Source organism: Enterobacter roggenkampii, assembly GCF_001729805.1.
Classification (GTDB): domain Bacteria; phylum Pseudomonadota; class Gammaproteobacteria; order Enterobacterales; family Enterobacteriaceae; genus Enterobacter; species Enterobacter roggenkampii.
In genome coordinates this window covers 1,152,640-1,209,613 of the sequence record NZ_CP017184.1, presented here as the reverse complement: position 1 = coordinate 1,209,613, position 56,974 = coordinate 1,152,640, and the positions used below count along the sequence as shown (strand labels likewise).

Here is a 56,974-nt window from a genome sequence, read left to right as displayed (position 1 = left end):
TCAGCTCGCCGTTCGCGACGCGGCTTTTACTGGCGCCAAACAGCGCCTTACAGAGTTCGGTTTTGCCCGCGCCCGCCAGCCCGGCAATACCGAGAATTTCGCCCTTGCGCAGGTGCAGAGAGATATCTTTCAGCAGCGCGTCGTCGTGCAGCCCTTCTACCCGCAGCAGCGTTTCGTCGCCGTGCGGCGGCCGCGCGGGCGGATAGATATCGCTCAGCACGTGGCCGAGCATCTTCTCGACGATCGCTTCGCCGCTCAGATCGACCATCGGGCCGGACTCAATCAGCTTGCCGTCGCGGAGCACCGTCAGGGTGTCGCAGATGGCCTTCAGCTCGTGAATGCGGTGTGAGATAAACACCACGCCGATGCCCTGCTGCTTTAACCGTCTCACCACCGCAAACAGGCGCTCGCTCTCGTGCGCGTCCAGCGGCGCGGTGGGCTCATCAAGAATGAGAAAACGGCAGTGGTGTGACAGCGCACGCGCCAGCAAAATCTGCTGCTTTTCGGCAAGCGTGCAGCTGTCGATGGAGCGGCGAACGTCCAGAGAAACATCCAGCTGCGCCAGCGCCTGTCTCGCCTGCTGGCGGACGGCGCGCCAGCTGAAGCGATGCCCCGGCTGCGCCAGCTGGTCGAGCATGATGTTCTCGGCGATGCTTAATCCCGGGATCAGCGCCACGTCCACCTCCTGCTGCACGAGGTGGATGCCCAGCCGTTTGGCGTCCAGCGGCTCGCGGATGCTTACCGGCTGGTTATTGATGGAGATTTCGCCTTCATAGTGGTCGTGCGTCCCGCACAGCACCGCCATCAGCGTCGATTTCCCCGCGCCGTTGGCGCCGGTCAGCGCATGTACCGATCCGCCGGTTAAGGTGAAGTTCACGCGCGACAGCGCCTGAAAGCCGGAAAAGGCCAGGCTGATACCGCGCATTTCAAGGCGACTGGAAACCATCCGCGTAAATCCTTCATTACTCTTCTGATTTATCGAATTTTTCACAGCTCCGGTTGACTGACAACGACGGAAAAGGCATAAGTTAAAGCGAAATATTATTAGCCATCCGGATGTCCAGACATAACATCGGGTTAGCGCTTGCTAAAAAGGACAACACCATGAGCAACACCGATATCCGCGTCGTGCCTGGCCCGGCGAACTACTTCTCCCATTCCGGAAGCCTTGCGCGTCTGAATGACTTCTTTACCCCGGAGCAGCTTTCCCGCGCGGTGTGGATTTACGGCGAGCGCGCTATCGACGGCGCGCGCCCGTTCCTGCCGGAGAGCTTTCACGCGCCGGGGGCGAAACGCCTGCTTTTTAAAGGCCACTGCAGCGAGCGCGACGTCACCCATCTGGTGGACGAATCCGGCAGCGACGCCAGCGTGGTGATTGGCGTCGGCGGCGGCGCGGTGCTGGATACGGTCAAGGCCGTAGCGCGTCGTCTGGGGGTGCCGTTCGTGGGCATCCCCACCATTGCCGCCACCTGCGCGGCGTGGACGCCACTCTCCGTCTGGTACAACGATGCCGGTCAGGCGCTGCAGTTTGAGATCTTCGATGACGCCAACTTCCTGGTGCTGGTGGAGCCGCAGATCATTCTCAACGCCCCGGCCGAATACCTGCTGGCGGGTATCGGCGATACGCTGGCGAAGTGGTACGAAGCGGTGGTTCTTGCTCCGCAGCCTGAAAACCTGCCGCTGACCGTGCGGCTTGGCCTTAACGGCGCGCTGGCGATCCGCGACGTGCTGCTGGAGCACAGTGAGGAAGCGCTGGCCGACCAGCAGCGCGGCGAACAGACGCAGGCGTTCCGGGACGTGGTGGACGCGATTATCGCCGGCGGCGGGATGGTCGGCGGTCTGGGCGAGCGCTATACCCGCGTGGCGGCGGCGCATGCGGTGCACAACGGCTTAACCGTGCTGCCGCAGACGGAAAAATACCTGCACGGCACCAAGGTGGCCTACGGCATTCTGGTCCAGAGCGCCCTGCTCGACCAGGACGACGTGCTGGCGCAGCTGGTGGCGGCGTACCGGCGCTTTAACCTGCCGACCACGCTTCGCGCGCTGGACGTCGATATTCACAACCGTGACGAGCTGGATAAGGTGATAGCCCACACCCTGCGTCCGGTGGAGTCCATTCACTCTCTGCCGGTGACGTTAACGCCCGACGTTCTGCGCGCCGCGTTTGAGAAGGTGGAATCCTTCAGCCGTTAATCGCGCCGACAGGCTATACCTAATGATGATTCTCACCACTCTCGTCACGAGGTCATCATGCAGATCGATTTAACAGGTAAAAAGGCGCTGGTTACCGGCGCCAGCCGTGGATTGGGTCGGGCTATCGCGCTGTCGCTGGCACGCGCCGGTGCCGATGTGGTTATTACGTATGAAAAATCCGCCGATAAAGCCCAGGCGGTCGCCGATGAAATTAAGGCGCTTGGGCGGCACGGCGAAGCGATTCAGGCCGACAGCGCCAGCGCGCAGGCGATTCAGGATGCCGTCACCCATGCGGCGCGTGCCCTTGGCGGGCTGGACATTCTGGTCAACAACGCGGGTATCGCGCGCGGCGGCCCGCTGGAGTCCATGACGCTGGCGGACATTGACGCCCTGATCAACGTCAATATTCGTGGAGTGGTCATCGCCATTCAGGAAGCGCTGGTGCACATGTCCGACGGCGGGCGCATCATCAACATCGGCAGCTGTCTGGCGAACCGCGTGGCGATGCCGGGCATTGCCGTTTACTCAATGACCAAGTCTGCCCTTAACTCCCTCACTCGCGGCCTGGCGCGCGATCTGGGGCCGCGCGGCATTACCGTTAACCTGGTGCATCCCGGCCCCACCAACAGCGATATGAACCCGGAAGACGGCGAACAGGCGGAAGCCCAGCGCCAGATGATCGCGGTCGGCCACTACGGCCAGCCGGAAGATATCGCGGCGGCGGTCACCTTCCTCGCCAGCCCGGCTGCCGGGCAGATCTCCGGTACAGGGCTGGATGTCGACGGCGGGTTGAACGCCTGATCGCACCTTTTCTGCAAGCCTCTGTCGCCCGGCAGAGGCCTTGTCGAGCCGCCTCGATGTTTCGCTTTTTACCGCTTACTTCCGTTTTATGTCCGCTCTACAGTACCCCATAAGAAATTCGGAATTTATCTAATAGTCTTATTATTTCCTTATAATTTGTGTGGGCGTACAGTGGAGGTACGGATGAAGATTGTCTGGTCTAATGGTGCAAAAAAGGCTTTTTCCAGAATTGACGAGCGGTATCAACGCCGCATTGAGGTAAAGCTTGCCGAACTGGATGACCGCTCGGCACCCCGGCCCGATATCAAAAAAATATCGGCGACAGAAAATCATTTCCGGCTACGCGTTGGCGATTACCGCATCATCTATACGCTTCGGGACGATCCCGGTAACCATTGTTATGTTTTAGCCGTCAAGCGCAGAACTTCAACGACTTACCTGCATGAGGAGAAAGCCACCTATGGCTGTTCAGCTAATTAAGGACGATAACGGTAAAACGCAGTATGTGGTTATTCCTTATCACGAATACTTCCGCATGTGCTCACAGATGGCAGAGATCGACGACGAAACCGATGACGATCTGGAGGATATTGAGGTCGAACACGATAGTCTGGATGACGTGGAATTGCCCGGAGACGTGTGCAGCATCATGACCTGGCAGAACGTCAGCCTGCAGGCCGCGTGGCGTATCCTGCGCGGGCTATCCCAGCAGGAGGTGGCGGAGAAACTGGGCATCAGCCAGTCCGCCGTGTCACAGCTGGAAGCGCTGGACTCCCGTCCGCAAAAGCGCACCCGCGAAAAGCTCGCGGCGATCTACGGCTGTAAGCAGGAGCAGATCAGCCTCTATCTCCCGAAAGAGGGTTAACAGCACTTCGCCCCGCCCTTGCCGCCGTAGCGGGCGTCCTGGCGGTCGCGGAAAAATTCTTCGTAGGTCATGGGCGTCTGGTCCGGATGGTTGACGCGCATATGCTCGACGTAGTTGTCGTAGTCCGGCACGCCAATCATCATTTTGGCGGCCTGGCCCAGGTACTTACCGGCTTTGGAAAGGGTGTCGAACATAGTTCTGATCTCACAGGGAATGTAGGCCGGGTAAGGCGAAGCCGCCACCCGGCACACGGGTTAATGCGCCCCTTTGGCCTGGGTCACAATCTCTTCCAGGTTTTCAGGCATTGGCTCATACGGCGTCTCTTTCGCCGTTGGCGCGTCGACTTTCAATGCCGCCAGCGCGGTCCTGAGAGAATACAACGCCAGCACCACGACCACCACCATAAAGAAGATGGTCAGCCCGGCGTCCAGACGGTTGTTAAACACCAGCTGCGACAGCTGCGATTCGGTGTACTGCGCCGGGATCTTACCGCTGTCGATCATCGCCTGGAACTTGTTGGCAATCGCCAGGAAGCCCACCTTGTTGTCCGGGCTGAAGGCCTTCTGCCAGCCCGCCGTCAGGGTACAAATCAGCAGCCACGCGGTCGGCACCAGCGCCACCCACGCATAGCGCTGGCGCTTCATCTTGAACAGCACCACCGCACAGAGCATCAGCGCCATGCCCGCCAGCATCTGGTTGGCGATACCGAACAGCGGCCACAGGGTGTTAATCCCGCCCAGCGGATCGACCACGCCCTGATGCAGGAAATAGCCCCACGCCAGCACGCACAGCGCCGTCGCCAGCAGGTTAGCCGGGAGCGAGTCGGTCCGCTTCAGGTTCGGGGAGATGACGCCCAGCAGATCCTGCAGCATAAAGCGCGCCGCACGGGTTCCCGCATCCACCGCCGTCAGGATAAACAGCGCTTCAAACAGAATGGCGAAGTGATACCAGAACGAGACATCCATCAGCCCGCCCAGCGCGCCGTGGAGAATATACGCCATGCCGACCGCCAGCGTCGGCGCCCCGCCCGCGCGGGAGATAATCGACTGCTCGCCCACTTCGCTGGCGATGCTCGTCAACGTTTCAGGCGTAATCGCAAAGCCCCAGCCGCTCACCACCTGCGCGGCGGAAGCGACCACGTCAACGGTGCCCGCCGGAGCCAGGACCGCCATCGGGCTGTTCATCGCGAAATACACGCCCGGGTCGATAATACAGGCGGATACCAGCGCCATAATCGCCACGAAGGACTCCATCAGCATGCCGCCGTAGCCAATCAGGCAGGCCTGATTTTCATTCGCCAGCATCTTCGGCGTCGTCCCGGAGGCGATCAGCGCGTGGAAGCCCGACACCGCACCGCAGGCGATGGTAATAAACAGGAACGGGAACAGATTGCCGGTCCAGACCGGGCCGGTACCGTCGATAAATTTGGTTAACGCCGGCATGGTCAGCGTTGGGCGCATAATCAGAATACCGATTGCCAGCCCGACGATGGTGCCGATTTTCAGGAAGGTAGAGAGGTAGTCACGCGGGGCCAGCAGCAGCCATACCGGCAGCACCGCCGCCACGAAGCCGTAGCCTACCAGCATCCAGGTCAGCTGCACGCCGGTAAAGTCAAAGAACGGCGCCCAGGTCGGGCTTTCCGCCACCCAGCCGCCGGAGATAATGGCGAACACGAGCAACACCAGGCCAATCACCGACACTTCACCAATGCGGCCCGGACGCAGGTAGCGGATGTAGATCCCCATGAACAGCGCCAGCGGAATGGTAAAGGCAACGGTATAGGTTCCCCACGGGCTGTGGGTCAGCGCTTTCACCACGATCATCGCCAGCACCGCGAGGATGATCACCATGATCATAAAGGTCGCCACCAGCGCAATCACCCCGGCAGTGGCCCCCATCTCCTCTTTCACCAGCTCACCCAGCGAACGTCCGTCGCGGCGGGTAGAGACGAACAGCACCATAAAGTCCTGCACCGCCCCCGCCAGCACCACCCCGGCGAGGATCCAGATCATCCCCGGCAGGTAGCCCATCTGCGCCGCCAGCACCGGCCCCACCAGCGGGCCTGCCCCGGCAATCGCCGCAAAATGGTGACCGAACAGCACTTTCTTGTCGGTCGGCACATAGTCCAGACCGTCGTTATGGCGGACGGCAGGCGTCATGCGCGTTGCATCAACGCCCAGGACGTTCTTGGCGATATAGCGGCCATAAAAACGATAGGCGATCAGGTAAACGCAGACCGAGGCAACGACGATCCAGAGCGCGTTGATCTGCTCCCCCCGGTTGAGGGCGATATAGCCCAGGGCAAAAGCTCCCACAACGGAGAGCCCTGCCCATGTAAGGTATTTCCCTGAGTTGTTCATAGTTGTTGTCCGTTGTCGTGAAACAGTGAGATGTTACATTTTGTTTCTAGAACAACCGGAAAAATTTAACAACTTTGAAACGCAATAATGCGTGGTCAAACCAGAGATTTACACCACAGTGTTAAGCCGATCACTTTGATCTGAGTTAGCCCAGCACCATCGTGCTTAACCGGCAGGTACAGCACCGCCGCCCCTGCTCGTCGAAGACCCCAATCTCCCAGCTCTGGCTCGAACGCCCAAGATGCAGCGGCTGACACACGCCGCGAACCTTGCCGTGGGATACCGCCCGATGATGCGTGGCGTTCAGCTCCGTGCCCACCACGCTCTGCCCGTCGCGGGTCATCAGAAATCCGGCCATTGAGCCGAGCGTTTCCGCCAGCGCCGCCGAGGCCCCGCCGTGCAGCAGGCCAAACGGCTGATGGGTACGCGCATCCACCGGCATCTCCGCTTCCAGCGCGTCATCCCCGAGGCGGGTATAGACGATGCCCAGGTTCGCCACCAGGGTATTCACGCTGGTGGCGTTCAGCTCCTCAAGCGATAAATGACGTTTCCAGATCATTTACGCCCCCAGCGTGGAGCCGCCGTCCACCACGATATCCTGCAGGGTGATATGGCTGGCGGCATCGGAGGCAAGGAACAGCACGGTCGCAGCTATCTCCTGCGGTCGGGCAATTTTGCCCAGCGGGATGCCGAGCTTAAACTGCTCGCCGAAGCCGCGAATGCGCTGCTGCTCCGCATCGTCGCTTTTCCACAGGGTGCGCTGCATATCGGTATCCGTTGAGCCCGGCGACACCAGATTGCAGCGTACGCCGCTGCCCGCCAGCTCCAGCCCGACGGTCAGGGCCAGGCTTTTCAGCGCCGCTTTCGATGCGCCGTAGGCGCTCATGCCGATGCGCGGCGCGTGCGCCGCGTCGGACGCCACGGTAACAATCGCCCCGCCCTGCTGACGGCGGAACTGGCCCATGGTCTGCTGGAACAGATTGAATGCGCCGCCGACGTTGACCGCGAAGGTCTGCTGCCAGTCCTCCTGCGAAAGCTGGTCAGTTGCCCCCATGCGCAGAATGCCCGCCGCGTTGACCAGCACGTCCAGGCGGTCGAGCGAAGCCAGCACGCGCCCGCACACCTCATGCACCTGCCCGGCATCCGCCACGTCCAGCGTTTCGGTGGCAAACGGATAATCATCCTGCGGGAAGGCCAGATCGAACCCGGTCACCTGCGCGCCGGCTTCGGCAAACGCCAGTGCGGTCGCGTAGCCAATCCCCTTCCCCGCGCCCGTGACCCAGACGGTTTTGCCGGTGAAATCAAACACCATCACTTCACCTCGCGGGAGAGCAGCGCCCACCAGGCGTCGAGGGTCGGATTTTTTGCCAGCATCACGAAATCGATATCGCCGTGTACTTTGCGCCAGCGGGCGGCCAGCGCCATCATGCGCACTGAATCCAGGCCGTAGTCGATCAGGTTTTCGTCATCCATCGGCTCGTCGGACTCGTCCAGCAGCGGCAGGATCAGCTCGCGCAGCGCGGCCTTCGAGGCCGGAACGGACGGCAGCAGCTCGTCGGTCATCACCACGCGGCCCGAGCGTCCTGCCACGTAGTTCAGCGACATCAGGTGCTCGTCGCGGGTGAAGTCCGCCAGCGCATCGGCAATAAAGAACGGCTTGATGTCGCGCATAAAGGCATCTGTAGCGGTGGTCATGCAGCCGATGTGGGCGTAAACGCCGGTAATCAGCAGCTGGTTGCGGCCGGTCTCTTTCAGCATCTGCTCCAGCGGCGAGCGGTGAAACGCGCTGTAGCGCCACTTCACCAGCACCGTGTCCGCTTCGTCCGGCGCCAGCTCGGCAACGATGCGCTGCTGCTCCGGCGAGCGGGTGAGGCCCGGCCCCCACATGTCGTTCAGGAGGGCGCGGTCTTCATCGCTCTGCTCTTTCGGCTGCGCGGTGTAGTACACCGGGATATTGTGTTCTTTGCAGTACGCGCGCAGTTTAGCGATGTTCGCGACTACCTGCTGCATCATCGCGCTGTTTTCGCCCCAGAAGTTCAGGAAATACTCCTGCATATCGTGGATCAGCAGCGCGGCGCGCTCCGGTTCAAACGCCCAGTTCACCTTGCTGGTCGGCAACTCTGCGGCGGTCGGCAGCGCGTAAGCGGTTAATTTTGGAATGGCCATACTCTTTTCCTCAGCCCCGGGCGCGTTCAGCAAGCCACAGGCGCAACTGTTTCTTATCGACTTTGCCGACCGGCGTCAGCGGAAGCGCATCCACGCTCTCTACGCGATCCGGCAGCTTGAATTCGGCGACGCCCTGCTCGCGCAGGAAGCGGCGCACCTCCACCGCGCGCAGGGGCTGTTTCACCACCAGATACGCGCAGCTCTTCTCGCCCAGCAGGCTGTCCTCCATGCTCACCAGCGCGGCGTGGATCACCGCTTCGTGGCGCAGCAGCAGGTTTTCGATCTCTTCGGCGGCAATCTTTTCGCCGCCGCGGTTGATCTGATCTTTCTCGCGCCCCTGCACGGTGATGTAGCCCTGCTCGTCAATGGCGATCAGATCCCCGGAGCAGTAAAAGCCGTCGGCGTCGAAGGCGCTGGCGTTGTGTTCCGGGCTGTTGAAATAGCCGCGGAAGGTGTACGGGCCGCGCGTCATCAGGCGTCCGACCTCCCCACGCGGCAGCGGGTTGCCGTGCTCGTCCGCCACCCACACTTCGTCGTCCGGGCACATCGGGCGGCCCTGGGTGTTGATGATGCGTTCCGGGGCATCGTCGAGCGCGGTGTAGTTCACCAGCCCTTCCGCCATGCCGAAGACCTGCTGAAGCTGGCAGCCAATTTCAGCCGGAATGCGCGCCGCGAGCGTGGCGGAGAGGCGTGCGCCCCCCACCTGGAGCAGCTTGAGGGATTTCAGCTGCGCGCTGTCCGCGCCGTCGGCAATCGCCTGCAGCCACAGGCTGACGGCAGGCGGCACCAGCGAGGTGACGTTAATCTGATGCTGTTCAATCAGCGGGAAGCAGAGCGTGGCGCTCGGATCGTTCGCCAGCACCACGCAGCCGCCCGCGGTAAAAACGCCTAACGACCCCGGCGAGCTCATGGCGTAGTTATGCGCCGCGGGCAGCGCGTTCAGGTAACGCGTTTCGGCGGTAATGCCGCAGATCTCGTTGCTGCGACGAATGCTGTAGTCATAGTCGTTGTGCGTTCGCGGGATCAGCTTCGGCGTGCCGGTGCTGCCGCCGGAGAGCTGGAAAAACGCCACCTCGTCGGCGGGCGTCGGGTTGGCAATAAAATTGTCCGCCGGGCGGGTAATCGCCGCCTCCAGCGCATGCTCGCCCCCGTCACCGCGAAGCAGGACGACGCGTACCGAACGGTGTTCACCCACGAAAGCGTTGAGGAAGTCATCGCCCGCAAACAGCGCGTGGTCGCGATCGGCGATCAGCACGGCGGGTTTGATCTGCGCCGCGTAGGCGTTCAGCTCGCTGCGCTGATGGCTAAAGAGCGCGTTCACCGGCGCGACGCCGATTTGCAGCAGCGCGAAGAAGGTCATGTAGAACTCGGCCACGTTGCCAAGCTGCACCAGCGCCGTCTCGCCGCGCTGCAATCCTCGCGCCTGAAGGGCTGAGGCCAGGTTGTTTACGGCCTGATTCAGCGCGCGGTAGGTAATACGGCGATCGCCATCGATAATCGCCACCGCATCGCTGTCCGCCCGATCCGTCAGGATGTGGGTCAACGGCAGATCCTGCCAGTAGCCTTTTTCACGGTAGCGGCGGGCAAAATCCTCAGGCCAGCGGGTAAAGGGAATGGTCATGAGTCTTCCTTAGTGCAAACCAAAAACGTTGAGCATGGTGGAGAGCTTCACGTCCGTCTCGCGCCACTCGCCCACCGGGGAGGAGGCAGGCACAATGCCCGCGCCGGCAAACAGGCGAACGGTATTTTCGCGAAGACGCGCGCAGCGGATGGTCACCACCCACTCGCCGTTGCCTTCGCTGTCGCACCAGCCAACGATGCCACCGAACAGCTCGCGGTCGAACGGCTCCAGTTCGGCAATCAGCTCTTTCGCCGCCTGATGCGGGAAGCCGCTCAGCGCCGGAGTCGGGTGCAGCAGGCAGGCCAGGGTCAGGGCGTTCTCGTTTTCACGCGCCTCGCCTTCAACCGGCGTCGCCAGATGCCACAGCGTCGGCGTGGTAATCAACTGAGGAGAATCAGGCATGCTGAGATGGTGGCTGCGCGGTGCCAGAATGGCCTTCATCGCCTGGGTGACCAGGTCGTGCTCGTGACGGTCCTTTTCGGAGGCCAGCAGCTTGTTGCCCGCCTCGCGATCCAGCACATCGTCAGGCTGACGGCGCGCGGAGCCCGCCAGCGGCAGCGAGCTAAAGTGCGCCCCCTCTTTGCGCAGCAGCAGCTCCGGGCTGGCGCCCAGCAGCACCCCGCCGTCTTCCAGCGGCACGTGGAAGTTGAAGCTCGCCGGGTTCTGGGCGATCAGGCGCTCCATCAGGGCGCCGCTGTCCGGGCGTTTGTCGGTCGCGATATCAATCAGGCGCGACAGGACCACCTTGTTCACCTGCGGCGTGGCGGTCAGCGACGCGGCGCGAGCGACCATCTCTTCGAAGACGGGCTGCGGCGGGATCTCGGCGCGTTGTGTCACCTTCAGGGCCTGCGCGCCGGAAAAATAGCGTGCGGACTGCTGACGTGCGGGACGGGAAAAGGTCTCCCAGCGTTGCGGAATAAACAGCGACGAGGGCTTGCGGGTGTCGAACGGGATCGCCCCCACCATCACCGGGTGAGCAATACCGCTGGCTTTTGCCGTGCGGAAGGCCTGGGCTAATTTTTGCTGGAAGCGACCCGCCGGATCGTCACCGCCGACGGCGGGTTCACTGAAGCGGGCAAAGCAGCCTGACGTGGTAAAGCTGCGGTAAGGTGACATAAAGAAAAAACGGTCTGATTCCAGCGTGGTTGCGGCGTGCTGAACTTCCTCAGCCAGGGACGTATCCATATCATCCTCCTCAAAATGATAAAAGAAGCAATAATGATTATCATTTATATTTTCATCGGCTAACCTAATCCCACATCGCTTCGCTGTCAACCGTCGGGCAAATAACTTGTGCGACAAAAGCTTGCATCCCGTTGCGGCAACCATGAAAATGAGAAGCATTATCTCCAACAAAAACAGGATCCCGCGCTGTGAAATTCCCTGCCGTTTTCCGTAATCCCCTGCTTTTATTATCACTTTTTGTTTTAGGACTTACCTCAGCCGCTGCCGCCGACTGGCCCCGTCAGGTGACCGACAGCCGCGGCGTTCACACGCTTGAGAGCAAACCGACGCGCATTGTCTCCACCAGCGTGACCTTAACCGGCTCCCTGCTGGCCATTGACGCACCGGTCGTCGCCAGCGGCGCGACCACGCCGAACAACCGCGTGGCGGATGGACAGGGTTTCCTGCGCCAGTGGGGCGATATCGCGAAGCAGCGCAAGGTAGCGCGGCTGTACATTGGCGAGCCGAGCGCCGAAGCGGTGGCCGCGCAAATGCCGGACCTGATTTTGATCAGCGCTACCGGCGGGGATTCCGCGCTGGCGCTGTACGATCAGCTTTCCGCCATTGCGCCGACGCTTATCATCAACTACGACGACAAGAGCTGGCAGGCGCTGCTGACCCAGCTGGGCGAGATCACCGGACACGAAAAGCAGGCCGCAGAGCGCATTGCCGCGTTTGATAAACAGCTCGCGCAGGTGAAACAGCAGATGACGCTGCCGCCGCAGCCGGTGAACGCCATCGTCTACACCGCCGCCGCGCATTCCGCCAACCTGTGGACCGCCGAATCGGCGCAGGGCAAACTGCTGCACCAGCTGGGCTTTACGCTGGCGGACCTGCCTGCCGGGTTGCAGACCTCAACAAGCCAGGGCAAGCGCCACGACATTATCCAGCTGGGCGGTGAAAACCTGGCGACGGGGCTGAACGGCGAAGGACTGTTTGTGTTTGCCGGTGACGAGAAAGACGTGGCGGCGATTTACGCTAACCCGCTGCTGGCGCACCTGCCGTCGGTAAAAAACAAGCGCGTATGGGCGTTGGGAACCGAGACGTTCCGCCTGGATTATTACAGCGCGATGTTGGTGTTGCAGCGTTTAGAGGCAATTTTCGGGTAATGCCTGCGCCCGGTGGCGCTTTGCTTACCGGGCCTACGGGTGCAAAATGTAGGCCGGGTAAGGCGCAGCCGCCACCCGGCAAATCACACAGGGGCACTCTCCTGCCTGAACCGGCGCAATTCCACCAGCGCCACCAATAAGATCACACCAACCATTGCTAACACAAACCCGCTGCTGCACGCGGACGCCGCCGGGGTCATTATTGCCCCCAGCCCGCCGAGGATCGCCGCGCCAATGGCATCGCCCGTGACGTTTTGCGCGGTCCACAGGCCGTTAATGCGCCCGAGCATTCCTTCCGGCGTCTGGGTCTGGATCAGGGTGTACTGCAGCAGCGAGCTGATGGCGCTCAGCCAGCCGAAGATCACCAGACACATCACCCCCAGCGCCCAGACCGGCATCAGGCTAAAGAAGCCGATAGCGATAAACGAGGCCAGCGTGGCAAGCAGCATAATCAACCCCGGCCGCGCGCTCTGTGCCAGGTTGCCGCTGGCCAGCGCCCCGCAGGCCGCACCGAGCGGAATGGCGGCGTAGAGAATGCCTATTTCCGAGGCGCTCATCTGCCACTCGCCCGCCAGCGCCGGGTAGAGCACGCGCACCGCGCTCGCCATCGTCAGCAGGCCGCCGAGCAGCGCAATCCCGCCAATCAGCGGGTTGCTGAACAGGAAACGAATCGCGGCCATCAGGGACTTCAGCGGATGCTCGCGCGGCTGCGGCGGAGGTGGCAGCAGCGGCAGGCGCAGCAGCGTCAGCGTGGTGATAAACGTCCCCGCCGCGGCCAGGCCGTAGTTCCACGCCACGTTGCCGGTTGCCAGCAGCAGGCCGCCGACCATCGGCGAAATCACCGAGCCGAGGCGCACGGTGAGCATGGTGATCGCCCCCGCCTGCATCAGGTTCTCGCGCCCGACCAGCGCGGGCGTCGCCGCCAGCAGCGCCGTCACGCCTAACGAGGCGAAGAAGCCGTCCCACAGGCCCAGGGCATAAATCACCATCAGCGACGGCTCCGGCAGCATGGCGTTCAGGCACAGCCCGACGAAGCCCACCCCGCAGGTGCCGCGCGCCAGCAGGATAAGCTTTTTACGCTCGTAGCGGTCCGCCAGCACGCCGCCCACCATCAGGCCGATAAACATCGCCCCGCCGGTTAAGGTGACGGATAGCCCTACCAGCCAGCTGGAGTGCGTCATCGTCTGGATCTGTACCGGTACGGCCACGCCGAGCAGGCCGAGGGACAAAATGGAGATAAAGCGGGCAATAAACACGGCGCGATACGCCGGGTGCGTTTTAAGCAGGCTGAGGTTGAGCAGCCAGGATTTTTGATTCATGACAAAGCCTTGAGTGTAATTCTACCCATTCCATGGGCGCACATGCTAACATAGCCAAATAAGATAGATAACGATAATCACTATCATTATCAAATCATGGATGTTGCTATGTCGTTTTCCTCATCTTCGGTGCGCGCCGTTGCCGTGCCCGTTTTATTGCTGCTGTTGATCCTGGCGATTGCACTCAGCCTGCTGGTCGGCGCGAAGCCGCTTCCCGCGTCCGTCATCGTTGATGCGCTTACTGGCACCTGCCAAAGCGCTGACTGCACTATCGTGCTCGACGCTCGCCTGCCCCGCACCCTTGCTGGACTGCTGGCCGGCGGCGCGCTCGGCCTTGCCGGTGCCCTGATGCAAACCCTCACCCGCAACCCGCTGGCGGACCCCGGCATTCTCGGCGTTAACTCCGGCGCGAGCTTTGCCATCGTGCTGGGCGCGGCGCTGTTCGGCTTCACCTCTCCGTCTGAGCAGCTGGTAATGGCTTTCTGCGGCGCGCTGGCCGCCTCGCTGCTAGTGGCGTTTACCGGCAGCCAGGGCGGCGGTCAGCTGAGTCCGGTACGCCTGACGCTGGCGGGCGTGGCGCTCGCGGCGGTGCTGGAAGGCTTGTCCAACGGCATCGCCCTGCTCAACCCGGACGTTTACGACCAGCTGCGCTTCTGGCAGGCCGGTTCGCTGGATATCCGCACTCTTGAAACGCTGAAAGTGGTGGCGATCCCGATGATGATTGCCGCCGCCGTAGCGCTGTCGTTAAGCCGGGCGCTGAACAGCCTGAGCCTCGGCAGCGACACCGCCACCGCGCTCGGCAACCGCGTCGCGCGCACGCAGCTGATTGGCCTGCTGGCCATCACCGTCCTGTGCGGCAGCGCGACCGCCGTGGTCGGGCCGATCGCCTTTATCGGCCTGATGATGCCGCACATGGCGCGCTGGCTGGTAGGGGCGGATCACCGCTGGTCTCTGCCGGTCACGCTGCTGGCGACGCCTGCCCTGCTGCTGTTTGCCGACGTGCTGGGCCGCCTGCTGGTGCCGGGTGAACTGCGCGTCTCGGTGGTCAGCGCCTTTATCGGCGCGCCGGTGCTGATTTTCCTGGTGCGCCGTAAACGCGGAGGTGGCGCATGAGGGCCCCGTCCCGGCGTTTAGTCACCAGCGTCTCCCTGCTGGTCGTCGCCAGTCTGCTGCTGGCGGTCTGGAGCCTGCAAAGCGGTGCCGTAACGCTTGATTTCGCGCAGGTCTTTCACGCTCTCACCGGCAGCGCGCCGCGTAACATCACCATGGTGGTCACTGAATGGCGACTGCCGCGCGTGGCGATGGCAATCCTGGTCGGCGCGGCGCTCGGCGTCAGCGGCGCGATATTCCAGTCGCTGATGCGCAACCCGCTCGGCAGCCCGGACGTGATGGGCCTCAATACCGGGGCCTGGAGCGGCGTGCTGGTGGCGATGGTGCTGTTCGGCCAGCACCTGACGGCCATTACCTTCACGGCGATGGCGGGCGGCATTCTGACGTCGCTGGTTATCTGGCTGTTGGCCTGGCGCAACGGCATCGACACCTTCCGGCTGATCATTATCGGTATCGGCATCCGCGCGATGCTGATGGCCTTTAACACCTGGCTGCTGCTGCAGGCCTCGCTGGAAACGGCGCTTTCCGCCGGGCTGTGGTACGCAGGCTCTCTCAACGGCCTGACGTGGGGCAAAACCTGGCCCGCCGCGCCGCTGATTGTGCTGATGTTTATCGGCGCGCTGCTGCTGGTGCGACGCATGCGGCTGCTGGAGATGGGCGACGACAGCGCCTGCGCGCTGGGCGTGAGCGTCGAGCGCTCGCGCCTGATGCTGATGCTGGTCGCCGTACTGCTGACCGCCGCCTCCACCGCCATCGCCGGGCCGATCTCGTTTATCGCCCTTGTCGCGCCGCATATCGCGCGACGTCTAAGCGGAACGGCGCGCTGGGGATTAATTCAGGCGGCACTGTGCGGCGCGCTGCTGCTGCTGGCCGCCGATCTCTGCGCCCAGCGGCTGTTTATGCCTTACCAGCTTCCGGTGGGCGTGGTGACCGTCAGCCTCGGCGGCATTTACCTTATCGTCTTGCTCGTTCAGGAGTCTCGCAAGAAATGACAGATTCAACCACCCGCTTGCGCGGCGAAAATCTCACTCTCGGCTACGGCAAAAAGATCATTGCCCGTGATTTATCCGTCGCCATTCCGGACGGCCACTTCACGGCGATTATCGGCCCGAACGGCTGCGGAAAATCGACCCTGCTGCGCACCCTGAGCCGCCTGATGACGCCGGTTACGGGGAGCGTGCTTCTCGACGGCGAGCAGATCCAGCGCTTCGCCAGCAAAGAGGTGGCCAGGCGCATCGGGCTGCTGGCGCAAAACGCTACCACGCCGGGGGACATCACGGTGCAGGAGCTGGTCTCGCGCGGGCGCTATCCGCACCAGCCGCTGTTTACCCGCTGGCGCAAGGAAGATGACGAGGCGGTGAACCGCGCGATGCGGGCGACGGGCATCACCGATCTCGCCCAGCAGAGCGTGGACACCCTTTCCGGCGGCCAGCGTCAGCGGGCGTGGATTGCGATGGTGCTGGCGCAGGAAACGTCGATCATGCTGCTGGACGAGCCGACAACCTGGCTGGACATCAGCCACCAGATTGATCTGCTGGAGCTGCTTAGCGAGCTGAACCGCACGCAGGGCTACACCCTGGCGGCGGTGCTGCACGATTTAAACCAGGCGTGCCGCTACGCCACGCACCTGATTGCCTTGCGCGACGGGGAGATTGTGGCGCAGGGTGCGCCGAAAGAGATTGTCACGCCGGAGCTGATCGCGCGGATCTACGGTATGCGCTGCATGATTATTGACGATCCGGTGGCGGGAACGCCGCTGGTGGTGCCGTTAGGTCGGCGGTAATTGCCGGGTGGCGGCTACGCCTTACCCGGCCTACACTCGGCTCCCGTAGGCCGGGTAAGGCGTAGCCGCCACCCGGCGATTTTGACGTTACCCCAAAATCTCCCTCAACACTGGCCCAATTTTCTCAAACGCCTGCGGTGAAATGATATCCACGTGGGCGCAGTCCTGGCTGTAGACCTCCAGCTCGCCCACCCACGGCGCCCAGGCCGTATGCGGATCCATCGTTCGGGTACGTTCGGCAACAAACAGCGTTGCTTTACCGTCAAAGCGCGAACTGTGCGCCGTGGTGAGCAGCCGCACCGCATCGGCGTAGTTGTCTTCGATAGCGTTAAACAGCTCGCTGGAGCCCTGTCCCTGCTGGGCGGCGATAAACGCCTGCCGCTCGCGCTCGATCTCCGCCAGCACCGCCGGGTCGAGGCCGTTGGCCTCTTTTTCCGCCCAGTTCTGGGTTTCCGGCGGCCAGGTATCCAGCAGGCCGAGGAACGCCACCGCTTCACCCTGCTCGCGCAGGCGGGCCGCAATGCCCTGCGCCAGCGTGCCGCCGAGGGAATAGCCGAACAGGTAATACGGCCCCTGCGGCTGCTGCTTACGCAACGTATTCAGGTGATGCTCAATCACCCCATCCAGATCCGCACATTGCTGCATCGGCCCTTCCGGGCGCGGCGACTGAATGCCGACGATTGACCAGCGCGGGTTGAGGTAGCGCGCCAGGACGCTAAACTGCCAGGCAAAGCCGGACGCCGGATGGAAGCAGAACAGCGTCGGGCCGTTGCTTTCACGCAGCGGCAGAAGGGTTTCATACCCCAGACGCTGCGCCTGCTCGTCGCTCAGTTGCGAGTCCAGCAGCGCGCTGAGCTTGCCGACCGTCGAGGCGACCATAATCTGCCCCGGCGTGACCTTGCGGTTGAACGCGCGGCTGAGCTGCGCCGCGAGGCGCATCGCCAGCAGCGAGTGGCCGCCGAGGGCAAAGAAATCCGCCTCAATGTCGCTGATCTCACAGCCCAGCAGCGCGGCAAACGCCTGCGCCACGGCGATTTCAGTTTCGCTTTCCGGCGCGCGACCGGAGGTTTTACCGGTCAGTTCCGGCAGCGGCAGCGCCTTGCGATCCAGCTTGCCGTTGGCGCTCAGCGGCAGCGCGCTGATTTGCAGCAGCACCACCGGCACCATATGCGGCGGCAGCTGGGTTTTGAGCGATTCCAGCAGCGCGTCGCGGTCCAGCGGTAAGCCGGATTCAGAAACCACGTACCCCACCAGCTGGCGGGCATCGCCGCCCGTTGCCGCCGCCTGGTTGAAGACGCAGGCATGCGCCACGGCCTGGGCCACGTCCGGCAGCGACAGCAGCGCCCGGTCGATTTCACCCAGCTCGATGCGCTGGCCGCGAATTTTGAGCTGGTCGTCGCTGCGGCCCAGATATTCCACCGCGCCGTTATCCAGCCAGCGGGCAACGTCACCGGTGCGGTACATCCGCTCGCCCGGCGCGAACGGGTCGGCGATAAAGCGGCTGGCGGTGAGATCGGGGCGTCCCAGATACCCCTGCGCCAGCTGAATGCCGGTGAGGTAGAGCTCCCCCGCCACGCCAAACGGTACCGGGCGCATCATCGCATCCAGAATGCGCAGCCCCGTGTTCCACACCGGGAAACCGATCGGCACGCTGTTGCCTTCCACCGCCGCCAGCTCGGGCCCAAAAGCCGGATACCAGCTGACGTCCACCGCCGCTTCCGTCGGGCCGTAAAGGTTATGCAGCGGCACGTGCGTCAGCTGTTCCCACTCGCGGCACAGCGCCGTCGGCAGCGCTTCGCCGCTGCAGAACACCTGCTTAAGCGTGTTGCAGCAGTCGACGTTTTCCGCCGTCAGCGAGGCGACAAACGCCGCCAGCATCGACGGCACGAAGTGGGTAGTGGTCACGCCGTAGTGCGCGAAGAAGCTCTGCATTGCCTGCGGGTCGCGGTGCGCGTCCGGCTCCGCCATCACCAGCTTCGCCCCGGCGATAAACGGCCACCAGAACTCCCACACCGACACGTCAAAGCTGCACGGCGTTTTCTGCGCCACCACATCGTTCGCGCCCAGCGGATAATGGTCCTGCATCCACTTCAGGCGGTTAACGATGGCGGTATGGCCGACCATGACCCCTTTTGGACGCCCGGTCGAACCGGAGGTAAAGATGATGTACGCCGTCTGCTCCGGCTTTGCCAGACGCAGCGGTTCAGCATCGGTGGCCGGTAAAAGTGTGTTGTAACTAAACGTCTCGACGGACAGATCGCTAAAGCGCGGAAGCTGTTCGTCGGTGGTAATGAGCAGGGACGGCTTCGCGTCCTCGAGCATCATCCGCAGGCGATCGTCCGGGTAGCCGGTGTCGAGCGGCAGCCACGCGGCGCCCGCCTCCACAATGCCGTGCAGCGCTAACGTCAGGAATACCGAGCGCGGCAGGGCCACCGCCACGCTGTCGCCCGGCTTCACGCCGCGCGCGCGCAGCAGGTTTGCCAGCGCGACGACCTGCTCGCGCATCTGACGATAGCTGAGTTCAACGTGCGCATCCACCAGCGCCGGGGCATCCGGCGTTTTGCTCGCCTGTTCCGCCACCAGATCCGCGAGCGTGGTGGACGGCAGCGCCAGCCCGGTATCGTTGATGCGCGCGAGCTTTGCGTATTCCTGCTCTGAAACGGTTTCCACCTCGCCGCAGCGCAGGTCCGGGTTGGCCGCAAACTGCACCAGCATCGCGTTCAGGCGCGCGACGTGACGCGTCAGCGTCGCCTCATCGTAGCGCTGCTTATTGGCGAGGATCTCCATGCTCAGCCCGCCCTGCTCGTCCGGGAACAGCGCCAGCTCCAGATCGTTCACCGGGCCGGTCGCCAGCGTGTGGGTGATGGCCTCCACGCCGTCGATATCCAGCTGGTAGTCGAACACTTTAACGTTCAGCACCGGGCCAAACAGCGCTTCATCGCCCGCCGCTTTCCCGCTGTCGCGCACGATCTGCTCGGCGTCGTAGCGCTGATGGCGGCGCATTTTTTTCAGCTGGTTCGCCAGGCGCAGCGCCAGCGAGGGCAGGCTCTCCTGGGGATCGATATTGACCGCCAGCGGCAGGACGTTAAGCACCGGCCCGGTCGCGGTGAGCGCCGCGGATCCCATCCGGCGCATAAAGATAAACCCGGCGGCGTAGTCCAGCCGTCCGGTGAGGCGCCCCAGCCACAGCGCCACCAGCGCAAGCGCCAGGTCGGTGCGCTGTACCTGCCCTGCCGCCCGTGCAAGCTGGCTGAAGGCGCGGCCGTCGGCGGTAATTTTCAGACGCAGAATGTCGGTCGTGGCGGCGCGGCCCGGCAGCGGCGCGGAGGAGAGCGAGACCGGAGAAGGCAGCTCTTTGCGCTGCCCGGCCCAGAAGGCGCCGTCGCGCCGGTACGCCTCGCTGTCGCGATAGCGCTGATACTCGTCCACCACCTCTGCAAATGGCGTAAACGGGGATTCCGGCGTGGGTTCGCCCTTTTTCCACGCGGCATAAATCGCGGCGATCTGGCGGGTTATGGCCGGGAAGCTGAAGCCATCCACCACCAGATGGTGATAGCGTTGATACCAGTACCAGTGTTTTTCACCGACCTGAATCAGCTGATGGAAAGCGAGCGGCTGACCGCTGTCCACGCGCAGATCCTGACTGAGATCGGCCTCCATCAGCGCCACGGCGGCGGCGTGGGAATCAACGCGAACGATGGACGGTTCCGGCAGAATGAAGGTGTCATCCACCCACTGCCACGCCTCACCGTTGTCTTCCGCAAAGCGCATGCGCAGGGTATCGGCCTGCATCATGCCCGCGGCAATGGCTTTTGCCAGCAGCGGCGCATCGATATCGCCTTTCAGCTCGGTGTAGTGCGCCACGCTCCAGGCGTTTGGCAGCGTGGACAGCTGTTCCGCCATCCAGATCCCCGGCTGGGCGGCGACGAGAGGAAGACGGTTCATGCGTTCTCCCCCGCGAAATAAGACGGCTCAAGCGTCTGCCAGCGTTCCGCCAGCCACTGCTGGCACGCCTCCTGAGACTGTGCTTCGCACACCACGCCCCACCCTGCCGGCAGTTCGCACTGCTGTGGCCACAGGCTGTACTGCCCCTGGTCGTTTTGCAAAATGGCGAACTGTCCCTGCGGATTATCGAAAGGATTGCTGAATTCCATACAGACTCCGTTAGTGAATAAGCGGCTGCCAGAGGGTGATAAGCCCCTGCGTCAGCCCACCGCGCCAGCAAAGCGCATCGTGTCCGCCGTCAACCTGACGCCAGATAACCGGTTGGTGTGTGTGCAGTTCGGCATATATCGCCTGATTCGCGCGGAAGATGAGCGGCTCGTTGCGCCCGGCCTCAAGAAGGATGCGTAACCCGCGAGGGGATATTTCGCCGGTTTTAAGTTGCTCGATTAACAGCCCGTCCTGCTGGCCGCCGCGGTGTGGCCACCAGTAGGAGCCGGACTGGCTAAGCACGCAGCCAAAACGCTGCGGCCAGTGCAGTGCGGCATAAAGGGATGATAGACCGCCAAAGCTTTGCCCTGCGACCACCGTACGGTCGGCGCGGTCGCTGAACGGCGCGCGTTTTTTAACAAGGGGGAGAAGTTCTTCCTGCACCGCCAGCCAGAAGTCGGGATTGCACGGCAGCTCGCGGTTGCGATGCGCCATATCGATAACATCGATTAAGACGTAGACCGCTGGCGGCAGGTTGCGCCCGGCGGTGAGCGACGCCAGCGCAGGCCAGACCGGCATGCTTTCGGCCCAGAACTGCCCGTCGAGCAGGACCGCCAGCGGGCGTTCCGAGTCGTCGCTCCCGGTGGTGAAAGTCCAGACGCGACGGCGATTTTTCAGGCGCGCGCTTTCCCACTCAATGCAGACTGGTGGCTGATACGGCGTATCGGGATGATTCCACCCCGGCTGAACCGGTGCTTCCGGCATTTCCAGCGCCGAGACGGCATGGCCGCGCCCGCCGCGCCAGCTTTGCGGGTTCAGCGGGTCAGAAACCGCGTGCGGCAGCAGCTTGCGCCAGCCTTCACGCAGCGCCATGCGTTCCGGCTGCTCGCCTTCAAACACGACGCTGGCAAAATCGTTTTCATTCACGGAAGGGATAAAACAGTAGCTTCCGCGCCACTCGGGGCTGAACTCGCCCTGCCACTGCCAGACGTCGGTATCGGGAATGCGTTCGAGGGACTGCGGGCGGGCATTTTGGTGGTGATCGGTCACGCCGGTGACGTAGAGCCAGACGCGTTTGATCGGTGACGTTCTTTGCGTTCCTGCCGGGTCACGCCACCAGAACGTGACGCGATAGTTTCCCTTTTCCGGCGTCCATTCAGGCCCGTTTTTCGACTGCCACCACGCTTCACTTCCCGTTGTTAACGCCGTCACCCTTATAACCTCATGTTTAACAGTCTTTTTTGTTTCAGAGCAAATTTTATTGATAATATTATTGATAACTATTTGCATTTGCAATAGCGTAGTGCCCGCGCTGTGGGAAGCGCTCATAAAACAACCACAAAAGCAGGACGTACAATGAATAAGAAGATTCACTCTCTGGCCTTGCTGGTCAATTTAGGGATTTATGGCGTCGCGCTGCCTGCTCTGGCAGACGACAACACCGCCTCTGCGCAGCACGAAGATACGATGGTGATCACCGCCGCCGAGCAGAATCTGCAGGCGCCGGGGGTATCGACCATCACCGCCGATGAGATCCGGAAAAACCCGCCCGCGCGCGACGTGGCGGAAATCATCCGCACCATGCCGGGCGTTAACCTGACCGGTAACTCCACCAGCGGCCAGCGCGGGAATAACCGTCAGATTGATATCCGCGGCATGGGGCCAGAAAACACCCTGATCCTGATCGACGGCAAGCCGGTGACCAGCCGTAACTCCATCCGTCTGGGCTGGCGCGGCGAGCGTGACACCCGCGGCGATACCGGCTGGGTGCCGCCGGAGATGATCGAGCGCATCGAAGTGATCCGCGGTCCGGCCGCCGCGCGCTACGGCAACGGCGCGGCAGGCGGCGTGGTGAACATCATCACCAAAAAATTCGACGACCAGTGGCACGGCTCCTGGAACACCTACCTGAATGCGCCAGAACACAAGGATGAAGGTTCCACCAAACGCACCAACTTCAGCCTGAGCGGCCCGCTGGGCGGCGACTTCAGCTTCCGCATGTTCGGTAACCTGGACAAAACCCAGGCCGACGCGTGGGACATCAACCAGGGTCACCAGTCTGACCGTACCGGTGCCTACGCCGACACGCTGCCTGCTGGCCGCGAGGGTGTAGAAAATAAAGACATCAACGGCGTGGTGCGCTGGGACTTTGCGCCGATGCAGTCTCTGGAATTTGAGGCGGGCTACAGCCGTCAGAATAACCTCTACGCCGGTGATACCCAGAACACCAACAACGACAACAGCTCCAGCGGCCTGGTGAAAAAGAACTACGGCAAAGAGACCAACCGTATCTATCGCCAGAACTTCGCGGTGACCTGGAACGGCGGCTGGGATAACGGCATTACCACCAGCAACTGGGCGCAGTACGAGCACACCCGCAACTCCCGTCTGGGTGAAGGGCTGGCGGGCGGTACGGAAGGCTTGTTCAACAGCAATAAATTCACCGACACCGATCTGGCCGACGTGATGCTGCACAGCGAAATCAACCTGCCGATTGATTTCCTCGTTAACCAGAACCTGACGCTGGGTACCGAGTGGAACCAGCAGCGCATGAAAGATTCCACCTCCTTCACGCAAACCCTGCAGGGCGGCACCATTCCGGGCATGAGTAACGATCGCAGCCCGTACACCTCAGCGGAAATCTTCTCCCTGTTCGCTGAGAACAACATGGAGCTGACCGACAGCACCATGCTGACCCCTGCCCTGCGCTTCGACCACCACACCATCGTCGGCAACAACTGGAGCCCGTCCCTGAACCTGTCGCAGGGTCTGGGGGATGACTTCACGCTGAAGATGGGTATCGCCCGCGCCTATAAAGCGCCAAGCCTGTATCAGACCAACCCGAACTACCTGCTCTACAGCAAAGGTCAGGGCTGCTACGCCAGCTCCGACGGCGTAGGCTGCTACATGATGGGTAACGACGATCTTAAGGCCGAAACCAGCATCAACAAAGAGATTGGTCTGGAGTGGAAGCGCGACGGCTGGCTGGCGGGCGTGACCTGGTTCCGCAACGACTACCGCAACAAGATCGAAGCGGGCTACGCGCCGATCGGCCACACCTCATCTGGTAAAGTGCAGACGGATATCTACCAGTGGGAAAACGTGCCGAAAGCGGTGGTTGAAGGGCTGGAAGGCTCCCTGAACGTGCCGGTCAGCGACACCATTAACTGGACCAACAACATCACCTACATGCTGCAGAGCAAGAACAAGGAGACCGGCGACCGTCTGTCGATCATTCCGGAGTACACGCTGAACTCGACACTGAGCTGGCAGGTTCATCAGGACGTGTCGCTCCAGTCGACCTTTACCTGGTACGGCAAGCAGCAGCCGAAGAAGTACAACTACAAAGGTCAGCCTGTGACCGGGTCTGAAAAAGACGAGGTCAGCCCGTACAGCATCGTTGGTCTGAGCGCGACCTGGGACATGACCAAAAACGTCAGCCTGACCGGCGGCGTGGATAACGTCTTCGACAAGCGCCAGTGGCGTGCGGGTAATGCCCAGACGACCGGGAACGCCACCACCGGCGCGTATATGTACGGCGCGGGGGCTTATACCTATAATGAGCCAGGCCGCACGTGGTATATGAGCGTGAATACGCGATTCTGATAAAGGCAACAACGCCGCCCTCTCCCCGTGGGAGAGGGCTGGGTGAGGGCATCAGGCCGCACTATTTATTGATAGAGGGGAAACCATGCACACCACCCACCGCACGTTCATTCTCGCCGGCCATACCGTACACCACGTCACCTTCGACCCAACCACCTTCACCGACGCCGATCTCCTCTGGCTCCCCCACCACGCTGAGCTTGCAAACGCCGGGCGCAAACGCAAAGCCGAGCATCTGGCAGGCCGCATCGCCGCCGCGCATGCCTTACCTGACCACACCGTGCCCGGCATCGGCCCCAGCGGTGAACCGCTCTGGCCGGAAGGCGTTTCAGGGAGCATCACCCACAGCGGCACGCAGGCGATGGCGGTTGTAACATGCGACCATCCGGCGATTATCGGCATCGATTGCGAAACGATCCTCTCCGAGAATGAAGCTCAGGAAATAAAAGACGGCGTCATTGATGCCCAGGAAGAGCTCGTCCTTTCCTGCTCAGGTTTTCCGTTCCCCCTCGCCCTGACGCTGGCGTTTAGCGCCAAAGAGAGCCTGTTCAAAGCCCTCTTTCCGAAGGTACAGTCCTGGATGGGGTTTGACAGCACTCGCGTCACACAGCTCGACGATAAAACGCTTACCCTGGCATTAACCCTTCAACGCGCAGGATACGCCAAAGCCACCGCCTTCACCCTTCACTGGCGACAGCACGGCGAACAGGCGATCACCCTGCTGTAAGGCTCTCCTGCCGACGGGAATGCAGAGGCTCAACCCGACACCAAACATGCCTGAAAAAATGATCCCCATAACCCATTCTGTTTGATTCGGCTGTTATCTTTCAGGCATTCGGTGGAAACCGCGCAGAACAGGCCGGATGCGAGGGTATTTCAAATAATGCGTTAACGATAGGTCATAGTAAACGACGCCGTGGCGCTCACCGAGCCTGATCGAGCATTCGCAGAGGTCATATAATAAGCGGCCTTAAAGGGAATATTGACGATTTCTCCTGCCGAGGTCGTCGTGCCGTATTTAATAAGCTTGCCGAACTGCACGGGCGAATCGTTATATTTTAGCTGAATGCCCAAACCTGTAGCCGTCGAACTGCTGTTTAACCCCAATACTCCGTTAACAGGATCGGCAAGCGGGCTGACATTATCCAACGTCACATTCACTGCGGTCTGTGCACTACAGATAAGCGGTATGGAAAATGTCACCTGATTCTGGGTGCTGCCGACGCCGTTAAACTTCGGTAATAGCGCAATTCCCATATTAATATTCAAATTTTTATCTTCAATCTGACAGGATGCAGTGCTTATATTCATCGGCGAAAATATATATTTAAAAAGCGGCAGGCGCATAATGTTATTACTTCTCGGAGTACTGTATTCCATATTTATCGCCAGAGCGGGTATTGAGCCCGTCTCCGGGGTAGTGCTGGTTTTGATCAGCTCAAAAGTATCCGTGAACGTTGATACACCATCCTGGAGGATCCCTCGCCTCCAGTTCGGGTTATTGAGGTCCATTCTGGTGACAAATTCGCTACTTTGCGTGGTGCTGGAAAAGTTCTTCCACCGGATGCCAATGCCAGGAACCTCTGTCGCCCGCACGTTTGCCAGCGGCGAGGCGCCGTAATCCGTATTCGCCCCGGAGAGCTGAATAAACCACGAGCCATCGTATCCGATTTGCTGACCCTCAGGGTCACATTTTATGGGGTTACTGGTAATTATCGTTGCTAATACCGTTCCAACCGGCGCATCCCGCTGAACGACAATATTGTGATCGAAGTTGACCGCTACGTCGTTTGCAGAACACAGCGCAAAGGCATTCAGAGAGACAGCGCATCCCACGGCTGCCGTCGCGATTTTAAATACGGTGGACATGATATGTTCCTTCATTTCAGGCAAGGCGTAGGCCTTCTCTCGTAAAAGTAATAATACGTATTAACGCAATGAGAAATTTAACGACACGTCGCAGCGGTACGCTGAATTTTACCCGGTAAGGCGTTCAAGTTTATTTTGGCGCGACAGGTTTTCGCTCCCCACTGTACCGTTATGCTGTCACCGTCGTTCAGGCCGCTCATATAGACCTCTCCGTCGCTCCCGACAATGCTCATCGCATCGCTTCCGTTAAGCTTTACCATGGCCCCAAAGGGCACCGGCGAGTTCTGATACAGCAACGTTATCAGAGCACGGAACCCTGTTCTCGCTTTGAACGTCGCGCGCACCACGGCACCGCGCGTAGGTACGACGTTGACTACGGATTCGTCCATATCCACGTCCGTCCCCAGCGAACCGATGTCTATCGCAATCCGGTTTTCCTGATAAGCGCTGGCATAGGGCACTACCGCATATCCGCGCCAGTCCGTTTTAACGCCAGGGTTATTGCGCACGCTCACGCCTGATGCGCCCTGCGCTTCTAGCAGCACAATGGTATCCCCCAGCGGCTGAGAGAACGTCACGCCATGCTCGTGGCCGACAACCCCCCCCTGCAGACCGAAGTTCAGCTGACTGTTCTGTCGGCTGTAGTTGTAGCCTGCGCTTACGGTACCGTAGCCGCCTTTATAGGTTCCGCTTAAGGAACTTCTCGATTCTCCGCCAGACGACGTATAGCCCTGCTGGACAAGGTAGCTCAGGTTATTATCAGAGAGTGCGGTGCCGCTCAGACCCACCAGGTGCGTCTCAGGACCGTTCTTTTGCATATTCACGCTATAGCTGGCCCAGCTTTGCGGCAGCCATTTGCTCAGCGGCACCTGTAAGTTAAAGGCTACAATCTGGTCCCTACGGTCTTTGCCCGGCGTTTCGCTGTAGGTGTAGCCGAGCGAGTAATTGATATCGCGAATACTGGTGTTAAAGCCGGTGCTGACGTTGCGCTCATAGCCCTGTCTGCCCCAGTAGTCCTGCTGGTATGCCGAAATATAAAAATTTCCCCAGCTTTGCAGCGACTGGCTGAGGTTGAGTTGCAGTCGGCTTCGCTTGTTGTAGCGCTGGCTGCTGAATTCATTCACCTCCTGGAAGGTATAAAAGCCTTCCGTGGAGTAGCGATAGCTTGCGAGCGTCACGGTGGTATCGGTCGTGGCCACCGTTTTTGAATACTGCACCCGATAGGACTGTCCCCGGCTGCGGCGATTTTTCTCCTCAACGAGCTGGCTTTCGGCAAGGGTAACGTCCGCCGATAGTGAGCCTATATCGCCAAAGCTGAGGCCGGAACCAAGCACGCCGGACGCATAGTTACTTGCCCCCAGGACGCCACCGTACAGCGTGAGATTATTGGAGAGGCCATAAGCCAACGTGCCCAGGCCAAATGTGGGCGTATGTGCCCCATGCTTCGTCGTTCGAAACTCGCCTGTGCTCAGCGCATACTTCACGCGGCCTTCCCGCAGCATGACGGGAACCGCGGAGAAAGGTTGCACGAAATGCTGGACGCTGCCGTCAGCTTCGGTGACGACAATATCCAGATCGCCGCTCGCTGACGTAGGATAAAGATCGCGAATGATAAAGCTGCCAGGCGCCACGTAGGTTTGATAAACCGTGTAGCCGTTTTGCTTCACGGTAACCGTGGCGTTGGTGCGGGCGATCCCCCGAATGATGGGGGCGAAGCCGCGCATGCTTTCCGGCAACATGGTGTCATCGGAAAAAATTTGGGCGCCGCGAAACATCACGCTGTCAAACACGTCGCCGGGGGTGCTGGTTTCCCCCACCTGAAACTGCCCTCTCAAAAACTGGACGTCGCGGCTCAGGGTCGTATTCAACGACGAAAACGACTGCTTTCCGTTGTTCTTCGTCACGGTGCTGTAGTTACGCAGGCGCCACGGTCCCGCATTAATACCGCTTTGCAGATTGGTGTAAAGCTGATCCTGCGCCTCACCGTCCCGGCTCCAGCTGCGCGAGCCGTTGATGCTGTAATTTACCAGCAGTGCAGAAATGCCCTGGTTCCAGCGCGACGGATCAACGGTGCCGCGTGCCCGCGCGTTAAGCGCCGATTGAGGGATAGAGATATCCAGTCTCTGCCTGTCAAAATCCAGCCGGGTGGAGGCATCCGGTATAAATGCGCCGGGATCGGTAATTATTGCCTCGGCAGGCAGCATGGATAATTCAGGAAATGCCTTGACCCTGACACCAACTGATTCCAGCACGCTCCGGTTAAGCTCCGGCGCCAGCCCGACGCCGTTAACAGATACAAAAGAGATATTTTCCGTTCGGATATAATTTTCATTAAGCCATATTTCCACCCTGTAGGTGCCGGGTAACTGTTCTCCCCGCTCGAAGCGGCCCAGATCGATGCCCTGAGAAGTCGAGTGTGTTTTTTCAAGCGCATCGGCCATAAAATAGAGTTCGCCCGCAGCTGCGGGAAAAACGCCCGAAATAAAAAGCGCTATCGTCGAGAGTCGACTTACGCGGTTAGGCCACGAGCCAGAGAAAAAACCATATCGAGAAAAAGGAACAGTATTCACTTTGCTTACCTGCGCGAGTGACATAGCGTATTGTTAATATTTTTTATTTCAGCATCTGGCGCTTTTCTGTCGTTACGCCACCAAAATCATTTATGGCTTTCCAGGCCACCTGCGTTCCACTGCCGGCCACCGTTGCGGAACTAAAGGGTGAAATCATCGGCGGCTGCGCAATCGTTTTATTGCCAATCGTTAATGAATAAAGAGAAACGTAGAACGGCGTTGGGTTATTAATCACCAGGTGTTCACCGCGCGTCTCAAACTTTAATTTCGTCCATGCTTCACCGGATTTTTCAGACGCCAGCGCCGCAGGGCGATAGAAAATTTTCATACGCGTCTTAACGGCAATAAGCAGCCGATTTTCATCTGACCGGGTCATTGAGGGAATAGACTTAACGTTTAGCCAAAAGATAGATTCGCGATTATCAGGCAGTGTTTTTTCACCGGTATAAATGATCCGCAGCGTATTTTCATGGCCTCCGTCTAGGCGGAACAGGGGCGGCGTAACGATAAAAGGAACCTTCTCCTTCGAGTTTTCACCTAACTCAACCCATGACTGAATTAAATAGGGAACGGCATCCCGACTGTTACTCACCGGGAGTGAGGCTTCGCTTTCATTTCCATTATAAATTAAGCGTGTCCCCCCGACGGTTATGCTGGCCTGAACCGGTAGAGAGAGCAGGCAAACGCCTGATAACGCAATCGTTCGAATAAGTTGACTCATCATACGTTCCCAATATTTCAGCAAGAGACAACGGGGCGCACCTTAGGTACGCCCGGGATATTACTGATAGGTAATGGTAAAATCTGACGTCGCGTTTGCCGTACCCGCCACCACGGCAGCCTGCGTTGCCTTATATTTGGCCACGAAGGTCATCTTATTGCTGTTTGCGGCATCTTCGCCTGCGCTGGTGTCAAGGGTGATGCTCTTCGACTGGGTTGCCAGAGGGATCGCGGTAATGCCATCCTCTTCATAAAACGCAACGCCTACACCTTTCGCCGTTTGATCGCTGTTCAGCGCAAGAATACTGGTGTCAGAGCTGTCCGCAGTACCATCAAACTTAATAGATGCAGAGGTAACGGCCGCGGGGCAATTGTTCAACATTATGCTGAAGCGGGTTGCAGCAGCAACAGATCCGGCCGCGCTGAACGAGCTTTTAGGGATTTTCCCAAGGTTAACGGTCTGATTCGCCGTACTGGATTCAATCGTACAGGCCGAATCAAGGATTGTGCCGGTGAAATTAATTTTTCCATCGGCCGCCTGAGCGGCAAAGGTGATTCCACTCACGGCAGCGGCCGTCAGTACATTACGAATTACACGGGTAACTTTAGTTTGCATAGCTTTATCCTTAGGATTGAACATTATCTGCATTGACGTCATGTCAATGCAGGAACAGCGGAATAAGTCCGCTAAACCAGTTAATGTATTATTTATTGCCCAGTCAGGCTGATTTTAGACAAGGATGGTGATAAGCCTGAGTGGATAAAATAACGATGAGCTGTTTCATCTCTGAACTGCTTCCTAATGCAAGTCGCTTTCTTAAATAGTAGTTTTTATTAATGTCATCGCGGTCATTGCAACGATATTTCCCGGTCGACGCATCGTATAGCGTCATCAGAAAGTCCAGATGTTCTGGCGATAACTTTACCGATAACCTGTCGTAAATAACATCGGCTACTTCCCAGGGTTTTTCCGTTGCGGGGAGTTTCGCTGCGCGATCGCAAAGCGCCTTCAACTCTTTGATCGTCGTAACCAGCCAGAAGAGTTTTAAATAGCTATTGCCTGTGTTTTCTTCTGGTGAAATAAAATAGGTTCGTCGCGATAATCCTCTGGCCGCGAGCCGAGAATACAACCACCTTATGTTATCTGTTGTTTCATCAATTGCATCAATCAAAATGCAAGGCTTATCCAGGATCGTTGCACAGACGATAAACTCAAGGCGGTTATCAAAAAAGAATACCGCTTTGTCCGCTGAGGATAAGCCCTGAATGGCCTGCCTCATTGCAAAATTCCGAGTGAACACCAGTAGCGTCGTCAACGTTCATTCCTTTTTTTAATTCACATAACATGATTAAGATGAAGTTTTGACAACATATATGCGCTCTAAGCAAGACCTATCGATTACATAAGCTTTTCCATCAACCCTTGCAAAGGGATACCGCTCAAAGCCGACGGTATTAAACGCATTTTGAATTTTTTTAATCATGGACAGTAGATAAGATCTGGAGCACCGCAACCCATGATCTTCAAAAACATGTACGATGATGTCATTATCGTAGACAATTCCTTCATCCATTCCTGACAATAAATACTCAAACAATCTGGCTTTCGTTGTACCAAATCTTTTGATTCGGCCATTTTTGATATTAATTAGCGTGCGCGTTGTTGGCCTGTATTCCAGATGCTGGAAAATGGTGTATCCATACAGAAGTTCGTCAGAGACAAAAGGCACAACCACTCCTTAGGGGCTTATCGTTCTCATTTCTTTGACATCTCCTCCTCCGCACTGGGTAATCAGTGTTCGCCTGATTTGTAGAAGATGGTATTTGAATGAAGAAAATGTGACAATGAGACAGATTTATCAAGATAAAAAATCACAACTTCGACTCTATTAGAAATATTCAACCACTAACTTAACATTATTAAGTATAAAAACCCTTTTGATAAAAAAATGTATAAAGCCAACACTAATTTTTAACGAAATTATTACACAAGCATATTCATCCATTATAATTAACAAAACAGAACAAAAAACCAAACAATAAACAATCATTAAGTCAAATCAATAAGTTAGTAGAGTAAAGAAAAGGAATTAAACCTTTTCTTAATAGGGTTAATTTAAGATTATTCATGACAAAACTTTGAGTTTTAGTAAAACGCCCAATACAAAACCTGAATTTTCTTTACAAAACTCTAACACCCTCTCGTGTGAATAATAAAAAAACCTATTAAAAATCAATTACATCATGAGAAATCACACTCAGATCAATTTTTTTTGATGAAAATTAACATTATTCCGGCACATTCCTTCTTCCCTTCCCGTGATGAGTTCTGCCAGCAAACTCAAGAGATAAAAAAGGCAAGTGCCGATAGACACTTGCCTTATATTGCGCGTTTGTAAAAAGTAACTTACGTATCCGGGAACATCACGCTATTCCCCGGCGCTTCCCTGTGCAGATGGATAAAGTTCAGGTGCCGTTCATACTGGTCCAGAATATCCGTAATCACCTGCTCCTTGCTGTAGTCCATCAAATCATTCCCCTGACTTCCTTCCAGCAGGAAGGTCTCCAGCCGGTAGTAGGTCGACTTCCCGCTGCGCGCCCGGTAGGTAAAGCCGGGGACCGAGTACTGCTGCGGCCAGATCTGGTAGACAAAGTTCTGCTCGTCGCCCATGTGCACCAGCAGGTCCAGGTGCCCCAGGGTCTCGCCCTCCTCCGGCGGCAGGTTTTTCAGCTCCACGTAGGCGCCGCGCAGCTTCAGCTCCTGCGCCACCTCTTCCATTGCCGGGAAGCAGACCGTCTCCATCATCTGTTTGGTGTAGCGCGTGCCCGGGTAGTTCATCAGGCGCGACAGGCGTTTCTTCCAGCTCAGCCTGTCCTGGGCCCCCATCGGACGCGGTGCGGTGTCGCGGCTGGCGCTGACACGGCGGTAATCTTCCACCTTGAGCGATTTATACAGCCCGGCCATCACAAAGAAGATGACGAAGCTGAACGGCAGCCCCATGATCACCGTGGTGTTCTGTAGCGCCGAGATACCGTTGGTCATCAGCATGCCGAGCGTCAGCAGGCCGATGGCGACCGACCAGAAGATGCGCAGCCAGTTCGGGGCATCGCTGTTGATGTCCTTCAGCTTCGAGGTGAAGTTACCCAGCACCAGCGCGCCGGAATCCGCTGAGGTGACGTAAAACAGCAGGCCGGTAATGGTCGCTACGGAGGCGCTAAAGGTGAACGCCGGGTACTGCGCCAGCAGGCTGTAGAAGCCGCGCTCCGGGTGCGCCATCGCTTCCTGTGCAAAGGTCGCGTTGCCGTGGATAATCTCGTGCAGCGCGCTGTTGCCGAACACCGACAGCCACAGCAGGGTAAAGGTGAACGGGATAATCAGCGTGCCCATCACAAACTGGCGGATGGTGCGCCCGCGCGAAATACGCGCCAGGAACAGGCCGACAAACGGCGACCATGCGACCCACCACGCCCAGAAGAACAGCGTCCAGCTGTTCATCCACTCCACCGGACGGTCAAAGGCGAAGCTGTTCAGCGTCATGCCCATAAAGCGGTTCACGTAGTCGCCCACGTTCAGCACCAAGGCATTGAGCAGGAACGAGGTGTCGCCCATAAACAGCACGAACAGGATGAGGCCCAGCGCCAGCGCCACGTTCAGTTCGGAGAGCACGCGGATGCCTTTATCGACGCCCGACGTCACCGAAATGGTGGCAATAATGACGGAGAGCGCAATCAGCGCCGCTTTCGCCGCCATCGAATCCGGAATATCAAACAGCACGCTCAGCCCGTAGTTGAGCTGCACCACGCCAATCCCGAGCGTGGTCGCAATACCGAAGATGGTGCCGATCACCGCCGCGATATCGACGCTGTGGCCAATCGGGCCGTTAATCTTTTTACCGAAAATCGGGTACAGCGCGGAGCGAATGGTGAGGGGCAAATTATAACGATAGCTAAAGTATCCCAGCGCCATGCCCATCAGGGCGTACATTGACCAGCCGGTCAGGCCGTAGTGGAACAGCGTCCAGACCATCGCCTGGCGCGCGGCCTCCATCGTCTGCCCTGCCCCTTCCGGCGGCTGCATATACTGCGTGACCGGTTCCGCCACGGAGAAGAACATCAGATCAATGCCGATGCCCGCGGCAAACAGCATCGCGGCCCAGCTCAGCAGGCTGAATTCTGGCTTGGACTGCTCTGGCCCGAGCTTCACGGAGCCGAAGCGCGAGCAGGCAATGCAGACCACAAAGACGATATAGAGCGTCGCCGCCAGCAGGTAGTACCAGCCGAAGGTCTTCGACACCCAGTTCAGGGTGCGCCCAATCCACTCGGCAGAAAAATCGCGAAAGAAGATCGTTGTCAGGGAAAACAACAAAATCAGCCCGGCGGACGTATAAAAAACGACCGGGTTGATTTTGTCTTTTTCTCTGTCCTGTGAAAGGTCTGTCATCCAGTATCCTCACTGTTTTTGTAACTATTAAAATCCAAATCCGCAACAATTAAGACACATTTTATATTGAACGTCCAATCAAAAACCGCTTTAATGGTTAACCAACGCTGATGAATGGAGTGGCAATAATGCCCAAAGTGGGGATGCAGCCGATCCGGCGCAGGCAGCTTATCGACGCCACGCTGGAAGCAATAAATGAAGTGGGAATGCATGACGCGACGATCGCGCAGATCGCCCGTCGGGCGGGCGTTTCCACGGGGATCATCAGTCACTATTTCAAAGACAAAAACGGCCTGCTGGAAGCGACCATGCGCGACATCACCGGCCAGCTGCGCGATGCGGTATTAAGCCGCCTGCACGCCCTGCCGAACGGCAGCGCGGAGCAGCGTCTGCAGGCGATTGTCGGCGGTAACTTTGATGAAACCCAGGTGAGCAGCGCGGCGATGAAGGCCTGGCTGGCCTTCTGGGCAAGCAGCATGCATCAGCCCATGCTCTACCGCCTGCAGCAGGTGAGTAGCCGCCGCCTGCTGTCGAACCTGGTGTACGAGTTCCGCCGCGAGCTTCCGCGCGAGCAGGCCCAGGAGGCGGGCTACGGGCTGGCGGCGCTGATCGACGGGCTGTGGCTGCGCGCCGCGCTGAGCGGCAAGCCGCTGGATAAGACCCTGGCGCAGTCGCTCACCAGCCACTTTATCAGCCAGCATTTACCGACCGACTAACCGAGGAGAATTTATGTCCCGAATGGCAGAACAGCAGCTTTATATCAATGGTGGTTATACATCGGCCACCAGCGGTCGCACCTTCGAGACCATCAACCCGGCCAACGGTGACGTTCTGGCGACCGTACAGGCCGCCGGGCGTGAAGACGTCGACCGCGCCGTGGAAAGCGCAAAACGCGGGCAAAAAATCTGGGCGGCGATGACCGCCATGGAGCGCTCCCGCGTTCTGCGTCGCGCCGTCGACATCCTGCGCGAGCGCAACGACGAGCTGGCAAAGCTGGAAACCCTCGACACCGGTAAAGCGTATTCCGAAACTTCCACCGTCGACGTCGTCACCGGCGCGGACGTGCTGGAGTACTACGCAGGGCTGATCCCGGCGCTGGAAGGCAGCCAGATCCCCTTGCGTGAGACCTCATTCGTCTATACCCGCCGCGAACCGCTGGGCGTGGTGGCGGGCATCGGCGCGTGGAACTACCCGATCCAGATCGCCCTGTGGAAATCCGCCCCGGCGCTGGCGGCAGGTAACGCGATGATCTTCAAGCCGAGCGAAGTGACGCCGCTTACCGCCCTGAAGCTTGCCGAGATCTACACCGAAGCGGGCCTGCCGGACGGCGTGTTTAACGTCCTGCCGGGCGTGGGCGCGGAGACCGGCCAGTACCTGACCGAGCATCCGGGCATCGCCAAAGTCTCCTTTACCGGCGGCGTCGCCAGCGGCAAAAAAGTGATGGCGAACGCCGCGGCCTCGTCCCTGAAAGAGGTGACGATGGAGCTGGGCGGCAAATCGCCGCTGATTATTTTCGACGATGCGGATCTGGATCTCGCGGCGGACATCGCCATGATGGCCAACTTCTTCAGCTCCGGCCAGGTCTGCACCAACGGCACCCGCGTGTTTGTTCCGGCTAAGTTCAAAGCCGCGTTTGAGCAGAAAATCACTGAACGCGTGGGCCGCATCCGCGCGGGCGATCTGTTCGATGAAGCTACCAACTTTGGCCCGATGGTCAGCTTCCCGCACCGCGACAGCGTGATGCGCTACATCGCCAAAGGCAAAGAGGAAGGCGCGCGCGTGCTGTGCGGCGGCGGCGTGCTGAAGGGCGAAGGCTTCGATAACGGCGCGTGGGTGGCCCCAACCGTGTTCACCGACTGCACCGACGAGATGACCATCGTGCGCGAAGAGATCTTCGGCCCGGTGATGTCCATCCTCACCTATGAGTCCATTGAGGAAGCGATTCGCCGCGCCAACGACACCGACTACGGGCTGGCGGCAGGCATCGTCACGACCGACCTGAACCGCGCCCACGGCGCCATTCATCAGCTCGAAGCGGGCATCTGCTGGATCAACACCTGGGGTGAATCCGCCGCAGAGATGCCGGTCGGCGGCTACAAGCACTCCGGCATTGGCCGCGAGAACGGCGTGATGACGCTGCAGAGCTACACCCAGGTGAAGTCCATCCAGGTTGAGATGGGTAAATTCCAGTCCATATTTTAACCGGGAGGTTTATTTGCAATTTGACTACATCATTATCGGGGCCGGCTCTGCCGGCAACGTGCTGGCGACACGACTGACTGAAGATCCGAACACCACCGTCCTGCTGCTTGAGGCGGGCGGACCGGATTACCGATTTGACTTCCGCACCCAGATGCCCGCCGCGCTGGCGTTCCCGCTGCAGGGCAAGCGCTACAACTGGGCGTACGAAACCGAGCCAGAACCCTTCATGAACAACCGCCGCATGGAGTGCGGACGCGGCAAAGGGCTGGGCGGCTCGTCATTGATCAACGGTATGTGCTACATCCGCGGTAACGCGATGGACCTCGACCACTGGGCGAAAGAGCCGGGCCTGGAGCACTGGAGCTACCTCAACTGCCTGCCCTACTACCGCAAGGCAGAGACGCGCGACGTGGGGCCGAACGACTACCACGGCGGCGACGGCCCGGTGAGCGTTACCACCTCGAAACCGGGCGTGAACCCGCTGTTCGAGGCGATGGTGGAGGCGGGCGTACAGGCGGGCTATCCGCGCACCGACGATCTTAACGGCTATCAGCAGGAGGGCTTCGGCCCGATGGACCGCACGGTCACCCCGCAGGGCCGACGCGCCAGCACCGCGCGCGGCTATCTGGATCAGGCGAAACCGCGTCCGAACCTGACCATCCGCACCCACGCCATGACCGATCGCATCCTCTTTGAGGGCAAACGCGCGGTGGGCGTCGAGTGGCTGGAGGGTGAAAGCACCATCCCATCCAAAGCGACGGCAAAAAAAGAAGTGCTGCTGAGCGCCGGGGCGATTGCCTCCCCGCAGATCCTCCAGCGCTCCGGCGTGGGCAACGCTGACCTGCTGAAGCAGTTCGATATCCCGCTGGTACACGATCTGCCCGGCGTGGGCGAAAACCTGCAGGATCACCTGGAGATGTACCTCCAGTACGAATGCAAAGAGCCGGTCTCCCTCTACCCTGCCCTGCAGTGGTGGAACCAGCCGAAAATTGGTGCCGAGTGGCTGTTTGGCGGCACCGGCGTGGGCGCGAGCAACCACTTCGAAGCGGGCGGGTTTATCCGCAGCCGTGAAGAGTTTGAGTGGCCAAACATTCAGTACCACTTCCTGCCGGTGGCAATTAACTACAACGGCTCGAACGCGGTGAAAGAACACGGCTTCCAGTGCCACGTCGGCTCCATGCGCTCCCCGAGCCGCGGACACGTGCGCATCCAGTCGCGCGATCCGCACCAGCATCCGGCGATCCTGTTCAACTATATGTCCCACGAGCAGGACTGGCAGGAGTTTCGCGACGCGATCCGCATCACCCGCGAGATCATGCACCAGCCCGCGCTGGACAAGTACCGCGGCCGCGAAATCAGTCCGGGTATTGACTGCCAGACCGACGAGCAGCTGGACGAGTTCGTGCGCAACCACGCGGAAACCGCCTTCCACCCGTGCGGCACCTGCAAGATGGGCTATGACGAGATGGCGGTGGTCGACGGCGAAGGCCGCGTTCACGGGCTGGAAGGGCTGCGCGTGGTGGATGCGTCGATTATGCCGCAGATCATCACCGGCAACCTGAACGCCACCACCATTATGATTGGTGAGAAGATTGCCGACGCCATTCGCGGTCGCGAGCCGCTGGCGAAGAGCACGGCGGCGTATTATGTGGCGAACGGGGCACCGGTGAGACGCTAAGTCATTTGCCCTCTCCCCATCGGGGAGAGGGAATTCACTTCCCCGCCACAAATTTATTTTCATTTCCCTGCATCCAGTTTCCCCCCGCCCCTCGTATATGAGTATGTGAGCAACGCCTTTGCTCCTTAATCCGAGGATAAATGATGAAAAAGCTACTCAGTGTTGCATTCGTATCCAGCGCGATACTCTTCTGTGCAGGCGCATCAGCAGCCATGACGTCAGACACCGTGATGGTGGGCGGAGCGGCGATGTTCCCGAGCAAAAATATCGTTGAAAACGCCGTGAACTCGAAAGATCACACTACGCTGGTGGCCGCCGTCAAAGCGGCCGGGCTGGTGGATACGCTCCAGAGCAAAGGGCCCTTCACCGTGTTTGCCCCAACCAATGCGGCGTTTGCGAAATTGCCTGCCGGCACGGTCGAGAACCTGGTCAAACCCGAAAACAAAGCCACGCTCACCAGCATTCTGACCTATCACGTGGTCGCCGGTAATTACGATATGAAAGCGCTGGAGCAGAAAATTAAACAGGGCGGCGGTCACGCGGAGCTGAAGACCGTTAACGGTCAACCGCTGTGGATCATGAGTAACGGCCCGCACAATATTCAGCTCAAGGACGGTAAAGGTAACGTGGCGAACATCAGCACCTATGACGTCCATCAGAAAAATGGCGTGATCGATGTGATTGATACCGTCCTGATGCCTAAGTAGTTGTCTATACTTCGGAAGTGTGACGTTGCCTTCCGGGAAAAACATGGATAACGCGCTGGCTGAACAGCAGTTGAAATTAATGCAGGCGGTCGCTAACGGCGATCGCCGCGCATTTGAACAACTTTACCGACTCACATCGCCTCACCTGTTTGCCGTTGCGCTGCGCATGCTGCGCGACCGCGCCTGGGCAGAAGAGATCCTGCACGACTGTTTTGTCACCGTCTGGAGTAAAGCCGAAACCTACAACGCTGCACTGAGCTCCCCGATGACCTGGCTTACGCATATTGTTCGCAACCGCTGTATTGACTGGCTGCGCAGCGGGCAAACCCGGGCTGCAGCCCGTGAAGAGTCGTATTCGGAAGATATTCTGCTGAGCGAAAGCGATGAGCAGAATAACTGGCACGACGATGCGCAGGCAGAGCGGCTCAGGCATTGTCTCGAACATTTGAGCAGCGAGCAGCGCCAGAGCATTACGCTCGCCTACTATCAGGGAATGTCTCACAGCGACATTGCCGACTGGCTCCAGCAGCCTGTAGGCTCGGTGAAAAGCTGGATACGTCGGGCAATGGACCATCTTCGGGAGTGCGTGGGGCTATGAATGACGCAGAAAAACGCGACGACATGCTGGCAGCAGAGTATGCCCTCGGCACGCTGCGGGGAGGAGCACGGCTTCAGTTCCAGAAAAGGGTCCTCCGTGAACCGGCTCTGGCCGCCCGCGTCGCGTACTGGCAGAAAATGTTCAGCACGCTGGATAGTCATCTTGTGCCCGTCCCTCCACCCGAGACGGTGTGGAAAAGAATCGCCCTCGACCTGCCGCCCAAAAAGCCTTTACGCAAAAGTCGGCCTTATGTCGGCTGGATGGTTGCGGCCTCCCTCGCCGCCCTGTCGGTCGTTGCCTGGTATGCCACCCGTACACCGGAACTCGTTCCGCTGATCGTCCTCAACGATGCCCAACAGCACGGACAGTGGGTCGTCAGCGCGGATGCCAGCCGCCAGCACTTGAGCATTGCCCCTCTTCGGCCGACGGCCGTCGCGGCGCAACACAGCCTCCAGCTTTGGCTGATCCCAGGCGGGCAGGCGCCAGTCTCCATGGGGCTGCTGCATAACGACATACCGACACGCGTCACCCTCAGGAACACAACGCTCCCTCCTGACGCCACGATAGCCATAAGCCTTGAACCAGCGGGCGGATCGCCCACTGGGCTCCCCACAGGCCCGGTGCTTTACAGTGGCCAATTGTAATTCTCAGGCCCTGCTCGCAGGGCCGCTATCGTGACCCCATTGCATTTATATACCGTTCTCGGTTACCTATAAGAATTAAATATTAGGCCTGTAATTAATGTAATTATTTAAAAACGACATTGACAGACTCTTGCGTACTCCATTAAGTTTTAAACGAACATCATTTTATTCCCGATACACAATATATCAAAAAAACGCATTAATGAATTTATCATTATTTATTAATGCTTCTCTGCCTTTTATTTTTTGCATCACTCAATAGCGAGATAAGATCATGAATAATAGTGCAAACAAGGTTGTTGTCATTACCGGTGCCAGCAGCGGTATTGGTCAGGCGATTGCCCTCCATTTAGCGAATAACGCGTTTTCGCTGGTGCTGGTGGCGCGCCGTCTGGACAGAATTAATGCCCTGGTGGATCAGATTATTCAGCAAGGCGGCAAGGCGATAGCCGTGAAGGCCGATGTCACCCGTCAGGAGGAGGTTCAGCGCGCCATTGACGCTGCCGTTGCCGCCTACCAGCGCGTGGATGTGCTAATCAACAACGCAGGCTTTATGGCTATCGCTCCCTTGAGCGAGCTGAAAACCGACGAATGGGACAAGATGATTGACACCAATCTGAAAGGGGTGCTGTACGGCATCGCGGCCGCGTTGCCGGTGTTCCAGCGTCAGGGCAGCGGTCATTTTATTAACGTTGCCTCCGTCGCGGGCATCAAGGTGCTGGCACCTGGCGGCGTGGTGTACAGCGCCACAAAATTCGCCGTCCGCGCGCTGAGTGAAGGCTTACGTCTGGAGGCGGGTAAAACCCTCCGCACGACGCTTATTTCGCCCGGTGCCGTCGAAAGCGAGCTGCAATTCGGCAGTTCTGACGAAGAGAGCAAAAAATTTCTCCATGAGTTTTATAAGCAGGCTATTCCGGCTGACGCAATTGCCCGCGCGGTTTTATTTGCTATTGAACAGCCTGGCGACGTTGATATTAATGAAATTGTTGTGCGTCCAACGCAGGAAGAATTTTAGCCTGGGTTAAATAATACTGAATGAGGTGTCAGTATGATTAAATCATTAACGTCCTTATCAGATCTCAATATGCGAACGGGTGCCGATATTCTTCTTGAAGTGCTGGAGAGTGAAGGCGTGGAATATATTTTTGGCAACCCCGGCACCACCGAACTTCCGCTCATTGATGCCCTGCTTCGCCATGAAAATATTCACTATACTCTGGCGCTTCAGGAGAGCACCGTGGTGGCGATTGCCGACGGCTATGCGAAAGCCTCCGGCAAAACGGGCTTTATCAATTTGCATACCGCGAGCGGCCTGGGGCACGGCATGGGGAATCTCATTAATTCGCGGATCATGAAAACCCCGCTGGTGGTGACCGTTGGACAGCAGGATACGCGGCACTACGTCCGCGACCCGCTGCTGTATGATGATATTGTGTCCATCGGCTCTCCGGTCATGAAATGGGCGCAGGAGGTCACCAGCGCCGACCAGCTCCCGGTGCTGGTGCGCCGCGCGTTTCACGCTGCCAGCTACCCTCCGGCTGGTCCGGTGCTGCTCTCTCTGCCGATGAACGTGATGGAAGAGCTGAGCGATGCCGGGATACAGACGGCGTCGAGAGTGAACTACCACACCGTGGCGGGCTCGCTGGACGAGCTGGCGGAGGCGCTCAGCGAGATCGCGCCGGGCAGGATCATGATTGTGGCGGGCGATGAGGTGCACTCCAGCGGCTCGACGCAGGAGATTGTCGAGCTGGCGGAAGCGCTCAGCGCCCACGTCTACGGCTCCTCCTGGCCGCTGAATTTACCTTTTCCCACCCAGCACGCGCTCTGGCGGGGCAATATGCCCACCACCGCCAGCGAAATCGCCAGCATCATCAATGCCTACGATGCCGTATTCATCATCGGCGGCAGAAGCCTGATCACCATTTTATACAGCGAGGGCGAGGCCATTCCGGCGACCTGCGCGGTGTACCAGCTCTCGGCGGATATGCACGAGCTTGGCCGCACCTATGCCACTCGCCTTTCGGTGATGGGGGATATCAAACTGTCCCTGCACGAACTGCTGCCGAAGCTTAAGCAGCGCCTGATCGCCAGCAGGCTGGTCCACAAGCGGCTGCTGGTTACGGCCCGCGACGAACGGGAGAAGGAGTGGCAGCAGCAGGAAGAACGTCTGGCCGTCGAGCGGCTACGCCCGGCCCTTTCGCCGATGGTCGCAGCCTGGGAAGTCATCCGATCCATTCCGGCGGGTACCACCATCGTGGATGAGGCGATAGCGACCGCCAGGCATGTCCGCCGGTTCATCTCTGACCAGCAGCACCAGCGCTACTACTTTATGCGCGGCGGCGGACTGGGCTGGGGGATGCCCGCAGCAGTAGGTCACTCGCTGGGGCTGGGCCGCGAGCCGGTAGTGTGTTTAGTTGGAGACGGAGCCTCCCTCTACTCGCCGCAGGCGCTCTGGACGGCGGCACACGAAAATCTGCCGGTCACCTTTATCGTCATGAATAACAGGGAGTACAACATCCTGAAAAACTTTATGAAGAGCCAGGCTGACTACAGCTCAACGCGGCTGGGGCGTTTTATCGGGATGGACCTGGTGAACCCGCATATCGATTTTCAGTCGCTGGCCACCGCCATGGGCGTCCACTGCTGCCGGGTAACCGAGGCTGCCGATATCGCCGAAGCGGTAACGCGCGGCCTGCAGTCAGGAAAAACCAACCTGATTGAAATCGCGATTTCCGCGGATTAACCGCGCGTTTACGCTGTACCCTACATAAAAAACTTATAACCGAAACGCCTCAAGCCGCTTTATCTGCCGCCCTTCCTCGTCAAAATTCTCTGCCGCCAGCCAGGCGCGCAGCTCCGCGTCTCTTTGCGGCCATTCGCCGTCAATAATAGAAAGCATATCGCTGTCGCGGTTGCGCCCTTTACGCACCAGCTTCTGGCGCAGGCGTCCTTCCCAGACAAACCCCAGCCGCTCCGCCGCCCTGCGCGACGCCACGTTCATGGAATCGCACTTCCACTCGAGGCGCCGGTAGCCGTGCTCAAACGCATTTTTCAGCAGCAGCCACACCGTTTCGGTGCCGATGCGGGAACCTTTCATTTTGCGCGACCAGGTGACGTGACCAATTTCCACCGAGCCCAACAGCCGCTCGTTAGCCATATAGCTCACCAGCCCCACCGCCCGTTCGTTGCGTAAGTCAATGACGGCAAACGGCACCAGCTCATCGTCCATGACCTTCGCCATGATCCAGTGCGCGGTGGCTTCCACGCTCGTGGGCTGCGTGCTGGCAAGCCACGTCCAGTCGCTGTCGTCGCCCAGCGCGTAGGCCTCAAAGAGATCGGCCGCGTGGCGATCGGCGTCCAGCGGCTCCAGGCGACAATACTGGCCGAACAGCGGCGTGCGGGTTAACGCGCGCGCGCCTTTCCAGTCGGGAACGATATCGTTAACGGTTTGACCATGTTGATTGATTTCGGGCACGGCGGTGACTCCCTGAAAGGTAAGGCATTTGTTATAGCAGGTTAAAAAGCAGGCGAAAAGCAGCGTGTTTTAATAGCCCGAGCGCATGCGATATTCCCGGAAGGCATAAGTAAAGCTGAATTTCGACTTTGTGGAATGGCACAGTCGCCCTAACGTAGCGGAGCATAAAACAATCACAATATATTCTTCTCAGGGATCGCTATGACAAAAAAACTGTTGCCGTTACTGGTGCTGGCTGCGCTCTCAGGCGCCGCCCACGCCGCTACGCCGCCCAACACGCTGGTGGTAGCCCAGGGGCTTGATGACATCGTGAGCCTCGACCCGGCCGAAGCCAACGAGCTCTCCAGCATCCAGACCGTGCCGAGCCTGTACCAGCGTCTGGTGCAGCCGGACCGCGATAATCCGGAAAAAATCACGCCGGTTCTGGCAGAAAGCTGGGACGCGGACGCGGCAGCAAAAACCCTGACCATCAAGCTTAAACCCGATGCGAAATTCGCCTCCGGCAACCCGCTGCGCCCGGAAGACGCGATCTTCTCTTATACCCGCGCCGTGACGCTGAACAAATCCCCGGCCTTTATCCTCAACGTGCTGGGCTGGGACGCGAGCAACATCGCCAGCCAGCTGAAAAAGGTGGACGATCATACCCTCCAGCTTCACTGGACGGCGGACGTCAGCCCGTCGGTGGCGCTGAATATCCTCTCCACGCCGATTGCCTCTATCGTCGATGAAAAAGAGGTCGCCGCAAACGTCAAGGATAACGACTTCGGTAACGCGTGGCTGAAAATGCACTCGGCGGGCAGCGGCGCGTTCAAAATGCGCGTCTATCAGCCGCATCAGGCCATCGTGCTGGAAGCCAACGATTCCGCCCCCGGCGGCGCGCCGAAGCTCAAAAGCATCATCATTAAAAACGTCCCCGATCCGGCTTCACGCCGCCTGCTTATCCAGCAGGGGGATGCGGACGTGGCGCGCGATCTGGGTGCAGACCAGATTAGCGCCCTGGACGGCAAGCCGGGCGTGAAGGTGCTGAGCATTCCGTCTGCGGAGCAGAATTACCTGGTGTTTAACACCGGCAACAGCGCCAATCCGCTGCTTAACAACCCGGCGTTCTGGGAAGCGTCGCGCTGGCTGGTCGACTATGACGGCATCACGAAGAACCTGCTGAAAGGCCAGTATTTTGTTCACCAGAGCTTCCTGCCGGTCGGGCTGCCGGGCGCGCTGGAAGACAATCCGTTTAAATTTGACCCGGCAAAAGCGAAAGCCATTCTCGCCAAAGCGGGCATTAAGGACGCGCACTTCACGCTGGACGTGGAGAACAAGCCGCCGTTTATCACCATCGCCCAGTCGATGCAGGCGAGCTTTGCGCAGGGTGGCGTGAAGGTGGATCTGCTGCCTGCCGCCGGGAGCCAGGTCTATGCCCGCGTGCGCGCGAAGCAGCATCAGGCGGCGATTCGTCTGTGGATCCCGGACTACTTCGACGCGCACTCTAACGCCAGCGCCTTCGCGTGGAACGACGGGAAGTCCAGCACCGTGGCCGGACTGAACGGCTGGAAAATCCCGGAGCTGAACAAGGCCACGCTGGCGGCGGTTGCCGAACCGGATCCGGCGAAACGTCTGGATCTGTACAAGAAAATGCAGGAACAGCTGCAGCAAAGCTCGCCGTACGTCTTCGTCGATCAGGGCAAAACCCAGATCGTGGTGCGCGATAACGTGAAGGGGTATCAGCAGGGGCTGAACGCGGATATGGTCTGGTACGATCGCGTCACGAAGTAGCCCTTGTTGCCGGGTGGCGCTGCGCTTACCCGGCCTGTGTTCTCGGTTTTTGTAGGCCGGGTAAGGCGAAGCCGCACCCGGCATGAAGAGATTTCCCATGCCACATCTTTCCACCCGCGTGCTTCAGGGCCTGCTGACCCTGCTGCTCACGCTCTTCGGGCTGCTGCTCGTCACCTTTGCGCTCTCGGCGTTTTCACCGGTCGATCGCGTGCTGCAGATCGTCGGCGATCACGCCAGCCAGTCCACGTACGATCAGGTTCGCCACCAGCTCGGGCTGGATCGACCGCTGCCCGTGCAGTTCTGGCACTATCTGCTGAGCCTCGCCCACGGTGATTTAGGCACCGCCAGCGCCACGGGACAGCCGGTGCTGCAGGATCTGCTGCACGCCTTCCCCGCCACGCTGGAGCTGGCGACCCTGGCGTTAATCATCGGGTCCGTGCTCGGCGTGACGGCCGGGGTTCTGTGCGCCCGCTACGCCGGTTCGCCGCTCGATTTATCCATCAGAACGCTCACCCTGCTCGGCAACTCGGTGCCGATTTTCTGGCTTGGCCTGCTGATGCTGGCCCTGTTCTACGCGAAGCTGCAGTGGAGCGCGGGCCCCGGCAGGCTTGACGACATCTGGCAGTTCACCGTCGAGACGCGCACCGGCTTTGCGCTGATAGATACCTGGCTTTCCGGCGATCGCGAGGCGTTTCGCAACGCCATCAGCCACCTGGTGCTGCCGGTGGTGCTGCTGGCGTACTACTCGCTGGCGAGCATTACCCGCCTGACCCGCTCCGCCTGCCTCGGCGAAATGAACAAGGAGTACATCCTGCTTGCCCGCGCCAAGGGTGCCGGGGAGATGGCCATTCTGCTGCGCCACGTGCTGCCGAACATTCGCAGCACCCTGCTGACGGTGATCGCCCTGGCCTATACCAGCATGCTGGAAGGTGCGGTATTAACCGAAACCGTCTTCTCGTGGCCGGGCATCGGACGCTATCTCACCACCGCCCTGTTCGCCGGAGACACCACCGCGGTCATGGGCGGCACGCTGCTGATTGGCGTCTGCTTTGTGCTGATCAATAACCTTACCGACCTGCTTGTGCGGGCGACCGATCCCAGGGTGCGCTGATGCCGTTTTATCTCTTCTTACGCCGCCTGCGCCGCTCCCCTGCCGCCGTTTGCGGGCTGATTGCCCTGGCGCTGCTGGTGTTTATTGCCCTGTTCGCGCCCTGGCTGGTACCGGTTGATCCGAACTGGCAGGACGCCGCCGCGCGCCTGCAGGCACCGAACGGCCAGCACTGGCTGGGCACCGACGGCTACGGGCGCGATCTGCTCTCGCGCCTGATTTACGGCACCCGTCCGGCGCTCGGGCTGGTGGCCTTAGTCACCGTTATCACCCTGCCCGCCGGGCTGCTGGTGGGGATCCTGTCCGGCTACTACGGCGGCTGGCTGGAGCGAGTCCTGATGCGCTTTACCGACGTGGTGATGTCGATGCCGCGCCTGATCCTCGCCTTCGCGTTTGTGGCGATGCTCGGCCCGGGGCTGGTCAACGGCGCGCTGGCGCTGGCCTTAACCACCTGGCCGGCCTACGCGCGTCAGGCCCGGAGCGAGATTCAGCGTCTGCGCCACAGCGATTATCTGGCCGCCGCCGAGATGATGGGGATCAGCGGCCCGCGCCTGCTGGTCGGCCATATTCTGCCCCTGTGCCTGCCGTCCGCGATTGTGCGGCTGGCGCTGGATCTGGCGGGGATTATTCTGGCCGCCGCTGGTCTCGGCTTCCTCGGCCTTGGCGCACGGCCGCCCATGGCCGAATGGGGCGCGATGATTGCCGACGGCATGCAGGTCATTTTCGACCAGTGGTGGATTGCCGCTATTCCGGGCGGAGCGATTCTGTTTGCCAGCCTGGCGTTTAACCTGCTGGGCGATGGCCTGCGCGATGTACTGGAGCCACAGCATGACTGAACACCGCGTCATCGTCGATGCGCTGAATATCGACTACCCCGCCGCACGCGTGGTCAACAACCTGAGCTTTACGCTTGGCAACGAGCGGCTGGCGCTGGTTGGGGAATCCGGCTCCGGCAAGTCCATGTCCGCCCGCGCCCTGATGGGTCTGGTGCGCAAACCCGGTATCGTGAGCGCCAACCGACTTAACGTGCTGGGCAACGATCTGCTGACCCTGAACGCCCGTCGCTGGCAGGCGCTGCGCGGCAACGGGATTGCGATGGTCCTGCAGGACCCGCGCTACGCCCTTAACCCTGTGAAAAGCGTCGCCGCCCAGCTTGATGAGGCGCTGACCCTGCATCAACGCCTGCCGCGTCCGGAGCGTACGGCGCGTATTCACGACATCCTCCGCGCCGTCGGGCTGAGCGAGAACGTGCTGTCACGCTATCCCGGCGAACTTTCCGGAGGCATGGGCCAGCGGGTGATGATTGCGATGGCGCTGATCAACAACCCGCAGGTGCTGATTGCCGACGAACCGACCTCCGCGCTGGACGCCCGCCTGCGCAACCAGATCCTCGAGCTGCTGGTGCAGCAGTGCGAAGAACGCCAGATGGCGATGCTGCTCATCAGCCACGATCTGCCGCTGGTGGCGGAGCACTGCGACCGCGTGCTGGTGATGTATCAGGGCGAAAAGGTCGATGAGATGGCGGCAAGCCGGCTCCCGCAGGCGACGCATCCGTACACGCGCACCCTGTGGACCTGTCGTCCAGACGCCCATACCTATGGGCAGATGCTGCCGACGCTCGACCGTTCGCAGCCGTGGAAGGAGGCCAGCGATGGCGATCGTTGAGGTTAACCAGGTGCAGGTCGCCTTCGGGGAAAAAACGGCGGTTTCGGCCGCCAGCTTTAGCATTGAGAAAGGCGAGACGTTCAGCCTGATCGGTGAATCCGGCTGCGGGAAATCGACTATTCTGCGCGTGCTGGCGGGGCTGCAGCGCGAGTGGCGCGGCAGTATTGCGCTACTGGGAGAAGCGTTAACGCCAGGGCGACGCTTTGAAGGCGAGCTTCGCCGCAACGTGCAGATGGTGTTTCAGGATCCGTGGGCGTCGCTGCATCCCAACCACACGATTTCTCGCACGCTGTCGGATCCGTTGAACATTCGCGGCGAGACGCAGGTCGCGGAGAAGGTGGCCAATGCGCTGCACGAGGTGGGGCTCTCCGCCGACGCGGGCAGGCGCTATCCGCACCAGCTTTCCGGCGGCCAGCGTCAGCGCGTTGCCATTGCCCGCGCGCTGCTGCTGCGCCCGCAGCTACTGCTGCTGGACGAGCCGACCTCGGCGCTGGATATGTCGGTGCAGGCGGAAATCCTGAACCTGCTTAATCGCCTGAAGGCCGAGCATGAGATGACCTATCTGCTGGTGAGCCACGACGCGGACGTGATTGCCCATATGTCCGACCGGGCGGCTTTTATGGCGCGAGGGGCGATCCAGAAGGTGTTTAACCGTGAGGCGATGTTACGGGGCGAGCACAGGATGGGGTAAGTGCGCGCGGCGGTGCCCGGTGGCGCTGCGCTTACCGGGCCTACGTTTCGTGCCGCGTTGATGGTTTTTCGTAGGCCGGGTAAGGCGTGCCGCCACCCGGCAAACAATTACTTCAGCAGCTTCACCGTGGCATCGATGTCGATCTCATCTTCGGTGAAGATCAGCGTCGTATTCTGGAAGGTGGTGATCGCCAGCTTCTTCACCGTGCGCATTTCGCCCGGCTTTTTATCGGATTTTGGCTTGATGCTGTTCATCAGCAGGCCCACCGACAGCACCGCGTTCTCTTTGTCGATTTTGGTATCAACGGGCTCTTCTTCGCTGAACACCACGAAGGATTTGATCGAGGTGAGCTTTACGCGCTCGCCTGCGATATAGAGATGTTTGCTTTCGGGGATCACCTTCACCGCATAGGCGGAAAGGCCTTTGTTGTTGGTGGTAGGCTCGAAGGTCACCGCGGCATCTTTCTTAATCAGATCGGGGTTCGCGACCTTAATCACATGAAAATAGCGGTTGTCGCCGTTTTCATCTTTGATAAATCCAAAGCCTTTATCTTTAAACCACGTTGTGATTGTACCGTTCATCGCTGTTACCGCCTGTCAGATCGTAATGACTAAAGTTTTGCAGCGCGCAGTGTAATGCACAATGACGGAGGAGACAAAAAAAAGCCCCTGCACGGGGGCAGGGGAAAACTCATGTCAGAGCTTATTAGAATTTAGTTGAACACCATCCCACCATCGATGAGCAGAGACTGGCCTGTCATGTAGTCAGAGTCCGGTCCTGCCAGGTATGAGACGCAGGCGGCGACATCTTCCGGCTCGGACAGGCGGCCAAGCGTAATGCGTTTGGCAAAAGTCTCGGTTCCGTAGCCGAGCGGTTTACCCGCCGCCTCAGAGACCTGACGGTCGATCTCCGCCCACATCGGCGTTTTCACGATGCCCGGGCAGTAGGCGTTAACGGTGATCCCCAGCGGAGCAAGATCCCGCGCGGCGGTCTGAGTTAGGCCGCGCACCGCGAATTTACTGGAACTGTAGACGGCCAGCTCCGGGTTACCGGTGTGGCCCGCCTGGGAACAAGCGTTGATGATTTTCCCGCCGTGCCCTTCTTTACGAAACGCGTCAATCGCGGCCTGAATGCCCCAGATCACCCCTTTCACGTTGATGTTGTAGACCTTGTCGACAATCTCCGGCGTGATGGATTCGATTGGCGTGGACGGCGCAACCCCGGCGTTGTTAACGATCACGTGGAAACCGCCCAGCGCGGTGCGGGCTTTCTCCACCGCCGCAAATACCTGCTCGCGGTCAGAAACGTCTACCTTCACGGCGACGGCGTTACCGCCGTTACGGATAATTTCATCGGCCACGGCTCTGGCCGTTTCCGCGTTATAGTCGGCGATGGCGACGGCAAAGCCATCCTTCACCAGGCGAAGCGCAATTGCTTTACCAATCCCCTGGCCTGAGCCTGTTACGAGAGCAACTTTTTGCATTTCTCTGTCCTTATGTTGAGTCACAAAATCTGGCTGAGATGGAGCTGGCCCATCAGCAGCGGGTTATCGCTGTAGTCGACGGGAATGGCCACCACGGCCGGGCCATCCACATCCATCGCCGCGCGCAGCGTGGGTTCAAGCGCGTCGGCGCTCTCCACGGCAAAGCCTTTCGCGCCAAAGGCGTCGGCATAGACTTTGAAATCGACCGGGCCGAACTCGACGCCGGAAAGACGCTGGTATTTTTTCTCTTCCTGAATGGCAACCATGTTGTAGCCGTTATCCACCCAGATGATGTGCAGCACGTTAGCGTTGAGGCGCACCGCGGTTTCCAGTTCCATGCTCGACTGCAGGAAGCCGCCATCACCGGAGACCGACACCACCTTGCGGCCCGGGTTGACCAGCCACGCGCCAATGGCCCACGGCAGCGCGACGCCCATGGTCTGCTGGCCGTTGGAGATCATCACCTGACGCGCCCGGAAGCTGTAGAGGTAGCGGGCGATCCAGATGTGGAAGCTGCCCATGTCGACGGTCAGGGTCACGTCGTTATTCACGATGTCCTGCATGGCCCGCACGATGCGCAGCGGATGCAGGGCGAACTGATTAAGCGAGGCGCCGCGACGATCGAGCAGATCGCGCTGATGCTGGCGGTCGACCAGAATTTCGGAGGCCCGCTGGCTCAGCTCCAGCTTGTGGTCGATCCGGTTAGCGAGCAGGTTCAGCGTTTCGGCGATGTCCCCCACCAGCTCCAGATCCGGCACGTAGTTACGTTCTTCATAGGCAGGCAGCACGTCGATGTGCACCAGCGTGGCGTCGCCGCTGTTCCACATGGACGGCTCGTACTCCACCGGGCTGTAGCCGATGCAGATAATCACATCCGCCAGATGGAGCAGCCTGTCGCCCGCCTGGTTATTGAACAGACCGACGCGTCCGGCGAAGCGGGTGAAGTGCTCCTGATTCACCGCCCCGGCGGCCTGATAGGTGCTGGTGACCGGAATACGGCTTTTCTCCAGCAGCGTGCGCAGCGCCGCGCTGTTGGCGGGCTGGCTCGCCATCAGCCCCAGCAGGATGACCGGGTTTTTGGCCTTTTCGATAAGCTTCGCCACGTCATTGATAGCGGATTCCGGTGCCGGGCCCATCAGCGCGGGACCGCTGGCGGGTAAAATCGCCCCCGTGGCGGGCTGGTCGACAATATCCTGCGGCAGGCTGACGAATGCGCCCCCCGGCCTGCCGTGCTCGGCGGCGCGAAACGCATTCGATACCACTTCAGCAATCGCGTCCGGCGCACTCACCTCCACGGCGTATTTGGTGACCGGGCTGAACATGGCGACGGTGTCCATGCTCTGGTGCACCAGCTTGGCTTTATCCGCCCGCTTCACCGCCCCGCCCAGCGCCACCACCGGGTCGCCTTCGCTGTTGGCGGTAGCAATGCCGGTGATCAGGTTCGAGCAGCCCGGCCCGGAAGTGACCAGCGCCACCCCGGCCTTGCCGGTCAACCGCCCTACCGCCGCCGCCATAAACGCCGCGTTCGCCTCGTGGCGCACCGGGATGATCTCAATGGAGGAGTCCAGCAGAGAGTCAAAGACCTTGTCGATTTTCGCCCCCGGGATCCCGAACACCTGCTTCACGCCCTGCGCTTCCAGCTGGCCGACAACCAAATCGGCGCCGTGCGCCCACTGACGTGACTGTTTCTCACTGTTCACGGTAGTTCTCCTGTTAGTTTTCGACGGCACGGATAGCCGCATCCAGATTGCTGGGGTGAAGGTTGGCCTGTAAAAAGGCGCTGTCGGCGGGCAGGTCAATCATCAGCTTGTGAATTTCACCGAAGGTGAGCACGCCGCTCTCCAGCTGGTAGTCAAGCAGATGGCCCCCGCCCTGACGGTCGTCGGTGATGAAGTGTTCGTGATAGCCCGCCACGTTGATCCCCTGCATATGCTGCGGCGTGCGGAACCCGACCAGCACCCCTTCGCGCTGGTTAAAGCGGAACACCGGCTGGTCGTCCAGCACGTCGGTCATCGCGCGGTACGGCGGCTTCTGGCGCGGTACGGTGCGGGTGTGGGCATGGCGGAAGTTGCCGTCAATGCGCAGCGCGCAGAACAGGTTATCGGAGGGGATCTGCTGGTCGATGACGTCGTGGATCTGCTGACGGCTGACCGGCGCGTCGAAGGTTTTACGGTACTGCGGCTGGAACCAGGTCATCACCGCGAACGGCGTTTTCTGCTCCGGCTTCGCGGCCCGGGCGCTGCCGTCGGCGCGCAGCTGGTACACCTGGCTGCTGAAGGCAATCATTTCGCCGTCCAGCTCGTTGAAGGTGCCCAGACCAAAATCACCGTGTGCCAGCAGATCGGCGATGGTGGTCTCTCCTTCATACACGCCGCTTAGCAGGGCGCTCATTAGCGATGTCTGATAGATCACGCTGTCAGGATGCTGGGCGGAGAACCCGCGCAGGGTCTCGCACAAGCTGGCTTCACAGTCGCAGGCAGATGAATGCACCATCATGCTCGTCCTCTTCAACTTTATTTAGAAAGGTTAAATAAATGTTGACCCGATTCAGCAGAGAGTTCCAATATAGAAACCATGCTGGTTTGAGACGTTTTAGATATGGAACTTCGTTATCTGCGGTATTTTGTCGCGGTTGCACGCGAGCGACACTTCACCAGGGCGGCCGAATCGCTGGGTATTTCGCAGCCTCCTCTGAGTCAGCAGATCAAACGGCTCGAAGAGGAAGTGGGCACGCCGCTGTTCAGACGCCTGACGCGGGGCGTGGAGCTGACCGAAGCGGGAGAAGCCTTCTACGAGGACGCCTGCAAGATCCTGGCGCTGAGCGACGCCGCGCTGGAGAAAGCCCGCGGCATCGCGCGCGGGCTGAACGGTAACCTGTCGATTGGCATCACCAGCTCCGATGCTTTTCATCCCAAAATTTTCGCGCTGATTCGCCAGTTTCAGGTGCAGAACATGGCGGTGCAGGTTCACCAGGTGGAAGCCAATATGTCGTCGCTGACGACGATGCTGGCGGAGGGTGAACTGGATATCGCCTTCGTGCGCCTGCCGTGCGAGAGCAGCAAGGCGTTCGAGTTAACCATCCTCGATCGGGAGCCGATGGTGGTGGCGCTGCATCGCGACCATCCGCTGGCGGCGTGCGATTCGCTGGCGTTAGAGCAGCTTCGGGATACGCCGGTGGTGCTGTTCCCGCAGGAGGTCGCGCCCGGCCTGTACGACCGGGTTCACGGCTGCTGCGAGCGGGCCGGGATCGACGTGCAGCACGCGCTGCAGTCGTCACAGCTTTCATCCTCCCTGAGCATGGTTTCCGCGGGCGGCGGGTTTGCGCTGGTGCCGAAATCCATGGCGGCCATTTCTCCGCCTAATGTCACCTACCACGCGCTGAGCTCGCCGGAGCTTTACACCGATATCGCGCTCTGCTGGCGGCGCTTTGAACGCTCGCGGACGGTGAAGCGGTTTCTGGCGATGATGAGCGAGGGGTAGCGGCCGGTTTGGTTGGTGGTTTTTGTAGGCCGGGTAAGGCGTAGCCGCCACCCGGCAATGCCCTTCTGGAAGCCGCCTCGCAAACCTGCAAGCAACCTTATGTAATTCAGGGTTATCCCCTTTCCATCCTTTTTTCACCGCCGTAAAGTGCCTGCGTTGCGGCCCATCCGTAACCGGGCGTAGGAACCCGTTAGCATAACGTGACATTTTTACCTAAAGAGGATGCTAAATGGCTACTGTCCCTGAGTTTTCTTATGCGCTCTCTGAAGAAAGCGCCGTTCACCACCTCATCGATCTTCAACTTTGCGATTCTGCAGATCTCTTCGAACTGGCTGACACCTGCGCCGCCTGTGTGAGCGTGCTGGTTGAAACTGACGATCCCGTGACGTTTTCTATACTTTGCGAGCGCTTGCTGGCACTGCTTAAACGCCTGCGTGAATGTTGCGATACAGAACTTCCCCCGCATCTGGTTGAAAGGCTCATCGCAGGAGAAAAGATCGTTTCCTGCGTGCCGGACTGCTGGCAGGAGACGGCGTTGCAGGTGGATTATGCCGTGGCGTTAACGCTGGCGGTGATGGGCGGGACACTGCCTGCGCGCGTGGCGAAAGAACTCACCGGGTTGCTGCACGATATGGTCTGGCTGCTGGCGGAGTTTGTGAAGGAGCCGTATATCGCGGCGCACTGAGACGGGTGATGGAAGGCCGGGGTTCTGCTGCTGCGGATGGGGGAGCATTTCTGTCAGATACCCCTCTCTTTTCCTGGTAATTGCTTGCGGAACGCCATCTGATACTCTGGCTGCACTCAAGGGATGACAAGGAAGAGAAATGCTGAATCCTGGATTCGTAACCCGCAAAGCGCTTGCTCAGTGGCAGGATGTCCCCGCTTTTTTACCTCAGTTCCAGTTTCATGAAAAACACCGAACGGTCATTCATACTGCGCATCCCGAACATATTCTGCCGTTGATTGCAAACTTTGACGTCCGGCAAGATGTCGTCATTCGGCGGCTGATGTTTTTACGGCAATTACCGCAGAAATTTCTGCGTAATCAGCAGGCTAACTCCATCGGCAACTTTGGCCTGCACAGTTTTACCCTTTTGAAAAACTCAGCATCTGAGCTCTGCTATGGCTTGCGAGGACAGTTCTGGCGTTCAGATTTTGGTCTGGAAAAAGTACCGGATGTCAGCGCTTTTCAGACGTCAGTGACGCCGGGCAGCGCGACATTGTTGCTACGCTATCAGGTAACGGAATTGGCGCCAGGCCAGCATGAACTCAGTACAGAAACGTTCGTCTATTGCCCGGACAGAAGCACCCGGCTCAGAATGGCGGCTTACTGGCTGATAATCCGGGCGGGCAGCGGCTGGATCCGCAGGAGAACGCTGAAAGCGGTTAGGTTGAATATCGAGAAGCTGGACTGAAGTGCAACAGATAACCTTATGGCGTTCAGCATTAGCACTTCGCTTTAAATATCCGTTTCCGGACGAGAACTGCCGGGAAGAAATGTTTGAGGAGCGGTTATTAGCAAAAAGCGGTACCGATCAACCGCCTTTAAAATGAATACCTGCGCGGCGGATATTCACCCTTAACACAAATTTACGCGGAAAATTACCTGTACAGTACACTTATTTATCGGTCAGTTGTGTTTGTAATAGACTTCGTTTAATCTATTGTTAATTATAAAATTTACCAAAGGTCCATATATGGAATGGGGATGCATAAAGTGTGGGGTCGAAATACCTCAGGACAGAGAGTTTTGCGACAGTTGCGAAGATAAAAACTTCAGGAAAATTGGAGGCTTTCTTTTTCTCCCTCTTATAGGATTAGTGGTCACCGCTGCTTCCTATCTTTTTGCAATGACAGATGCATTTAAATTTACGATAGAAAACTATTCGCATTTGAATGCAAATGCAAAAATCTTCTTCATGCTTTCCCTGGTTATTTATATAGGCGAATTTCTTTTTACAGTCACCGTTCTTTCATTTTTCCTAAAAAAGAAGAAATCGCTACCAAAGCTTTATATTTTGTTTTTAATATCAATCGTGACGACAATGTCATTTAATACCTACTTGCTTTACATATTAATTCCTGGCGCTGAAATTGGCTATAATGAACTTGTGCCAATTTTTAGAAACGTGATAACAGCTTTGATTTGGATTCCTTATTTCATAACATCTGTTCGCGTAAAAAGAACGTTTATCCGATAAAAGCACGAGTGGCTTCATCATTTGATGCCTGTGCATGCAGAGCTCTATTGTTCAACGTCCCGGCATCAAAACTGAGCGGAGGCTATCACCCTCCGCTCATGATAGGGAAAGGGTAGAAAAGCGGGCAAGGTCCGCTTTAAGCAAAGAAAGGACATACCTCAATAACTGAAACTATATCCATCCAGGCAAACTGCATGGGGAGCCTTATCACTCTGGTAAGTAAATATCAGTGTTTTTAATGCTTTCATACCACTCCATAGCTTTTGCATAATCTTGCGGCACTCCTTTCCCGTAGTAATAAAGATTTCCAATATTTTTTTTAGCATTGGCATTGCCGTTACTGGCCGCTTTAAGATACCACTTCATAGCCTGAGCATAATCTTGCGGTATACCCTCTGCTTTTTCATACATGACGCCAATGTTATTTTGAGCTTCAGCATGGTTTTGTTGTGCGGCTTTTAAATACCACTCCATCGCTTTTGAATAATCTTTTTTAACCCCTTGCCCAGAAACATAACAAAATGCCACATTATTTTGGGCTTGAGCATAATTTCGAAGAGCTGATTTCATGTAAAATTCAAAAGCTTTATGGTAATCCACCTCAACACCTAGCCCTTTCGCGTACATAACTCCCATTTTATTTTGCAGTTCAGGACTTATATCACTTTGGTTATTTTTCTTGACAGCGCAAGAAGTTAACACCAGAGTAATAAAAAGCATGCGAATTATTTTTTCCATTTCTCGTTCCGTTTCGGTTTAAATCAACTTACTCATTCAATAAAAATCATTTATATAAAAATTAGCTTATTCTCTAAACATTTATCACGTTGATTAATCAAGGAGGAAGCAAATCGTCGCTCTGCATGTTGGTTAATTGATGTTGTAAATCCAGGCAAAGTGCCCAGTGCTTTTCAACAGGTATCGTTGATCGCGAACGCTTTTCTACAGACAACTGCTGTTCAGTCCAGAGAAAAGGATAGAAAGAATAAACGAGATTACAATTCATTAAAGCCATCTCTTCGCGCCAACCCGTCCAGCGTACATTTTTATAGAATAAATCCAAATCTCCGCAAAGTGCCCAATGCAGAAAACCTGAATAGTGGGTATCGAGGCTTTCCCATTCAAGAGTATCCGGAGCAAGGTAATATATCCCACCGAGATCTTTACCTAATTCTCCCCCGTTAAGTGCAAAAAAACCTCCAGATGCATCATCAGCAATTAATAATGCCTGAAATGTCTGACCAGCAGTTACCAATTGCGTCCATGAAGCCAGACTTCTTGACAGTCTGGTGTGACCTGAGCCTAAAATTCGCAACCAACCATTATCAATGAGTATTCCTCCCGTTTCATATGAAATTGCCCC

General features: G+C 58.8%; 53 protein-coding genes and 1 pseudogene (2 of these 54 running past the window's edge). 27 read left to right on the top strand and 27 right to left on the bottom strand.

Translation table 11 applies throughout. The annotated features are described in order from the left end of the window. Positions 1-946, bottom strand: partial view of a sugar ABC transporter ATP-binding protein gene (locus BFV67_RS05555; RefSeq protein WP_069597974.1) — the 5' portion only. It extends 557 nt beyond the left edge of the window; only the first 946 of its 1,503 coding nucleotides appear in the window; it begins with the start codon at positions 944-946; the stop codon falls past the left edge of the window. A 158-nt stretch (positions 947-1,104) separates the two neighbouring features. Between BFV67_RS05555 and BFV67_RS05550 the strand changes: the two genes are divergently transcribed. The 4 genes from BFV67_RS05550 (at position 1,105) to BFV67_RS05535 (ending at position 3,859) form a co-directional block, all read left to right on the top strand. Further along, on the top strand, positions 1,105-2,193 hold the full coding sequence (locus BFV67_RS05550) for an oxidoreductase (RefSeq protein WP_069597973.1): 1,089 nt from the start codon (positions 1,105-1,107) through the stop codon (positions 2,191-2,193). A 57-nt stretch (positions 2,194-2,250) separates the two neighbouring features. After that, on the top strand, positions 2,251-2,994 hold the full coding sequence (locus BFV67_RS05545; protein ID WP_039024444.1) for an SDR family NAD(P)-dependent oxidoreductase: 744 nt from the start codon (positions 2,251-2,253) through the stop codon (positions 2,992-2,994). Between the two features lie 183 nt (positions 2,995-3,177). Beyond that, complete coding sequence (locus BFV67_RS05540) at positions 3,178-3,474, top strand: type II toxin-antitoxin system RelE family toxin (RefSeq protein ID WP_047745874.1); 297 nt, start codon at positions 3,178-3,180, stop codon at positions 3,472-3,474. Beyond that, positions 3,455-3,859, top strand: a complete 405-nt coding sequence (locus BFV67_RS05535; protein WP_008500997.1) for a helix-turn-helix domain-containing protein — start codon at positions 3,455-3,457, stop codon at positions 3,857-3,859. Before BFV67_RS05540 ends, BFV67_RS05535 begins: the two co-directional genes overlap by 20 nt. On the opposite strand, the gene BFV67_RS05530 is transcribed toward BFV67_RS05535, so the two are convergent. The 7 genes from BFV67_RS05530 to entC form a co-directional block, all read right to left on the bottom strand. After that, positions 3,856-4,053 (bottom strand): YbdD/YjiX family protein, encoded by a 198-nt coding sequence (locus tag BFV67_RS05530; protein WP_006809671.1) that lies wholly within the window; start codon positions 4,051-4,053, stop codon positions 3,856-3,858. The genes BFV67_RS05535 and BFV67_RS05530 overlap by 4 nt on opposite strands. A gap of 60 nt (positions 4,054-4,113) precedes the next feature. Further along, entirely contained in the window at positions 4,114-6,219 is a 2,106-nt protein-coding gene (cstA, locus tag BFV67_RS05525; RefSeq protein ID WP_063417915.1) for a pyruvate/proton symporter CstA, read from the bottom strand. 145 nt (positions 6,220-6,364) lie between these two features. Continuing rightward, a complete protein-coding gene (gene entH, locus BFV67_RS05520) occupies positions 6,365-6,778 on the bottom strand; it encodes a proofreading thioesterase EntH (protein ID WP_008500995.1) in 414 nt (137 codons plus the stop codon). Further along, positions 6,779-7,531: a 2,3-dihydro-2,3-dihydroxybenzoate dehydrogenase EntA gene (gene entA, locus BFV67_RS05515; RefSeq protein WP_025912701.1), complete on the bottom strand. Its 753-nt coding sequence runs from the start codon at positions 7,529-7,531 to the stop codon at positions 6,779-6,781. Continuing rightward, positions 7,531-8,385 carry an isochorismatase gene (locus BFV67_RS05510; protein ID WP_025912700.1) on the bottom strand — a complete coding sequence of 285 codons (855 nt, stop codon included), beginning with the start codon at positions 8,383-8,385 and terminating at the stop codon, positions 7,531-7,533. Before BFV67_RS05510 ends, entA begins: the two co-directional genes overlap by 1 nt. A gap of 10 nt (positions 8,386-8,395) precedes the next feature. Then, positions 8,396-10,006: a (2,3-dihydroxybenzoyl)adenylate synthase EntE gene (entE, locus tag BFV67_RS05505; protein ID WP_069597972.1), complete on the bottom strand. Its 1,611-nt coding sequence runs from the start codon at positions 10,004-10,006 to the stop codon at positions 8,396-8,398. Between the two features lie 9 nt (positions 10,007-10,015). Beyond that, positions 10,016-11,191: an isochorismate synthase EntC gene (entC, locus tag BFV67_RS05500; protein WP_025912698.1), complete on the bottom strand. Its 1,176-nt coding sequence runs from the start codon at positions 11,189-11,191 to the stop codon at positions 10,016-10,018. Positions 11,192-11,379: 188 nt separating this feature from the next. Here entC and fepB point away from each other — a divergent pair, with 188 nt between their 5' ends. Continuing rightward, positions 11,380-12,339, top strand: a complete 960-nt coding sequence (gene fepB, locus BFV67_RS05495) for a Fe2+-enterobactin ABC transporter substrate-binding protein (protein ID WP_044597015.1) — start codon at positions 11,380-11,382, stop codon at positions 12,337-12,339. 83 nt (positions 12,340-12,422) lie between these two features. Here the strand turns inward: fepB and entS are convergent, their stop codons facing one another. Further along, the gene (entS, locus tag BFV67_RS05490) at positions 12,423-13,658 is read right to left on the bottom strand and encodes an enterobactin transporter EntS (protein WP_069597971.1); all 1,236 of its coding nucleotides are present in this window, start codon (positions 13,656-13,658) and stop codon (positions 12,423-12,425) included. Positions 13,659-13,766: 108 nt separating this feature from the next. Between entS and fepD the strand changes: the two genes are divergently transcribed. From fepD to fepC, 3 genes are read left to right on the top strand one after another with little or no spacing between them, the layout of a single operon-like run. Further along, positions 13,767-14,771, top strand: coding sequence for a Fe(3+)-siderophore ABC transporter permease (fepD, locus tag BFV67_RS05485; RefSeq protein WP_069597970.1), 1,005 nt, complete (start codon positions 13,767-13,769; stop codon positions 14,769-14,771). Next, on the top strand, positions 14,768-15,760 hold the full coding sequence (gene fepG, locus BFV67_RS05480) for an iron-enterobactin ABC transporter permease (protein WP_069597969.1): 993 nt from the start codon (positions 14,768-14,770) through the stop codon (positions 15,758-15,760). Before fepD ends, fepG begins: the two co-directional genes overlap by 4 nt. Then, complete coding sequence (gene fepC / locus BFV67_RS05475) at positions 15,757-16,551, top strand: iron-enterobactin ABC transporter ATP-binding protein (RefSeq protein WP_069597968.1); 795 nt, start codon at positions 15,757-15,759, stop codon at positions 16,549-16,551. The genes fepG and fepC overlap by 4 nt, the downstream gene beginning before the upstream one ends. Positions 16,552-16,638: 87 nt before the next feature. On the opposite strand, the gene entF is transcribed toward fepC, so the two are convergent. From entF to fes, 3 genes are read right to left on the bottom strand one after another with little or no spacing between them, the layout of a single operon-like run. Next, positions 16,639-20,496, bottom strand: coding sequence for an enterobactin non-ribosomal peptide synthetase EntF (gene entF / locus BFV67_RS05470; protein ID WP_069597967.1), 3,858 nt, complete (start codon positions 20,494-20,496; stop codon positions 16,639-16,641). Next, complete coding sequence (locus BFV67_RS05465; protein ID WP_021242619.1) at positions 20,493-20,705, bottom strand: MbtH family protein; 213 nt, start codon at positions 20,703-20,705, stop codon at positions 20,493-20,495. The genes entF and BFV67_RS05465 overlap by 4 nt, the downstream gene beginning before the upstream one ends. 10 nt (positions 20,706-20,715) lie before the next feature. Next, complete coding sequence (gene fes / locus BFV67_RS05460) at positions 20,716-21,915, bottom strand: enterochelin esterase (RefSeq protein WP_069597966.1); 1,200 nt, start codon at positions 21,913-21,915, stop codon at positions 20,716-20,718. A 144-nt stretch (positions 21,916-22,059) separates the two neighbouring features. Between fes and BFV67_RS05455 the strand changes: the two genes are divergently transcribed. Both BFV67_RS05455 and entD read left to right on the top strand, forming a co-directional pair. Next, a complete protein-coding gene (locus BFV67_RS05455) occupies positions 22,060-24,309 on the top strand; it encodes a TonB-dependent siderophore receptor (protein WP_008500981.1) in 2,250 nt (749 codons plus the stop codon). Positions 24,310-24,394: 85 nt separating this feature from the next. Beyond that, positions 24,395-25,036, top strand: a complete 642-nt coding sequence (gene entD / locus BFV67_RS05450) for an enterobactin synthase subunit EntD (protein ID WP_069597965.1) — start codon at positions 24,395-24,397, stop codon at positions 25,034-25,036. 12 nt (positions 25,037-25,048) lie between these two features. Here entD and BFV67_RS24865 read toward each other — a convergent pair. The 8 genes and pseudogenes from BFV67_RS24865 to betT all read right to left on the bottom strand — a co-directional run. Next, positions 25,049-25,173 (bottom strand): annotated as a pseudogene (locus tag BFV67_RS24865) (metal ABC transporter permease); the annotation flags it as partial. A gap of 24 nt (positions 25,174-25,197) precedes the next feature. Further along, positions 25,198-26,178, bottom strand: a complete 981-nt coding sequence (locus BFV67_RS05445; RefSeq protein WP_025912689.1) for a fimbrial protein — start codon at positions 26,176-26,178, stop codon at positions 25,198-25,200. Between the two features lie 77 nt (positions 26,179-26,255). After that, positions 26,256-28,619 carry a fimbria/pilus outer membrane usher protein gene (locus BFV67_RS05440; protein ID WP_069597964.1) on the bottom strand — a complete coding sequence of 788 codons (2,364 nt, stop codon included), beginning with the start codon at positions 28,617-28,619 and terminating at the stop codon, positions 26,256-26,258. A 172-nt stretch (positions 28,620-28,791) separates the two neighbouring features. Beyond that, positions 28,792-29,472 (bottom strand): fimbrial biogenesis chaperone, encoded by a 681-nt coding sequence (locus BFV67_RS05435; RefSeq protein WP_025912687.1) that lies wholly within the window; start codon positions 29,470-29,472, stop codon positions 28,792-28,794. Positions 29,473-29,529: 57 nt separating this feature from the next. Next, positions 29,530-30,084 carry a fimbrial protein gene (locus tag BFV67_RS05430; RefSeq protein WP_025912686.1) on the bottom strand — a complete coding sequence of 185 codons (555 nt, stop codon included), beginning with the start codon at positions 30,082-30,084 and terminating at the stop codon, positions 29,530-29,532. Positions 30,085-30,187: 103 nt separating this feature from the next. Continuing rightward, entirely contained in the window at positions 30,188-30,784 is a 597-nt protein-coding gene (locus BFV67_RS05425; RefSeq protein ID WP_025912685.1) for a hypothetical protein, read from the bottom strand. A gap of 33 nt (positions 30,785-30,817) precedes the next feature. Beyond that, positions 30,818-31,198, bottom strand: a complete 381-nt coding sequence (locus BFV67_RS05420; RefSeq protein ID WP_025912684.1) for a hypothetical protein — start codon at positions 31,196-31,198, stop codon at positions 30,818-30,820. Positions 31,199-31,875: 677 nt separating this feature from the next. Next, on the bottom strand, positions 31,876-33,909 hold the full coding sequence (betT, locus tag BFV67_RS05415) for a choline BCCT transporter BetT (protein ID WP_025912683.1): 2,034 nt from the start codon (positions 33,907-33,909) through the stop codon (positions 31,876-31,878). 128 nt (positions 33,910-34,037) lie between these two features. On the opposite strand from betT, the gene betI reads away from it, so the two are divergent. From betI to BFV67_RS05375, 8 genes are all read left to right on the top strand, one after another. Continuing rightward, entirely contained in the window at positions 34,038-34,625 is a 588-nt protein-coding gene (gene betI, locus BFV67_RS05410; RefSeq protein ID WP_008500977.1) for a transcriptional regulator BetI, read from the top strand. A 13-nt stretch (positions 34,626-34,638) separates the two neighbouring features. After that, the gene (betB, locus tag BFV67_RS05405; RefSeq protein ID WP_069597963.1) at positions 34,639-36,111 is read left to right on the top strand and encodes a betaine-aldehyde dehydrogenase; all 1,473 of its coding nucleotides are present in this window, start codon (positions 34,639-34,641) and stop codon (positions 36,109-36,111) included. A gap of 13 nt (positions 36,112-36,124) precedes the next feature. Next, complete coding sequence (gene betA / locus BFV67_RS05400) at positions 36,125-37,789, top strand: choline dehydrogenase (protein WP_008500974.1); 1,665 nt, start codon at positions 36,125-36,127, stop codon at positions 37,787-37,789. A gap of 143 nt (positions 37,790-37,932) precedes the next feature. After that, positions 37,933-38,496, top strand: coding sequence for a fasciclin domain-containing protein (locus BFV67_RS05395; protein ID WP_023326865.1), 564 nt, complete (start codon positions 37,933-37,935; stop codon positions 38,494-38,496). A 43-nt stretch (positions 38,497-38,539) separates the two neighbouring features. After that, the gene (locus tag BFV67_RS05390) at positions 38,540-39,094 is read left to right on the top strand and encodes an RNA polymerase sigma factor (protein WP_063618280.1); all 555 of its coding nucleotides are present in this window, start codon (positions 38,540-38,542) and stop codon (positions 39,092-39,094) included. Then, a complete protein-coding gene (locus BFV67_RS05385) occupies positions 39,091-39,738 on the top strand; it encodes an anti-sigma factor (protein WP_069597962.1) in 648 nt (215 codons plus the stop codon). Before BFV67_RS05390 ends, BFV67_RS05385 begins: the two co-directional genes overlap by 4 nt. A gap of 274 nt (positions 39,739-40,012) precedes the next feature. After that, positions 40,013-40,753 (top strand): SDR family oxidoreductase, encoded by a 741-nt coding sequence (locus tag BFV67_RS05380; RefSeq protein ID WP_069597961.1) that lies wholly within the window; start codon positions 40,013-40,015, stop codon positions 40,751-40,753. A 33-nt stretch (positions 40,754-40,786) separates the two neighbouring features. Continuing rightward, complete coding sequence (locus BFV67_RS05375; RefSeq protein ID WP_069597960.1) at positions 40,787-42,481, top strand: thiamine pyrophosphate-binding protein; 1,695 nt, start codon at positions 40,787-40,789, stop codon at positions 42,479-42,481. Between the two features lie 33 nt (positions 42,482-42,514). Here the strand turns inward: BFV67_RS05375 and BFV67_RS05370 are convergent, their stop codons facing one another. Further along, positions 42,515-43,213 carry a GNAT family N-acetyltransferase gene (locus BFV67_RS05370; protein ID WP_023326860.1) on the bottom strand — a complete coding sequence of 233 codons (699 nt, stop codon included), beginning with the start codon at positions 43,211-43,213 and terminating at the stop codon, positions 42,515-42,517. Between the two features lie 201 nt (positions 43,214-43,414). Here BFV67_RS05370 and BFV67_RS05365 point away from each other — a divergent pair, with 201 nt between their 5' ends. The 5 genes from BFV67_RS05365 (at position 43,415) to BFV67_RS05345 (ending at position 48,447) form a co-directional block, all read left to right on the top strand. Beyond that, entirely contained in the window at positions 43,415-44,983 is a 1,569-nt protein-coding gene (locus tag BFV67_RS05365; RefSeq protein WP_069597959.1) for an ABC transporter substrate-binding protein, read from the top strand. Positions 44,984-45,080: 97 nt separating this feature from the next. Further along, a complete protein-coding gene (locus BFV67_RS05360; protein WP_069597958.1) occupies positions 45,081-46,094 on the top strand; it encodes an ABC transporter permease in 1,014 nt (337 codons plus the stop codon). Then, positions 46,094-46,927, top strand: a complete 834-nt coding sequence (locus BFV67_RS05355) for an ABC transporter permease (protein ID WP_069597957.1) — start codon at positions 46,094-46,096, stop codon at positions 46,925-46,927. Before BFV67_RS05360 ends, BFV67_RS05355 begins: the two co-directional genes overlap by 1 nt. Next, positions 46,920-47,756 carry an ABC transporter ATP-binding protein gene (locus BFV67_RS05350; protein WP_025912674.1) on the top strand — a complete coding sequence of 279 codons (837 nt, stop codon included), beginning with the start codon at positions 46,920-46,922 and terminating at the stop codon, positions 47,754-47,756. Before BFV67_RS05355 ends, BFV67_RS05350 begins: the two co-directional genes overlap by 8 nt. Further along, positions 47,743-48,447 (top strand): ABC transporter ATP-binding protein, encoded by a 705-nt coding sequence (locus BFV67_RS05345; protein ID WP_069597956.1) that lies wholly within the window; start codon positions 47,743-47,745, stop codon positions 48,445-48,447. The genes BFV67_RS05350 and BFV67_RS05345 overlap by 14 nt, the downstream gene beginning before the upstream one ends. Before the next feature lie 107 nt (positions 48,448-48,554). Here BFV67_RS05345 and BFV67_RS05340 read toward each other — a convergent pair whose 3' ends face one another. The 4 genes from BFV67_RS05340 to budA all read right to left on the bottom strand — a co-directional run bounded on the left by BFV67_RS05340 (position 48,555) and on the right by budA (position 52,423). Beyond that, positions 48,555-49,028, bottom strand: a complete 474-nt coding sequence (locus BFV67_RS05340; protein WP_008499407.1) for a cold-shock protein — start codon at positions 49,026-49,028, stop codon at positions 48,555-48,557. Positions 49,029-49,159: 131 nt separating this feature from the next. Then, on the bottom strand, positions 49,160-49,930 hold the full coding sequence (locus tag BFV67_RS05335) for a (S)-acetoin forming diacetyl reductase (RefSeq protein ID WP_008499406.1): 771 nt from the start codon (positions 49,928-49,930) through the stop codon (positions 49,160-49,162). A gap of 20 nt (positions 49,931-49,950) precedes the next feature. Continuing rightward, a complete protein-coding gene (alsS, locus tag BFV67_RS05330) occupies positions 49,951-51,672 on the bottom strand; it encodes an acetolactate synthase AlsS (protein WP_418251752.1) in 1,722 nt (573 codons plus the stop codon). Beyond that, positions 51,644-52,423, bottom strand: a complete 780-nt coding sequence (budA, locus tag BFV67_RS05325; RefSeq protein WP_028015981.1) for an acetolactate decarboxylase — start codon at positions 52,421-52,423, stop codon at positions 51,644-51,646. Before budA ends, alsS begins: the two co-directional genes overlap by 29 nt. Before the next feature lie 105 nt (positions 52,424-52,528). On the opposite strand from budA, the gene BFV67_RS05320 reads away from it, so the two are divergent. The 4 genes from BFV67_RS05320 to BFV67_RS05305 all read left to right on the top strand — a co-directional run bounded on the left by BFV67_RS05320 (position 52,529) and on the right by BFV67_RS05305 (position 55,611). After that, on the top strand, positions 52,529-53,410 hold the full coding sequence (locus tag BFV67_RS05320) for a LysR family transcriptional regulator (RefSeq protein ID WP_069597954.1): 882 nt from the start codon (positions 52,529-52,531) through the stop codon (positions 53,408-53,410). 229 nt (positions 53,411-53,639) lie between these two features. Further along, on the top strand, positions 53,640-54,095 hold the full coding sequence (locus BFV67_RS05315; RefSeq protein ID WP_069597953.1) for a hypothetical protein: 456 nt from the start codon (positions 53,640-53,642) through the stop codon (positions 54,093-54,095). A 139-nt stretch (positions 54,096-54,234) separates the two neighbouring features. After that, positions 54,235-54,825 (top strand): hypothetical protein, encoded by a 591-nt coding sequence (locus tag BFV67_RS05310; protein WP_065101774.1) that lies wholly within the window; start codon positions 54,235-54,237, stop codon positions 54,823-54,825. 282 nt (positions 54,826-55,107) lie between these two features. After that, positions 55,108-55,611, top strand: a complete 504-nt coding sequence (locus BFV67_RS05305; protein WP_023326851.1) for a DUF2569 family protein — start codon at positions 55,108-55,110, stop codon at positions 55,609-55,611. Positions 55,612-55,818: 207 nt separating this feature from the next. Here BFV67_RS05305 and BFV67_RS05300 read toward each other — a convergent pair whose 3' ends face one another. Next, positions 55,819-56,349, bottom strand: a complete 531-nt coding sequence (locus BFV67_RS05300) for a tetratricopeptide repeat protein (RefSeq protein ID WP_050009954.1) — start codon at positions 56,347-56,349, stop codon at positions 55,819-55,821. A 97-nt stretch (positions 56,350-56,446) separates the two neighbouring features. After that, positions 56,447-56,974, bottom strand: the 3' portion of a protein-coding gene (locus BFV67_RS23200; protein ID WP_071965067.1) for a DUF2625 domain-containing protein. It continues 162 nt past the right edge of the window; only the last 528 of its 690 coding nucleotides appear in the window; the start codon falls outside the window, past its right edge — the gene reads right to left on this strand; the stop codon is at positions 56,447-56,449.

What these genes read in the sequence shown, in the direction of transcription:
- BFV67_RS05550 (WP_069597973.1), top strand. Translation starts at nt 1,105, where the DNA reads ATGAGCAACACCGATATCCGCGTCGTGCCTGGCCCGGCGAACTACTTC.
- BFV67_RS05545 (WP_039024444.1), top strand. Translation starts at nt 2,251, where the DNA reads ATGCAGATCGATTTAACAGGTAAAAAGGCGCTGGTTACCGGCGCCAGC.
- BFV67_RS05540 (WP_047745874.1), top strand. Translation starts at nt 3,178, where the DNA reads ATGAAGATTGTCTGGTCTAATGGTGCAAAAAAGGCTTTTTCCAGAATT.
- BFV67_RS05535 (WP_008500997.1), top strand. Translation starts at nt 3,455, where the DNA reads ATGGCTGTTCAGCTAATTAAGGACGATAACGGTAAAACGCAGTATGTG.
- BFV67_RS05530 (WP_006809671.1), bottom strand. Translation starts at nt 4,053, where the DNA reads ATGTTCGACACCCTTTCCAAAGCCGGTAAGTACCTGGGCCAGGCCGCC.
- cstA (WP_063417915.1), bottom strand. Translation starts at nt 6,219, where the DNA reads ATGAACAACTCAGGGAAATACCTTACATGGGCAGGGCTCTCCGTTGTG.
- entH (WP_008500995.1), bottom strand. Translation starts at nt 6,778, where the DNA reads ATGATCTGGAAACGTCATTTATCGCTTGAGGAGCTGAACGCCACCAGC.
- entA (WP_025912701.1), bottom strand. Translation starts at nt 7,531, where the DNA reads ATGGTGTTTGATTTCACCGGCAAAACCGTCTGGGTCACGGGCGCGGGG.
- BFV67_RS05510 (WP_025912700.1), bottom strand. Translation starts at nt 8,385, where the DNA reads ATGGCCATTCCAAAATTAACCGCTTACGCGCTGCCGACCGCCGCAGAG.
- entE (WP_069597972.1), bottom strand. Translation starts at nt 10,006, where the DNA reads ATGACCATTCCCTTTACCCGCTGGCCTGAGGATTTTGCCCGCCGCTAC.
- entC (WP_025912698.1), bottom strand. Translation starts at nt 11,191, where the DNA reads ATGGATACGTCCCTGGCTGAGGAAGTTCAGCACGCCGCAACCACGCTG.
- entS (WP_069597971.1), bottom strand. Translation starts at nt 13,658, where the DNA reads ATGAATCAAAAATCCTGGCTGCTCAACCTCAGCCTGCTTAAAACGCAC.
- fepD (WP_069597970.1), top strand. Translation starts at nt 13,767, where the DNA reads ATGTCGTTTTCCTCATCTTCGGTGCGCGCCGTTGCCGTGCCCGTTTTA.
- fepG (WP_069597969.1), top strand. Translation starts at nt 14,768, where the DNA reads ATGAGGGCCCCGTCCCGGCGTTTAGTCACCAGCGTCTCCCTGCTGGTC.
- fepC (WP_069597968.1), top strand. Translation starts at nt 15,757, where the DNA reads ATGACAGATTCAACCACCCGCTTGCGCGGCGAAAATCTCACTCTCGGC.
- entF (WP_069597967.1), bottom strand. Translation starts at nt 20,496, where the DNA reads ATGAACCGTCTTCCTCTCGTCGCCGCCCAGCCGGGGATCTGGATGGCG.
- BFV67_RS05465 (WP_021242619.1), bottom strand. Translation starts at nt 20,705, where the DNA reads ATGGAATTCAGCAATCCTTTCGATAATCCGCAGGGACAGTTCGCCATT.
- BFV67_RS05455 (WP_008500981.1), top strand. Translation starts at nt 22,060, where the DNA reads ATGAATAAGAAGATTCACTCTCTGGCCTTGCTGGTCAATTTAGGGATT.
- entD (WP_069597965.1), top strand. Translation starts at nt 24,395, where the DNA reads ATGCACACCACCCACCGCACGTTCATTCTCGCCGGCCATACCGTACAC.
- BFV67_RS05445 (WP_025912689.1), bottom strand. Translation starts at nt 26,178, where the DNA reads ATGTCCACCGTATTTAAAATCGCGACGGCAGCCGTGGGATGCGCTGTC.
- BFV67_RS05440 (WP_069597964.1), bottom strand. Translation starts at nt 28,619, where the DNA reads ATGGCCGATGCGCTTGAAAAAACACACTCGACTTCTCAGGGCATCGAT.
- BFV67_RS05435 (WP_025912687.1), bottom strand. Translation starts at nt 29,472, where the DNA reads ATGATGAGTCAACTTATTCGAACGATTGCGTTATCAGGCGTTTGCCTG.
- BFV67_RS05430 (WP_025912686.1), bottom strand. Translation starts at nt 30,084, where the DNA reads ATGCAAACTAAAGTTACCCGTGTAATTCGTAATGTACTGACGGCCGCT.
- betT (WP_025912683.1), bottom strand. Translation starts at nt 33,909, where the DNA reads ATGACAGACCTTTCACAGGACAGAGAAAAAGACAAAATCAACCCGGTC.
- betI (WP_008500977.1), top strand. Translation starts at nt 34,038, where the DNA reads ATGCCCAAAGTGGGGATGCAGCCGATCCGGCGCAGGCAGCTTATCGAC.
- betB (WP_069597963.1), top strand. Translation starts at nt 34,639, where the DNA reads ATGTCCCGAATGGCAGAACAGCAGCTTTATATCAATGGTGGTTATACA.
- BFV67_RS05395 (WP_023326865.1), top strand. Translation starts at nt 37,933, where the DNA reads ATGAAAAAGCTACTCAGTGTTGCATTCGTATCCAGCGCGATACTCTTC.
- BFV67_RS05390 (WP_063618280.1), top strand. Translation starts at nt 38,540, where the DNA reads ATGGATAACGCGCTGGCTGAACAGCAGTTGAAATTAATGCAGGCGGTC.
- BFV67_RS05385 (WP_069597962.1), top strand. Translation starts at nt 39,091, where the DNA reads ATGAATGACGCAGAAAAACGCGACGACATGCTGGCAGCAGAGTATGCC.
- BFV67_RS05380 (WP_069597961.1), top strand. Translation starts at nt 40,013, where the DNA reads ATGAATAATAGTGCAAACAAGGTTGTTGTCATTACCGGTGCCAGCAGC.
- BFV67_RS05375 (WP_069597960.1), top strand. Translation starts at nt 40,787, where the DNA reads ATGATTAAATCATTAACGTCCTTATCAGATCTCAATATGCGAACGGGT.
- BFV67_RS05365 (WP_069597959.1), top strand. Translation starts at nt 43,415, where the DNA reads ATGACAAAAAAACTGTTGCCGTTACTGGTGCTGGCTGCGCTCTCAGGC.
- BFV67_RS05360 (WP_069597958.1), top strand. Translation starts at nt 45,081, where the DNA reads ATGCCACATCTTTCCACCCGCGTGCTTCAGGGCCTGCTGACCCTGCTG.
- BFV67_RS05355 (WP_069597957.1), top strand. Translation starts at nt 46,094, where the DNA reads ATGCCGTTTTATCTCTTCTTACGCCGCCTGCGCCGCTCCCCTGCCGCC.
- BFV67_RS05350 (WP_025912674.1), top strand. Translation starts at nt 46,920, where the DNA reads ATGACTGAACACCGCGTCATCGTCGATGCGCTGAATATCGACTACCCC.
- BFV67_RS05345 (WP_069597956.1), top strand. Translation starts at nt 47,743, where the DNA reads ATGGCGATCGTTGAGGTTAACCAGGTGCAGGTCGCCTTCGGGGAAAAA.
- BFV67_RS05340 (WP_008499407.1), bottom strand. Translation starts at nt 49,028, where the DNA reads ATGAACGGTACAATCACAACGTGGTTTAAAGATAAAGGCTTTGGATTT.
- BFV67_RS05335 (WP_008499406.1), bottom strand. Translation starts at nt 49,930, where the DNA reads ATGCAAAAAGTTGCTCTCGTAACAGGCTCAGGCCAGGGGATTGGTAAA.
- alsS (WP_418251752.1), bottom strand. Translation starts at nt 51,672, where the DNA reads ATGCGGCTATCCGTGCCGTCGAAAACTAACAGGAGAACTACCGTGAAC.
- budA (WP_028015981.1), bottom strand. Translation starts at nt 52,423, where the DNA reads ATGGTGCATTCATCTGCCTGCGACTGTGAAGCCAGCTTGTGCGAGACC.
- BFV67_RS05320 (WP_069597954.1), top strand. Translation starts at nt 52,529, where the DNA reads ATGGAACTTCGTTATCTGCGGTATTTTGTCGCGGTTGCACGCGAGCGA.
- BFV67_RS05315 (WP_069597953.1), top strand. Translation starts at nt 53,640, where the DNA reads ATGGCTACTGTCCCTGAGTTTTCTTATGCGCTCTCTGAAGAAAGCGCC.
- BFV67_RS05310 (WP_065101774.1), top strand. Translation starts at nt 54,235, where the DNA reads ATGCTGAATCCTGGATTCGTAACCCGCAAAGCGCTTGCTCAGTGGCAG.
- BFV67_RS05305 (WP_023326851.1), top strand. Translation starts at nt 55,108, where the DNA reads ATGGAATGGGGATGCATAAAGTGTGGGGTCGAAATACCTCAGGACAGA.
- BFV67_RS05300 (WP_050009954.1), bottom strand. Translation starts at nt 56,349, where the DNA reads ATGGAAAAAATAATTCGCATGCTTTTTATTACTCTGGTGTTAACTTCT.